The following is a 57671-nucleotide window of genomic DNA, read 5'->3' as shown; positions in this document are numbered from 1 at the left end:
AGAAAGAAAACGGAAAATGTTCGAATTGTCGCAGGTTTTTGTCGCACTGCCAGGCGGTCCTGGTACGCTGGAAGAAATCACGGAGATGATCTCATGGTCAAGAATCGGTCAAAACCCGAATCCGTGTGCTTTTTATGATGTGAACAACTTTTACCGCGCAACAAGAGCTTTGTATGACAATATGGTGGAAAATGAGTTCTTGACGCAAGCCGATCGCGAAAAAATCGGCTTTGCGCAAACAACGATTGAACTTGAAGCCTTTATTCAAGCCTACGAACCACCAGTTATTCGGCAGTATTAAGCGTCTGTTGCAAAAGAGCAAGGCGAAGCACCGGCGGGTGTCGTCTTGCTCTTTTGCTTCTTTGACGCATTCTTAGTATAATGGGGTTTGTTTTGCAAGTGGGGGTCATAAAAGAAGATCCTTGGACAAAGAAATGGAGCGTAAATCATGACAACAAATTTTTGGGCTGAATTGCCGAAGCCTTTTTTTATCCTAGCACCAATGGAAGATGTCACCGATGTCGTTTTTCGACATGTCGTTCAAGCTGCCGGCGCACCAGATGTTTTCTTTACGGAATTTACCAACTCCGATAGTTACTGCCATCCAGAAGGACGCGACAGTGTGCGAGGACGTTTAGTCTTCACCGAAGATGAGCAACCGATGGTGGCCCACATTTGGGGCGACAAGCCAGAGTATTTCCGTGAGATGAGTATCGGCTTAGCGGAGATGGGCTTTAAAGGGATCGACTTAAATATGGGCTGCCCAGTGCCAAACGTTGCCGGACGAGGCAAAGGCAGCGGCTTGATCTTGCGACCAGACGTTGCTGCTGAGCTGATCCAAGCAGCCAAAGCTGGCGGTCTGCCGGTCAGTGTCAAGACTCGTTTGGGCTATACCGAACTAGGAGAAATGGAAGCCTGGTTGACCCATGTCCTGCAACAGGATATCGCCAACCTTTCGATCCATTTGCGAACCCGCAAAGAAATGAGCAAGGTCGACGCCCATTGGGAATTGATTCCTGAAGTGGTTGCCTTGCGGGATAGAATCGCCCCACAAACGAAGCTGACGATCAACGGCGATATCCCTGATCGTACCAAAGGTTTAGAGCTAGCAGAAAAATATGGCGTGGACGGAATCATGATCGGTCGGGGTATTTTCAAGAATCCCTATGCCTTTGAAAAAGAACCGAAAGAGCATACCTCAGAAGAGCTATTAGGCTTGTTGCAGCTGCAATTAGACTTGCAGGACCATTACGCCAAAATGGTGCCGCGCTCGATCGCAGGATTGCATCGTTTCTTTAAAATCTATGTCAAAGGCTTCCCTGGAGCCAGTGATTTGCGGGCAAAATTGATGAATACGAAATCAACGGATGAAGTTCGGCAACTGCTGGCAGAGTTTGCTGAGAAAAAGAACCACGAGGAAAGTATTGAAGCGTAAGTTTCAATGCTTTTTTTGTTTTTGGTTGCTGTACCCGCTCTCATTGTCAATCCTTTCTTGACAATAGATAGGTACCTATGTAAAATGGAGAGCGGACTTTTAACTAGGTACCTATCTAAATAGTGAAGAGGCGAAAGGAGCTGAAGGTCGATGGTTTCCGAACAAGAAATCGTGGAACGATTGTTTGAAGTGTATAAATTAAATCGGCGGTATGCGGAACAAAAATATGGGCGTTTTATGCCAGGTCGGGGACAGTTCAATTGCCTACTGGTATTGGACGAAAAAGGGACGTTGACCCAAAAAGATCTCGCCGCGTATTTAGCGATCCGTTCGACATCCACTGGCGAACTACTAAAGAAACTGGCTGAAAAAGGGCTGATCCAAAAAGAAGTCGATCCGAAAGATAAACGCAGCCATCTGATTTCGCTGACGGAAGCAGGCAAAGAAGAGGCACAGCGAATGAAAGAAAAACGCAGCAAGGCGCACCAAGAAATGCTGACCTATTTGACGGCAGAAGAAAAACAAGCCTTTGGTCAAGCCTTAGCAAAAATCGAACAGTTTTATCTTGAGAAGGAGGCGGACGTTGATTGAGTGAAACAGTCCAACGAACGGAACGTCAGCGGACGCTGATTTTTATTAATTTAATGATTACATGTATTGCCGTATCCATGTTGGCGACCGCCTTGACGACGGCTTTACCCGCCATCGTCACTGACCTGCAGATTTCCGTCACTACGGGACAATGGCTGACTAGCGGTTATTCCTTGGCGATGGCGATCGTTATGCCCTTGACGGCATATCTTATGAATCGTGTGCCAACCAAAAAGCTGTATCTCGCTGCCTTAGGAATTGCGTTGGTGGGCTTGCTGCTTTGTGCTGCAGCGCCCAATTTTCTAGTCATGATGCTTGCTCGTATTTTGCAGGCCGTAGGCAATGGAATCTTGACCGCAATAGCGCAAGTGATCCTCTTATCGATCTATCCGATCAATCGTATCGGTGTCGTGATGGGCTGGTATGGACTATCGATCACCGCGGCGCCTGTGATTGCACCGACTCTTGCTGGGGTGATCGTGGACCGCTTGAACTGGCATGCGATTTTTTATATCGTTGCCGTGATTGTTTTGATTTCACTGATTTGGGCCATAAAGGTTTTTGATGATGTGTTGCCAGTAAACAACAGCAAATTTGATCAGACCTCTTTTGTTTTGAGTGCCTTCGCCTTTGGTGGGATTACTTTAGGTTTTGGCAATATCGGCAGCTATGGCTTTTTCAGCTTACCCGTTTTAGGAACCTTAGGGCTCGGTTTGGTAGCAGGGATCTTCTTTGTCTTCCGTCAGTTAAGAGCGGAAACTCCATTTTTGGATCTGCGGGTCTTAAAAACAAAAGAGTATGCCATCAGTGTCTTTGGCAGTATCATGCTTTACTTGGTCTTGATGGGTTCGGCGATGCTGATGCCGCTATACGTGCAGTCGATTTTAGGCAAATCAGCGACGATCTCGGGATTAGTCGTTTTGCCAGGCTCTCTGGTCTCGGCTTTCTTAAGTCCCGTGGCTGGGCGAATCTATGACAAAGTCGGCATCCGTCTGTTGACGCTTTTTGGCGGCGGCTCACTGGTCTTGAGCAACATCGGCATGTATTTTATCCATATGCACACGGGTATTTGGGTAGCAGTGGTTTTGAACATGCTGCGCTGTGCCGCCACAGGCTGTTTGTTGATGCCCTTCGTGACGTGGGGAAATAAAAATATTCCGCCGCAACTGACGGCGCATGGAACAGCGTTATTGACTTCTTTGCGAACGGTGGCAGGCGCCATCGGGACAGCATTATTTGTCGGGATCATGAATAGTGTGGCGCAAAAAAGCACGACCTTAACAGGAACAAGTGCACTGCTTCATGGGATGAATGTTTCTTTCTTATTGATGACGATCGCTTCTGGACTGCTGTTTGCAACGGGGCTATTCTTGATTCGTGATCAGAAGCCAGAAGCCGTTTGGCTAGAAGGGGCAGAAGAACCACTGGAATAAAGAGGGGCACCTTTCTTTGAAGGGTGCTTTTCTTGATTTATTTCATGAAACTCTATGAAAAACCAAAAAATTCGATATAATAAGATAACTTATGGTTTAGGAGGAGTATTTTTTTTCATTAAAGACTTGTTTTAATGGAAAAAAATCAGGGAGAAAATGAAGAATAAAGGCGTTTATTTTGGGTTGTCTGCCTATGTCTTGTGGGGCTTGGTCACACTATATTGGAAAATAATCGTTGGGGTTTCGCCATTAGCAACGATGTGCTACCGAATCGTGTGGTCCTTTGTTTTTATGGTGTTGTTTATCGTGCTTTCTGGGAAGAAAACGCAATTTTTACAAGAAGCGCGTCTACTATGGAAGAACAAAGCATTTGCTGGACTGATCGTTTTAGCTTCTGTGCTGATCTCCATCAACTGGTTCACCTTTATCTTCGCGGTGAGTGCGGGCCACGTGATGCAAGCCAGCTTAGGCTATTATATCAATCCGCTTGTCAATGTCTTGTTAGCGACCGTTTTTTTGAAGGAACGTCTTAGTCGTACTGGCATGCTGGCGTGTCTGCTGGCAAGTATCGGGGTGATCTTATTATCGATCCAAACAGGAACGATTCCTTATGCCTCACTGATCATGGCCTTTTCCTTTAGTACGTATGGCTTGATCAAAAAAAGAATCCCCATTAGTTCGGTTACTGGGTTAACGATCGAAACGATGGTGATTTTCCCCTTTGCCCTCGTGTATATTTTAGGATTTTCAACCGTCGGCTTTATGAATTATCCCTTGCAAACCAATCTCTTATTGGTGGGTGCTGGGATCGTGACGGCTATTCCGCTGCTGCTGTTTGCGGAAGCTGCGAAAAATGTTTCTTACATTACGCTTGGGTTTATTCAATACGTCAACCCGACGATCATGCTTTTGTTAGCCATCTTTTTGTTTCACGAAACCTATTCACTGGCCCAATTTTCCGCCTTTGCGTTTATTTGGCTGGGGATCGCGGTCTTCACCTATGGTACGCTAGGGACGGCGATGAAAGAGCGGCGCATGGGACAGCAAAGAAAGCAACTTTGATACATCAGGAATGGCTGCAGCTGGGCCGTTCCTTTTTTTATTAAAAAACAAATCATTTTAGGTAGTGAAGGATGTTGCAAGGAGAACGCTTCAATGGTATAACAAAGGAAAAACCCGTTGTAGAAATTTTGTTTGAAAAGGGTTGCATCTGCCACAGGGGTGTGTTATTATTCTTTCAGTTACAAGGATTGTTACTGTTCGGCAGGCAAAACCAGAATTGACCGCAGCGCGCTAACGGGGAGATTCTAGGTTTTTTTATTTTGGAGTGAGGGAAAGCGATGATTATTGGAAAAATTTTAAATAATAATGTCGTCATCTCGACCAATGATGCCGGTCAGGAAGTGATCTATATGGGTCGCGGCATTGCGTTTAAGAAAAAAGTCGGCGATCCAGTGGATGAAGCCTTTGTCGAAAAAGAATTTGTGTTAAAGGATACCTTTACTGCAAATCAGTTTCAGCAATTGTTTTCAGACATTCCTGTGGAAGAAGTCGAAGCCGTCAAGCAAGTGGTGGATGATGCGGAAGCATCCTTGGGGATCGAGCTGTCGCCAAATATTTATTTGACCCTGACCGACCATATCCATTATGCGCTGGTTCGGGCACGAGAAGGCATTGAGCTGCCGAATCCATTGTTGTTTGAGACCCGCAAGTTTTATCCGAAAGAGTATGCGGTTGCAGCAGATGCCGTTGCTTATTTTGAAAAAGTCTTCGGGATTACATTGCCAGAATCGGAGATCGGCTTTATCGCCTTTCATATCGTCAATAGCGAACAAGCCAATGGCACGATGGAAACCACGATGCAAGCGGTAGAAATCGTACGTGACGTACTGGCGATCATCAGTCGCTTTTATGGACGAGTCTTTAACCCAGATTCTTTGAATTATCAACGGATCACCACGCATTTGCAGTATTTTGCGCAGCGTTATTTAAGCGATGAACTTTCAGGGGAAAAAGATGAGTTTTTATTTGCCCTTGTGCAATCGAAGTACCCTAAAGCGTTTCAAACGGTCCAACGGATCAACGAGTACTTGATCAAAACCTACGACAAATCGATCGGTGAATCAGAAATGATCTACTTAACGATCCACATCGAACGTGTCGTCAATGATCAAACCAATTAACATTCAATCATTAACGGATTGTTACTGTCAGGCAGGCAATACCCAGATTGAAAAGACAACAGTCAGCGAGGAAAAAACTCGTTAGACGGTCGTTTTTTCAATCTGGGTTTTTTTATAAAAAAAAGGAGTGTTGAAAAAATGAGTTCAAATAAAGAAATTGCCGTTCGCGTCCTTGATGCGGTGGGCGGCAAAGAAAATGTCAACAGCGTGGTGCATTGTGCGACCCGCTTGCGTTTCAAATTAAAAGATGAGAACAAAGCGGATACGGCACGCTTGAATCAAGACGACGATGTGATCCAAGTCGTTCAAAGCGGCGGACAATACCAAGTGGTGATCGGCAGTCATGTCAGTGACGTTTACCGTGAATTGAATGGAGTAGCGAACTTTGATGGCGAAGCAGACAGCAAAGGCGATAGAGGCAATTTGTTGAATCAACTGGTGGATATTATTTCGTCGATCTTTACGCCGTTTTTAGGCGCAATGGCAGGTGCCGGGGTCTTAAAAGGATTCTTGACGCTGGCAGTCACCTTGAATTGGCTGGCAGCTGATTCTGGGGTCTACACCGTATTGTATGCGATTGCCGATGGGTTATTTACCTATTTACCAGTGATGTTGGCTTTTACTGCAGCGAAGAAGTTTCGTACCAATGAATTTCTAGCGGTTTCCTTAGCGATGGCGTTGGTTCATCCAGACATCACCGCTTTGGCTGGGCAAACGTTGAGTTTCTTAGGCCTTCCGGTCATTATTGGTGCGAGTGCTTATACGTCTTCCGTCATTCCGATTATATTAGCGGTCTTTTTACAAAGCTATGTGGAGCGTTTCTTTAAAAAAGTCATTCCTAGCTTCTTACAGATCATCTGTGTGCCTTTAGCGGTCTTCTTGATCATGGCGCCATTGACCTTTATTGTCGTCGGTCCACTAGGAACGATTTTAGGAAACTTGTTAGGTAGTGCCTATGACAGCATTTACCACTTCAGCCCACTGATCGCTGGCGCTGTCATGGGTGGTTTATGGCAAGTCTTTGTGATGTTTGGCATGCACTGGGGCTTTGTACCGATCATCATGTTGAATCTCAGCCAAACCGGTGTCGATACCATGGTACCAATGCTGTTGCCAGCTGTCCTTTCTCAAGGGGGTGCAGCGCTAGCAGTATTCTTTATGACAAAAAATGTGAAATTGAAAGGCTTGGCCCTTTCTTCAACGATCACCTCAATTTTTGGTATCACAGAACCGACGGTGTATGGGGTGACTTTGCCATTGAAAAAACCATTTATCGCCGCGTGTATCAGTGGTGCCCTCGGTGGTGCTTTCATTGGCTTCAGCCAAGTCGAAAATTATACCTTTGGGTTAGTCAGCTTACTAAGTCTGCCGTCCTTTATCCCACAAGATACGAAAGATTTAAGTGGTCTGATCGCAGCTTCGATCGGCACGGCTATCGCTTTTGGCGCAGCGTTTGTCTTGACCTTCTTCTTACGTTTTGAAGATCAGCCAGCAACTGATGCCAGTGTAGCACCAGCAAAAGAGCCAGCAGCCCCCACAGAGAGTTCGTCTAAAGAACGAGTGATCCTCAGCAGTCCGTTAGAAGGCAAAGTGGTTCCCTTAGCAGAAGTCAAAGACCAAGTCTTTTCTTCTGGTGCATTAGGAAAAGGTATCGCTATCGAACCGACCGTCGGGGCTTTATATGCGCCAGCAGATGGCACCATCACGACGCTCTTTCCTACTGGCCATGCCGTTGGTTTGACCACCACGGATGGAGCCGAAGTTCTGATGCATATTGGTATGGATACTGTGGAACTAGACGGCAAAGGCTTTGAGGTCTTTGTTAAACAAGACGATCAAGTCAAACGCGGCGATTTGTTAGTGAAGTTTGATCTAGATACGATCAAAGCAGCTGGCTTATCCACGATCACACCGATCGTTGTGACGAACACCCCGCAATATTTAGATGTGATGGATATGAACCAAACCGATGTCTTGCAAGGAGAAGACTTCTTAGCCATCGTAAAATAAGCAAAAGAAACCCGATCCTCGACTGAATATCAGCAAGGACCGGGTTTTTTGTAAGAAAATAAGGCGCAGTTGCCCTTCTCGCTTGCCTTATTTGGTGGCAAACGCTTGTCACAGCGCGAGTTAAGGGCAAGACCAACATCAGGAACGCCTACTCAGGGAAAACCCGAACATTCTTGGGGACTGTTCCTTACACATGGCTTAAATTTTCGGCAAGCGACTCTAAAGCGGGGAAATCGAGAATTGCATAGCCCTGTTTTTGTTTTTCGATCAGCTTGTCTTCCCGAAAGCTGGTAAAGGTTCGCAGCAGGTGGCGATAGCTGACATTCAAGATTGCGGCACAGGTGGTCAACTGAAAGGAAAAGTGTTGATTTTCTTGATGCGCAAGAATAAATTTGGCCAACCGTGTCTCTACAGGTTCCGTCAATGAATTCGCTAAGTTGATCCCCGAATTTAAGCGGGAACTGAGCAACTGACAGATGGTTTGCAAAAAGCGGACGTCTTGTTGCAAGGTGTTGCGGTAGCGATTCAAAGGGATGCAGACACAGACGCAAGCAGAAGCGGCTTTGACACTGCTTTTCGGCAAGAGTTCCCATAAAGAGGAAGCTTCTCCTAAAGGTGCAGCTGGCTTGGCGTAATCAATACAAATCGTTTGGGTATCCGAAGAGAAGGAATAGACCATCACGGTTCCTTCTACGAGAAAATACAAGTATTCAGAAGGCGTACCCGTTCGAATCAGGTGCTCTTCTTTTTCAAAGGAATGCAAAGTGGCCATCGCTAACAAATCATTGTCCATATAAGATTGCAGATCGAAGGTGTCAATGTAATTACTGAGGCGTGCGGTATCATCGATTTTTTTCATGGAAATCAGCCACTCCTGAATGGTTTTCTTTAAGTATAGCTTAGTTCCCCTTTCGACTCAACACGAACGATAAATAAAATCTAATGTAAATTGTATGTAAAAATAAGGTAAAATAGGACATGTGTCACTTCATTTTGACGGGATACTTGGTATGATTTGAATGTAAGAAAGCGTCAAACCATTAGGAGGAGAAAAAATGCCATTGAAACGAATTGTTAAAGGAATGTTAGGAATTGCGTTAGTTGCCGCATTGACCGGCTGTGGGAATGGGAGCAGCAGCAGCGACAGCAGTGCCGCAGCCGAAAAAGAAAAGCTGGTGGTACAATTCGTACCGACCAATAATGACGGCTCGATGCAAGCCAAAGCAAAACCGTTTGCTGAGTATTTATCAAAAAAATTAGACCGTGAAGTAGAAGTAACGTTAGCAACGGATTATTCGACGATCGTAGAAGCGATGGCTTCTGGACAAGTTGATTTAGGGATCATGCCGCCAGCCGCTTATGTTCAAGCCAAAGACATGGATGCAGCTGAAGCGATTTTGACTTCTCAATTAGGTGCTTATGATCCAGAGACGGGCTTGCCATTAGAAGGGGAAAAAACCAATACCTTCAAAGGGGAAATCTTGGTCCGTGCGGATAGCGACATGACAGAATTGACGGACTTAAAAGGGAAAAAAATCGCCACATTGAGTCCAAACTCTGCCAGCGGCTATATTTACCCAGTTGCCGAGTTGAAAGATGCAGGAGTTGATCCAACGACGGATGCTACATTAACGACGGTGAATGATATTCCAAGTGAGATCACTGCAGTCTTGAATGGTCAGATGGACGCCGCCTTTGTGTTCCAAGGGGCACGAAATGTCTTTGCATCAAGCTTTCCAGACAACGATTTATTCAAAGACCTAAAAGTCCTTTACTTGACTGAAGGGGATATTCCAAATGACGCCATTGCCGTCCAACCATCAATGGATGCTGAACTAAAAGAGCAGATCAAAGAAGTGTTCTTGAACATGGCAGATGATGAAGAGGGTGCCGAAGCAATGAGCTTGTGGGGACACCAAGGGTATGAAGAAGCAGCAGATTCTGCTTACGATACCATTCGCGATTATACACAACGAGCAGCAGAGTAAAAAATCAGGGATTGCGGTAGAAGGATAACGGGACACGGAGATGTGCAGCGATTTACTAGGGGAATAGGTGGAATACGCAGTACCAGTGCATTTTTTAGTGAAATAGACCGTGACCGATTGGGGAAACTTTGCCGCGGTCCCTACATAATGGAGAAAACAGATGATAACTTTTGAGAATGTATCCAAAGTCTACCCAAATGGGGTCAAAGGATTACAGAACATAGATGTGACGATTGAGCAAGGTGAATTTGTGGCCATCATTGGCTTGAGCGGTGCTGGTAAGAGTACCTTTTTACGCTCAATCAATCGCTTAGTGCCAATCACAGAAGGAGATATCCGGATAGACGGCAAATCAGTCACGAAAGCCAATAAAAAGGAATTGCGCTTGATTCGTCGACAAATCGGATTGATCTCGCAAAGCTTCAATTTGGTCAAACGCAGTACCGTTCAAAAAAATGTTTTGTCTGGGCGTTTGGGGTATTACGGGACCTGGAAAAGTATTTTAGGGTTGTTTACGAAAGAAGACTACGAAAGAACGAAAGAAGCGCTAGCGACGGTCGGCTTGTCAGACAAACTGCAAACGAGAAGTGACCAGTTGAGTGGGGGGCAACAGCAGCGGGTATCCATCGCCCGTGCCTTGGTCCAACAAGCGCCGGTGATTTTAGCAGATGAACCTGTGGCATCACTAGATCCCATCACGACAGAGAAAGTGATGGAGGATCTGAAGAAGATCAATCAAGAAATGGGCAAAACGATTGTCATCAATCTGCATTCGATTCCCTTGGCTCGTCAGTATGCGACAAGGATCATTGCCTTAAAAGCAGGTGCGATCGTTTTTGACGGCAACGCAGCCGCTTTGACAGATCAGCGTTTAGAACAAATCTATGGCAAAGCAATTTTTGAAGAAAAGGCAGGAGAAATCGATGAAACTGAAAGAAACAGTTCATTTTAATTGGTACAAACACCTGCTGCTGGTTCTTTTATTGCTGCTCTTTTTTCAAAGTAGTGCCTGGATCACAGGGGCTGATTTTGCACAAGTGTGGTCGAATCGCAGCCAGATGACGGCTTTCATGGCTCGCTTTTTGCACCCAGACTTTAGTTATCTACCGCAACTGATGATGCCCTTGATCAAGACATTGCAGATGTCCTTTTTAGGCACCGTTTTAGGAGTAGTCGCAGCGATACCGGTGAGTCTGTTGGCGACAACAGTCGTGACAGAAAGCCGTTGGGTCTCGGTGCCAATGCGTTTTCTCTTAGGGCTGGTGCGGACGATCCCCAATCTATTGTTGGCGGCATTGTTCGTAGCGATTTTTGGGATCGGTGAAGCCACTGGTGTTTTGACCATCGCGGTCTTTACCTTTGGTATGGTTTCACAGCTGATGTTCCAAGCGATCGAAACCATTGATTTTGCGCCGATCGAAGCAGCAGCAGCGGTAGGAGCGAATAAATTTCAAGTGACCGTTTGGGCGATCATTCCCCAAGTCATCAGCCAGTTTGCCAGCTATACTTTTTATGCCTTTGAAGTCAATGTTCGAGCTTCGACGGTGTTAGGGTATGTGGGTGCCGGCGGGATCGGGGTCATCTTGAACGCCTCATTGGCATTGTTGAATTATGAGCGGGTCTCGATCATTATCTTGACGATTTTGCTGACGGTAGCGATCGTTGATTTTCTCAGTGAGCGGGTAAGGAGGTCTTTCCTATGATGATCAGAGAAGTGAAGAAAACGACTTGGCTGTTATGGGGGCTCTTTGCTGTCTTACTAGTTTTATCTGCTGCGACGCTGGATTATTCTGGATTAAGCACCTTTTCCTTAGCGATGGGAAGAGATGTCTTGCAAGGGCTGAGTCAGCCAGACTGGTCCTTCTTTTATGACGGCAGTGGGGAAGATCTGTGGAGCTTGTTGTTACTGACGATCGGGATCGCTTGTCTAGGAACGATGATCGCAACAGTCTGCGCGATTCCAGTGACCTTGCTGAGTGCCGCCAACCTATGGGCCTCGACACCCTGGGTCGCAAAAATCGGCAAAATGATCTGCAATATCTTGCGGGCATTTCCCGAGCTGGTTTATGCGATTATTTTTGTCCGTGTGGTAGGTCCAGGACCTTTTGCTGGAGTTATGGCGATCGGTGTCCACCAGATCGGTATGCTGGGCAAGTTGTTTACCGAAGAAATGGAAGCCATGGATGAGCGCTTGACGGAAGAGATGCAAGCAGTCGGTGCCAACTTTTGGCAGACGATGTTTTTCGTGCGGGTCCCATACTTAGCACCCATCTATAGTTCCTTTGCATTGAATCATTTTGAAATTGCGGTCCGCAGTGCGGCAACATTAGGGTTAGTCGGTGCTGGCGGGATCGGTGCACCATTGATTTTTGCTATTCAAACCAGAACCTGGAGCAAGGTAAGTATTATTTTGTTGGGCGTCGTTGTGACCGTCTTCTTATTAGACCAGTTGACTGGAATCATCAGAAAGAAATTGAGATAAACCTATGAATGTATTGCATATATCAGATATCCATTTTCGAGAAAGTTACCTGCCTTGTGAAGAAGGGTATCAAGGAATGCTGGCAGCCATGCAAAATCCCTTGATTCCTCTTGAAGAGTGTATCCAAGATGCCAAGGCGCGAGCGGCGATCGATTTGGTGGTGATCAGCGGCGATTTGACCGAAGATGGCGCGCCTGCCGATTATGCCTCTTTGAAGCAATATTTAGAAAAAGCCTTTGGCTCAGTACCCATCGTAGTAACGCTAGGTAATCATGATATCAAACGGCATTTTCGCCAAGGCTGGCAAGGCAAGTCAGTAGAAACCGCCAGTGATACACCTTTTAATCAAGTCTATGAAACGGAGACATTGGCGATCGTGACTTTCGATAATTCCTGCTATGGCTATGCCGACGGTATCGTAGATGAGCGACAGTTTGAATGGCTGCAAGCCACGCTGGCGCAGCTCAAAGAGAAAAAGATCGTTTTTGTGACACACCATCATTTGTTGCCCGACCAAGCAAGCACGCCGGCATGGGCCGGTGCCAATCGTTTGGTGGCATTATTGCAGCAGTATCAAATCTCTTGTATTCTCAGTGGACATACCCATCATGCGTTTACGGGAACGATCGCAGGGATTCCTTACTATACTGTGGCAAGTATGTCGTTTGTCGGGGAAGATGAAGGCGATGGGATGGTCCGTTTTGAAGAACGCTATGGATACAATTTGTATCGTTTCGAGGAAGGTGTATTGGTTCATCAATCCTCAGAAAACTATCGACCGAACCGTGTATTGATGCGGGTCAACATGCAAGGATAAAAAACAGACGTTCCGTCAACGCTGCCTTTAGCAGCAGAAAAGGAACGTCTGTTTTTGTGTGAAAAAGGCTTAGCCTTGATTGCCAAAGGTTTTGACAACTTCAATCGTGCCGTCGATATGAAAAAACAAGGTATAATTTTCTTCGGTTTTGATACCGTCAAAACGTCGGGCATAATACGTGACCGCGTCTTTGAAGGTTTGTGGGGGAACCCCTAAAAAATCAGCGCATGCCGCCAATGTTTTGCATCCTTCTTCAAAACAAGCGATGATATCATAGGGCGTGACCACGATCGCAGAACCAATGTCGCGGGCTTTGCGTTCTTGTTTGCGTTTTTCGTTGGTATCTTGGGCGGTAATGTCGCCAGCACTGGTCAGATAATGACCGATTTCTTCACCGATGGTGCTCAAGAGGTCTTCTTGTGACTGGTCAGGGTTCAAGTAAATATGGTGATCGATGTACAATCCTTGCTGACCATCAGGCATATTTTTATCGAAAATAAAGTGCAAGTCTGGGTAGGCGGCCATCAGTTCTTCTACTTTATCCATTTCCATCATTCCTTTTGGGCGTGCCGCTGTTTTATAAATTCAATATAGCTGAGGATATCTTCCATCTGCTCATCGGTGACGTCATCATCAATATGGGCCGCAACGGTTTGAACTTTTGCAGAGGGCTGCGTAAAGCCTGCCGGGACTTGTCTGCCTAATAAAAAATCGGTGGATACTTGAAAAATCTCCGCGAGTTTGACGATGGTCTCGCCATCGGGTTCGTTACGATCATTTTCGAAATGAGAATACGCTGCGCGGGTGATTCCCAGCTGATCTGCGATCTGCTGTTGGGTTTGATTGGTTCGTAGTCTGAGTGTTCTTAGCCGTTCGCCAAGCATGAGTGATCGCCTCCTTTTTTGTAGTATAGCACGTTAGATATAATTTGTATCTATTTTTGTATTATTTGATATAAAAAATATCACATTAGTTGACGATACGAATCGTATCTTTTATACTGGAAACAGATGATATGAATCGTATCAAAAGAATGGGGGAGGATCATGGATACATCGATCGTAACAGTTGTCTTGCCGTCACTCATTACTGGTGTACTTACTTATTTGGCTACCCGAGTATCCAGCAAAGCGAATTTGGAACAAACGAATATCGAAAATGCCCAGAAACTTTACCTAAAATATGAACAGATCAATCAAGAATTGACCCATAAAATCGATCAGTTAGAAGAAGAAGTCCAAAAGACCACTAAAACCTACCAAGAAGAAGTCTTAGTTTATCAAGGAAAGCTTGCTACTGCCCAAAGCGAACGGGATTTTTTGCGGGCAGAAAATCAGGTGCTGAAAGAATTACAGCGAGTAAATCAAGTGCCTGGCACGCGTGAAGAGAAGCAACATTCAGCCATTGGCTAATCGAAAAAAACTGCTTATCCGTCAATAAGCAGTTTTTTCGATTAGTTGATCATTTGTTCATTGACATAGGCAGCATAAAGCGGGTGGTTGTTGATCAATTGTGCATGGGTACCTTGACCGGTAATGGTGCCTTTTTCTATAAAGTAGATTTGGTCGGCATCCACGATGGTCGATAAGCGATGAGCGATCACTAATGTCGTACGTCCTTCCATCAGATGATCCAACGCCCGCTGGACTTTTTCTTCTGACTGAGAATCTAGGCTGGCAGTCGCTTCATCCAGCATCAGCAGCTTGGGATCCCGCAAGAATGCTCGAGCGATAGCGATCCGTTGTTTTTGACCACCAGATAGTTTGACGCCGCGTTCGCCGATTTGTGTTTCTAGTTTTTCGGGGAACTCTTGGACGAACTGATCGGCATAAGCCAATGCCAGTCCTTGCCACAATTCCTCCTCTGACAGCGTCCGGCCCAATCCGTATTGCAAGTTTTCCCGAATCGTACCAGCAAAGACCGCGCTGTCTTGGGAAACATAGCCGATCTGTGCCCGCCAGTTTTGCAGATCAATGTCAGCTATCGGCTGATCTCCAATCAGCAAGCGCCCGCTGGTGGGCTCATAAAAGCGTTCCAGTAAAGCAAAAATTGTGGATTTTCCGCCGCCGCTTGGTCCTGCAAAAGCAATCACGGTGTTGGGTTTGGCTTCAAAAGAAATGTTTTGCAAAATCGGCCGTTTGGGATCGTAACTGAAATCGATTTGTTCTGCTCGTAAGACTGCGCCATCGATGGCGGCTTTGGGTGCTGCTTGAATTGGTTCTAGCGGCGTATCCAAAATTTCTTGGATCCGTTCCGTAGCACCCATCGCTTTTTGGACTTGTGAAAAGAACATTGCAAACGTCGTTACAGGTGCAATAATATTAAAGAGATACAGTAGAAAAGCGATCAATGCGCCGCTCGTCAAGGTGCCGGCTTGCACACGGATCGCGCCATAACCGAGGATTCCTACGAGTAAGCCCAGCATGGCCGTCGTCATGATTGGCTGCAAAATCGCACTGACTTTCGCATCCTTGACCCCGAGGATAAAAATTGCCCCAATGTTGCGCCGACCGTTTTCTTGTTCACTGGCTTCTCCGTTGCTGGCTTTGATCAAACGGATCTCTGAGAGTTTTTCGCTGGCATCCGCATTGAAATCGGCGGTCGCTGCTTGCAACTGGCGTCCTAGTTTCGACATGATCTTGCCGATTGGCCACATGATCAAGGTGATCAAAGGCACCGCACTGAACATGATCGCAGCCATCTTCCAATCCATCAAAAACAAGATGATCATCGAACCGACCAATTGGATCAAGCCAGTGACAAAGCTGGGAAATTGCGAGGTGACTAGTTCTTTGATCACGGAAGTATCATTGACGAGTCGCGAACTGCTTTCCCCCGACTTGTGGTCATCAAAATAGCTGACTGGCAAATGCAGCAGATGTTTCCAAAGACGTTCCCGCAACGTTTTCACAGCACTTTCTCCCACATAGCGCAAGAGAAAACCGCCTAAAGTCCCTACGCCTAATTGCAGCACAAAGGCTAGGATCAAAACGACCAGCATGGAGGTGCTGAACGTGGGGGTGCCGCTGGCATCGACCAGTGTTTTCGTCAGCTGCGGCACGACCAAACTGGCGGCACTTGTGATCAGGCTAAAGAGCATCCCTAAAAGAAACAAGCCTTTCTTAGGATTGACACTGACGATCAGGTGGATAAAGTCTTTCATTTTAAATTTGTTTTTGTTCACTGTTGGTGTCGTTGTTTCCATTCGTTTTCCTCCGCAGCAAGCAAGATGGCTCACCGCTTTTTCTTTTTAATTAGGTGTTATTAGAAATCCTGCCAATCCTCCTCGGCTGCTTCGTCTTTAGAAGCGGAAGTCGGTCTTGCTTTGCGGTCTTGTCCAAACCCGTAGGCATCAAAAAAGTTGCCTTTTACCCATGTGTACCGTGGATCATTCGCCTCGCTACTATCAAACGGCCCAAACGGCCCAAATGGCTCAAATGGTCGATTGCCAATCATGCCGCGATGTCCAGGAAACGGCATTTGCCGCATGGCTTCCTTGATCTGTTTTTTCATTTTGCGTCGCTCATCAACACCCATTTCTTGCCAAGTATCTTTCATTTGTTGCCTCATTTTTCGACGATCCTCATTCGACATTTCCTGCCAATTTCCGCCCCATTGCTTCATCATTTCTTCCCGAATCTCTTGCATGGCTTGCAAACGATCCATTGGGTCAATAAAGCGTTGTGCCTGCTGTTGGAAGTCCGTCTCCCACCCAGCGGCGATGTTTTCAAGCAGACGAGCAAATTCGGTTTGTTCCTCCTCTGAGAGCCCAGCAAAAAACGACTGACTGCTGGTGGCTTCTTTTTGTGCTAGTAATTTTTCCGCTTTTTTTCTTCCAGTTTCTGTCAGGTAGATTCGTTTGATCCGTTTGTCAGCAGCATCTTCTTTGCGATGAATATCGCCACTATTTTCCATTTTCTTCAATAGTTCCGCTAGAGAGCTTGGCCGTAGGTCTAAGACTTCTGCAAGATAACTTTGCACCAAGCCGTCTTCTAAATTTAAAACGGCCAGGACACGTTGCTGTCCCGAAAGGCGCTGGTTGTTTTGACTCATAAAGGCATTGCTGGCTTCGCTGATAAAACGAAGCTGTTTCATTAAGTGGTCGGTCATTGTACTCATGGTGTACACTCCTTTTGGTTTATCGTTCGGTACCTAACGATATCGATGAGTTGATTATAGTTCGGTACCGAACGAATGTCAATAAGAAGCAGCTGAGATTTTTTTCTAACAAAAAGTAAGCAGAATGATTGACTTACTAAAAGTAAGTTTGGTATGCTGAGTCCATCGTTAAAGAAACCACAACAAAAGGAGTACAAAAGAATGGTCTTTGGATTTGGGAAAAAAGAACAAATAATTGAAAAAGAAGTAATGAAAGAGGTGTATCGCACCCCTGAAAAGAAAAAAGCGCAAAAAATCGGGATCATCGTTGGCAGTACGAGAGAAGGCCGCGTGAGTCCGCAAGTAGCCAATTATGTTTTACAAACAGCACGCGCGCATAGCGACCGCTCGTTTGAAATCATTGATATCAAAGACTATGACTTGCCATTTATGGGTACAGGTGAAGTGAACCAAGCGTGGAACGAAAAAATCGCTGAGTTAGACGGCTACCTCTTCATCGTACAAGAATACAATCATGGCATATCAGCTTCCTTGAAAAATGCGTTGGACAGCGCTCGCGAGGAATGGTTCAACAAAGCAGCAGCGATCGTCAGCTATGGTTCGGCAGGAGGGATTCGTGCCGCTGAGCAAGTTCGCTTGATTTTGGCGGAACAAAAAGTAGCCACGGTGCGCACCAATCCTGCCTTCAACTTATTTACTGATTTTGAAAACTTTGCCACCTTTACCCCTGGCGAGCATATGACTGCAGGAATGAACGACATGTTGACGGAATTATTGGACTGGGCAGACACATTTGCCAATCGTTAAAAAAACAAACGAAGACAATCTTAGGAGGAACCTATCATGAAATTTGGTATTATTTTAGGCAGTACAAGAGAAGGACGCGTAAGTCCGCAAGTCGGAGCATATATTCAAGAAATTGCTAATCAACGGTCAGAGCATCAGTTTGAGATCGTTGATGTAAAGGCATTTGATTTACCATTTATGGGAACGGCCGAGCCAAACATGGCATGGAACAAAAAAATTTCTGAATTAGATGGCTATATCTTCATCGTGCAAGAATACAACCACGGTTTTGCAGCTTCCTTGAAAAATGCCGTAGATTCTGCTCGGGAAGAATGGTTTGATAAAGCTGCTGGGATCGTCAGCTACGGTTCTGGCGGTGGGATTCGGGCCGCTGAACAATTGCGCAACGTATTAGCTGAACAAAAAGTTGCCACCGTGCGGACCAACCCAGCCTTCAACTTATTTACTGATTTTGAAAGTTTCAGTACCTTCAAACCCGGTGCGCACATGGCTGCGGGTGTCAATGATATGCTAGATGAATTGTTGTTGTGGTCAAAAGCTTTTGCAACGATCCGCTGATCTGTTTTTAAGACACAATCATTTATAAGCGATCCTTTGCTGTTTCATCCATGGATGGAACAGCTTTTTTGGCGTCTGCCAAGCAAGGGTTCGATTGGCAAGGGTGTTTCACTGAAAGAAAGACCAAAAATCGGGTATACTAGAAGAACAGAAGCTGCGTGCAACAGCAATCGATTTTTTTCCAAAAACCTGCACGCTGCCAGTAACAGAGGAGTGAACAAGAGCATGAATCTACTTTTTGCGATTGATGATCGATTCAGTGAACAATTAAAAACAACGTTATATTCAATCAAACGTCATACGACAGCAGCATCCTTTGATGTCTATGTCTTACAAGAAAAAGAATTGAGCCATGCTGCAGAGCTGGAGGCTTTTTGTCAAAAGCTGGCGATGACCTATCATCCCATCATCATCGGTTCTGGTTCGATTTTTAAAACCGCGCCTGTCAGTGATCGCTACCCTGAGTCGATCTACTATCGATTATTGGCACAAAATTACTTGCCGCAGCAGGTGGAAAAAATCCTGTATCTGGATGCGGATATTTTGTGCATCAATGATTTGCGCCCCTTGTATGAGCTGACGTTAGGGGATTTTCTGTATGCCGCCGCCAGCCATTCTAAGCTGACAGAAGTAACAACAGTCATCAATAAAGTCCGATTGCGCAATTATGAGTCGGAAGGTTACTATAATTCAGGTGTTTTGCTGATGAATGTGCACCAGCTGCGGCAAGAGGTCAAAGAAACAGAGATCGCTGCGTTTATTGAGAAAAATCATTTGAACCTCTTTTTGCCAGATCAAGACATTTTGAATGGGTTGTACGGCGATCGGGTGCTGGCGATCCCTGATCAGCTCTACAACTATGACGTACGAAAAAACCGTACCTATGAAACGATCAGTTTAGGGGAATGGAGTTTGGATTGGGTCATCGAGCATACCGTTTTGTTACATTTTTGCGGCAAAGAGAAGCCATGGAAAAAAGGCTACCGCAGCCGCTACGGGGCGCTATACAAGTATGTGGAAAATGAACGACGGAAGTTTGAAGAAAAACAATCAAAGAGCGTATGATTAAAAAAGCTTTACTTGGACAAAAGACAAGTAAAGCTTTTTTTTCGATCATTTTTTGAAGGGAATTCTTGTAAAATCAAGTAGACGCATCTAGTTTGTTTCCGCATCGATAAGGAAACACCTTGTGTTCAAAAAGAAAGCGCTATCTATTATGATGACAGTATCAACCCATCGCAATGCTAAGTCAGTGAACAACTTTTTTATTCAGCGGAAGAATGGTCAGAACCACGCCATCATTTAGCAACTACTGAACATAGATAGTGAAATAGAGTGTCATCGTTAAGGAGGAAAACTATATGAAAAAAGCATTAATCATCTGTGCAGGCGGTATGTCTTCATCAGTCATTGCCAAAAAAACGACGGAATATTTTAAAGAGCGAGGAAAAGAAATTGAACTAGATGCAACGTCTGCCTCTCAAGGAGCAGCCTCGATCGCCAAAGATGAATACGACTTATACTTAGTCAGCCCGCAAACCAAAATGTACTTTGCGAATCTTGAAAAAGCTGCCATCAAGTACCAACGACCCATCGTAAATATTCCGCCCCAAGCTTATGTGCCGATACCGATGGGCATTGAAAAATTAGCTGCTGTGGTGGAGCAAAATATACAATAGTCGTTCAAACAAAAAGCTTCATGAGAATAGGTTGATGAAAAATGTTGAGTAAAAAAGAGATCATCATGCTAAAAATGCTTTACCAAAATCGTAACACGTATACCAGTAGTAAACAGATCGCAAAGCAACTGGGGGTCTCAGATCGGACTGCGCGCAAGTATGTTCAAGGGTTGGGGCTTATCTTGAAGAACCATAAGCTTGGTCAGATTTGTGCCAAGCAAGGGCAGGGCTATCGGCTAAACATCACCGACCAGCGTTCCTTTGATCGTTTTTATACAGAGAAAACCAACACCAGACCAACAGCTGCCGACCTTACGACGATCAATGAAGCCAATGACCGCCAATATTTTGTGTTAAATCAATTGTTATTTGGGCAAAAGCCTGTTTTTGTTGATGACTTGGCGGCGGATCTATGTGTTTCTCGTTCAACGATTTCCAACGACATCGTTGAAATCAAGCAATTGTTAAAGCCTTATACGATCGAGTTGAAACATCGAACCAGTCAGGGGATCTACGTTGCAGGATCTGAAAATAGTCTACGGCATTTCATCATGAATTACTTTTTCATGAATCGCCTGCAAGACAATCTGTATGCCTTCTCCATGTACAAACATCTATTAGAGGGGATAGCGATCGAGGAAATCGTGATCATCGTTTTGGATACATGCCGCAAGTATTTTTTGAAACTTTCTGATTTTATGATCTATACGATCGTCCTTCATATTGGTCTAGCAATAAAACGGCTGCAGGCGGGCTTTGAGATCCAGCTGCATCCGCAAGAGGCAAACTTAGCGCAGGAAGTGGAATACCAATCAGCTTTAGAGATCGTCGAGAAGATCCGCCAACAGATGAGCATCGTCTTGCCACCGGAAGAGGCTTTCTATATCGCCATTCATTTAAAAAACAAACTAGTTTCTGAAACCATTCGTGAACAGATCGATTTAGACGATAACGAGGTCAAACAACAGCTGCTAGTCGTTTTACAAAAGATCGATCAAGAAACGGGCTTTTGCTTAGCCGAAGATCCCTTATTGATAGATGGGCTGATGATGCATATCACCCCATTATTGCAACGATTGAATAACGGTACGAGTATGGAAAATCCTTTGTTAGAGACCATCAAAAAAGATTACAGCGACTTTTTTCAACTAACGATTCGGCATTTTTCTGATGTCCCCTTCTTTGCCCCCTATAAAGTGACCGAAGGAGAGCTCGCCTACTTGACGATCCATTTGACTGCTGCAATGGAACGCTTAGCGAATCAGCAAAAAGCACGGGTCTTAGTGATCTGTGCAACAGGAATCGGTAGTTCACAAATGTTAAAAAATCGTTTGGAACACGAACTTGGTTCAAAACTTGTGATTGAAGAGATGATCAGCTATTACGAAATCAGTGAACAAAAACTAGCAGGGATTGATTTGATCATTTCATCTATCAAAGTACCAGATGTGGTTCTAAATATCCCCATCGTCACAGTCAGTGTTTTTTTAGATAAAAAAGATATCCAAAAAATCAATCGCCAATTGAAACAGTATAAAACGAAAAAACAGTACCGTAGCGTTCTGAAACAGCGACCGAAGACCTTGTCTGACAAAGAGCGGGAACTGATTGAGACTAGCTTTCGCCCAGAACTTTTTCTTTGGCTCGCCGAAGAGACCGATAAAGAGGCTGTTTTAGACCAGCTGCTGACGAGGATCGAAAGCGTGGAAAAGCGCGCGGTGAAAGAAGCGCTAGGCAAGCAGCTTGCTTTACGAGAAGCCTATAGCTCAGTAGCCTTTTCCGATCATTTGGCGGTGGCGCACCCTATTGAACCGATCACCAATGATGCTTATGCGGCCGTTGCTATACTAAAACAAGGCATAAAATGGGATGACGAGCATGACCAGATCCAGCTGATTTTCTTACTTTCCCCTGATCGATTGGGGCAAGTAGAATTGAACAAAATCAGCCAACTGTTAGTACCGATCATTGAAGATGAGTCATTTAAAGATGCACTCATAGCAAGTGGTGATTTTGAACATTTTATGGAATGCTTTATCGGGTATCACCTAGGAACACATTTATCGCACATGTAAGGGAGAAAGAACAATGAAATCAGAAAAACTACAAGAGACAGCCTTTCAAATTATTCTTAGCAGCGGAGATGCTCGGACGATCGTTCATGAAGCATTCCAAGAGATGCGTCAAGGAACTTTTGAAGCAGCACAAGCAAAACTGGATCAAGCAAACGAAGCACTAGTAGAGGCCCACAAAGCACAGACGGGCTTATTACAAGAATACGCCAGCGGCGAAAAAATCGACATGGAGATCATCATGGTCCATGCACAAGATCATCTAATGACAACGATGACTTTGCGAGAAGTGGCGATTGAAATGCTGGCGTTATACCAGCGAGAGCGATAGAAAGGAAGGGATCAAATGACCAATCGAGAACAGCAGAAAAAAATGGCAGAAAAAACGTTTCGGTTTCACCGCTTTTTATTTCTAAGGTATGTATTAGCAGTCTTTTTCTTTGCAAATCTTTATTGGTTCTTAGCAGCGATGGTCAGCAATGCCGTACTCTTGATCCTCCCGCTGGCACTGCTGATTTTGGCCATTTCGGCGATCGGTGAATACGTGCGTCTTTATGGCAGCTATTCAGAGCAAATAGCTGGAAAACTGCGCTGGACGCGCTTGTTTTATCTTTGTCAACTGACGATGAATCTCCTGTTAATCGCCATCTGCTGCTTCTCTCATCTGTTTTCATTCGTTTTTCCTTTTCTTGAAAATACGCCGATCAATCGAGGCATTCTTACACTTTGGCTTAGTGTGGGGCTAATGTTAACTGCGTTATGTTTGCAGCGTGTCAATAAGATCCGTCGCAAAAAAGATACGTATTATGGATATATTAAAGAATACCAAAAACTCATTGAAGGGAAGTAGTTACATTATGGAACAATCAAATAGCAAGTTGTTCAGTCTCTTAGAAACGGCCGTCATGGGACCGTTAGGAAAAGTGGCACAGTTCAAAATCGTACGTGCCATCATGGCTGCTGGGATGGCTTCGATTCCTTTTACGATCGTTGGCTCGATGTTTTTAGTTATCAATGTATTGCCGCAGACCTTTACCTTTTTAGAAGATTTCTTCAATAATACTTTTTTCAGAGTCAGTGATTTGTATATGCTGGCAAACAGCACGACAATGGGACTTTTGGCATTATATTTTTGTATCGTTCTCGGCTATGAATACACCAAGATCTATGCGGAAGAAGAAGAGTTGGATCTTGCGCCTATGAGTGGGGCGTTACTATCGATGTTTGCCTTTTTCATGTCGATCCCACAATTGATGATCGTGGATGGCAGCATGTCACGAATCACCGATCAAGAAAATGCCATCATCAATGGCTGGGCGATCGGTGGCGACGGGGTGGAGCGTTTAGGAACGACCGGGATATTTACCGGTATTATCATGGCGGTGTTGGCTGTTCAGTTGTACCGCTTGTGTGTAACGAAAAAATGGGTCATTAAAATGCCCGAAGAAGTACCATTGGGAGTCGCCCGTGCCTTTACAGCATTGATCCCTGCCTTTGTCGTCGCATTCACGGTCCTTATTATCAATGGGGCTTTGGTTGCAGCGGGAACGGATATTTTCCAAATCATTGCCGTGCCTTTTGGGTTTGTGACGAACTTGACTAATAGTTGGTTAGGGTTGATGGTGATTTACTTTTTAGTCAGTGCATTATGGTTAGTAGGGATTCACGGTGCAAATATCATTTTCTCTGTATTGACGCCAATCACCTTAGGTAATTTGACAGCCAATGCTGAGGGCGCCAATTTTGCATTAGCTGGTGAGTTTAACAATGCGTATGTGACCGTCGGAGGTTCAGGGGCAACGCTAGGTCTCGCTTTATTCTTGGTTTATCTGGCAAAATCAAAACAATTGAGAGTGTTAGGAAAAGCTTCGATCATTCCAGCATTATTCAATATTAACGAGCCGTTGATTTTCGGGATTCCTTTGATTTATAATCCTTTCTTAGCGATTCCCTTTTTCTTAGCACCGATGGCATCCGCATCGATTGCCTATTTTGCGATCGAATTGGAAATCATTCGACCGATGATCGCCCAAATGCCATGGCCTTCTCCAATCGGTATCGGCGCATTCATTGGAAGTGGAGGCGATTGGAAAGCCGCAGTTTGTGCGTTTTTATGTGCAGGCGTTGCCTTTTTGATCTACTTCCCATTCGCTCGTTCTTATGATGCAGGACTAGTCAAGCAAGAAGCCCAAGAAGGGGAGCAAGCAGCATAAATTGCAAGGAACAAGAAAGAAACGTCCACACGGGCGTTTCTTTTTTTAAGCGTTCTATTCTGCTTTTTTTCGATTCGATGGTACGATGAAATGAGAGCGTCATGAAAAAAAGAAGGAGTGGAGAACATGAAATTTTTGATTTGGCTGGTCTGTGTGATCGGCATCGAAGCAACAGGAATCATCTCGAGTTTGTTTGCAGGAGACATCGCTGGAACGTATGCGCAAATGGAAAAACCCTTTTTAGCCCCTCCTGGTGGGATCATTGGGATCGTTTGGACGATTTTGTATGCCTTTATGGGAACAGCGTTGTATCTGTTGATCGTAGCCAAAGTCAATCCAGCGCTTAAAAAGAATGCCTATATCTTCTTTGCGATCCAGCAAGTACTAAACTTCTTGTGGAGTATCGTTTTCTTTGGCTGGAATGCTTACTGGGCAGGAACGGTCATTATTGTCTTGTTAGTCCTATCAGTGATTATTTGTATGATCCTCTTTGCTCGCATCGACAAAAAAGCAATGTACTTGTTTATTCCTTATTTGATTTGGTGTCTGTACGCAGGCTACTTAACGATTGGCTTAACTTTATTGAATGCCTGATAGAAAAACCCTCTTCCAAGCGTCGTGTTGGAAGAGGGTTTTTTCTTTTAGATATAGTCTTCAGTCAATTCCATAAAGCTGGCAACATCTTTTAGGACCATATCGATCCCTGCTTGCCAGAAGTCTGGTTTTGTTAAATCAACACCAAGGTGTTTTTGCGCCAGTTCTTCCGTCGTCATTGAAGCAGTATCTTGCAATAAAGCAATGTATTCTTCTTCAAAGCTAGACCCTTTTTCATTGGCATACGCGTAGATCCCCATGCTAAAGAGGTAACCAAAGGTGTAAGGGAAGTTGTAAAACGGCACATCATCAATAAAGAAGTGCAATTTGGCTGCCCAGAAATGTGGATGATAAGTCGCTAACCCATCCGCATAGCTTTCTTTTTGCGCCGCTGTCATCATTTCCGTGATTTGCTCCGCTGAAACTAAGCCGTTTTGACGGGCTTGGTAAAAGCTATTTTCAAAAATAAAGCGTGCATGGATGTTCATGAACATCGCGATCGCATTTTGCATTTTGGCATCCAATAGATTGATTTTTTCTTCCTTCGTTGTCGCTTCTTTGAGGGTTGCATCAGCAACGATCAATTCAGCAAAGGTACTTGCTGTTTCGGCAACGTTCATGGCATAGTTGCGGTTTAATTCTGGTAGCTCCCAAAGAACGCTGCTGTGAAACGCGTGACCTAACTCATGGGCAAGCGTCGCTACTTCGTTGACTGAATTGCTGTAGGTCATGAAAATACGTGACTCTTTGGTTTCTGGCAAGCTGGTGCAATAGCCGCCAGGACGTTTGCCAGGACGATCTTCTGCTTCGATCCAGCTTTTTTCAAAAGCAATTTGGGCAAAGTCAGCCATTTTCGGACTGAACTTACGGAAGTTGGTCAAAATAAAGTCAGCTGCTTCATCAAAGGTGTAGGTTCTTTCTTCCATGTCCCCAAGGATGATCGGCGCATCTTGATCTTGCCATTCCATTTTTTCTTTGCCGAAAAGCTGGGCTTTGCGGGTCAAGAAATCAACGATCGGCTGTTTGTTCTTTTGGATCGTGCCCCACATAGCATCCAATGTCGCTTTTTGCAGACGATTGTATTCTAATGGTTCTTTCAAGTAATCAGTGACCCCGTGAAGCTTGAAGGTAGAAAGGCGGAAGCCGTCTAAATGGTTCAAGGTATCTGCAAAGAGGTCTTCTTTTTCTGCCCAAGTCTTTTCCCAAGTGTCAAATAAACGTGCACGAACTTCTGGATCTGGATCACCCATCATTTTATTGAAGGCTTGACCAGCGGACAAGTTGATCGTCGTGCCGTCTTCTTGAAGGAAAGGAATTTCGATCGAGGCAACGATCGTATCGTAATGTTGGCTCCAAGCATTTAAGCCATCTAAATTTAAAGTGTTGATGATGGTTTCTTCTGCTTCAGATAACAATTCTTTGCCGTCGCGACGAATCTCGCTTAGACGAAAAGCGATTGGTGCTAAGTTTTCCGCTGTAAGTAACGCAGTCCAATCATCCTCAGAAATTTCTGTCAATTTTTTCGAGAAAACGGTTTGTGCTGCTTGCAATGCTGGCAGTTTTGCGTAGAGGTCGCCTGTCAGGATTTTGGCTTTGCTGTCGTTGACATTCGCTGAAAGCAAGGCATTGATAAAGCTGCCACATTGTGAAAATCCCTGATTGATTGTGCCAGAAAGTTCGATTAATTCCTCTAATTTTGTCGCATTGTCTGTAGCGTTTGGTGCCCAAGCGTCAACTTTTTCACGGTAAGTTTTGATTTCTTCTTCCAGCTGGCTCATGCGTTCTTTTAATTGAACAGAATCACTGCCTCCTGGAAAAATTGTTTCTAGATCCCAATTGATTGAATAGGTCATTCCTATCAAACCCCTTTCTTTTCCTACGATCTTATTAAGTATAGCATAGCCACATTTAGTCGCAACCATCGGATTTTTTAATCGAAAAAGGAAAGCTGTCGGTTGAAAAAGTTCTTTTCTTTCGCAAGCTTTGCCTGCATTGGTCGGGGACGTCAAAATCAAAGAAAAGAACAAAATCGATCATTTTTTCATTCTCATCAAATTCTTATTTAAAAATTGCTGAATAAATATTACATAAAAAAAAATAACAACGAGTAAAAAAACGCTCGCAAGAAGATATTCACTCTTTATTGCATAATGACAAATGCTTTGCATAATGAAGGCGAAATACGTCGCTTGGTAAGCGCATACATTCTTGTACTATGTAGGCGTAATCAAAACAAAGGAGGATGTAAAGAAATGTCAAATGCTATTCATGTTTTTTCAGAAATCGGCCGCTTGAAGCAAGTCATGCTCCATCGCCCTGGTCGAGAATTAGAAAACCTCGTTCCGGATCATTTAAATCGCTTGTTATTTGATGATATTCCCTTTTTGGAACAAGCAAGGGCTGAACATGATCAATTTGCCGATGTATTGCGTAATAATAATGTGGAGGTGTTGTATTTAGAAGATTTAGCAGCAGAAGCGTTAACTAGTCAAGAAATCAAAGAGCAGTTTATCAAGGAATATTTAGAAGAAACAACGTTACAAAGTCCAGAAATCATTGCTGAAATTACCGATTATTTCTTATCTTTTGAAGATAACCGTCAATTCATCGATAAAACGATGGCAGGTTTAGCGAAAAATGAACTGAAATTGCCCCATAGTCAAAGCTTAGCTGGTGCTGTGGATGACCAGTATCCGTTTTTGATCGATCCAATGCCGAATTTGTATTTCACTCGCGATCCGTTTGCGACGATCGGTAACGGGGTTTCCTTGAATCGTATGTATTCAGAAACAAGACGTCGTGAAACGTTGTATGGCAAATACATTTTTGCTCATCATCCAATGTTCCAACAACAGCCACCGCACTTGCTTTATGACCGTGATCAGCCAACACGAATTGAAGGTGGCGATGAATTGGTTCTGTCAAAACGAGTGTTAGCGATCGGGATCTCCCAACGAACAGATGCCACTTCCATTGAACAGTTGGCTCGTAATGTGTTCCAACATGAACCAAGTTTTGAGTACGTCTTAGCTTTTGATATTGGTCAAGAACGCAAATTCATGCATTTAGATACGGTATTTACAATGGTTGATTATGACAAATTTACGATCCATCCAGAAATTGAAGGCGAACTGACCGTTTATTCAATCTCACGTGACGGGGATGGCGTAACCATCAAAGAAGAAAAAGATACGTTAGAAAACATTTTGTGCCGCTACTTAGAATTAGATGCAGTGGAATTGATTCGCTGTGGGGGGAACGATTTGGTCGCTGCAGCTCGGGAACAATGGAATGACGGTTCCAATACCTTGACGATCGCACCTGGTGAAGTCGTGGTCTATGACCGTAACACGATCACCAATCAAAAATTAACTGAAGCCGGCATCAAATTGCATAAAATCTCCGGCAGTGAATTGGTTCGCGGCCGTGGCGGCCCTCGCTGCATGAGCATGCCATTTATCAGAGAAGATATTTAATCTAGAGGAGGAATTACTAATGAAACAAGTATTTAAAGGAAGAAGCTTCTTAGCAGAAAAAGATTTTACGAAAGCCGAGTTAGAATACCTTATTGATTTTTCCATCTATTTGAAACAGTTGAAAAAGCAAAATATTTCTCATCGCTATTTGGAAGGCAAGAACATCGCCCTCTTATTTGAAAAAACGTCGACTCGGACACGGGCGGCATTTACGACGGCTGCCATCGATCTTGGTGCCCATCCAGAATTTTTAGGTGCGAATGATATCCAGCTAGGCAAAAAAGAATCCGTTGAAGATACCGCCAGAGTTTTAGGCAGTATGTTTGATGGCATTGAGTTCCGCGGGTTCAGCCAACAAGTCGTTGAAGATTTAGCCAAATTCTCTGGCGTTCCTGTTTGGAATGGCTTAACCGATGAATGGCATCCAACCCAAATGATCGCTGACTTCATGACGATCAAAGAAAACTTCGGTACATTAGAAAACATTACGTTAGTCTATGTGGGCGATGGCCGAAACAATATGGCGAATAGTTTGTTAGTGACGGGAGCGATTTTAGGTGTCAATGTTCGCATCTGTGCACCAAAAGAACTTTTCCCAGCTGAAGAAGTGACAGACTATGCCAACAAATTTGCCAAAGAATCTGGCAGTCAGCTGATGGTAACAGACGATATTCAAAAAGGCGTCAAAGATGCCGATGTTCTGTATACCGATGTTTGGGTTTCAATGGGGGAAGAAGACCAGTTTGAAGAACGGGTGAAGCTGTTGAAAGATTACCAAATCAACCGCGAAATGGTAATGGCGACTGGAAAACAAGACGATGGCTTGATCGTGCTTCACTGCTTGCCAGCGTTCCATGATACGAATACGACGTATGGAAAAATGATTGAAGAAAAATTCGGCATTTCTGAAATGGAGATCACAGACGACATTTTCCGCAGTCAATGGGGCCGTCAATTTGAAGAGGCTGAAAACCGAATGCACTCGATCAAAGCAATCATGGCAGTAACCTTAGGCGATCTCTTTATTCCTAGAGTGTAAGAAGGAGCAGTGAGCAGATGAGTGAAAAGAAACCAACGATCGTTGTCGCCCTTGGCGGCAACGCTATCCTAGCAGATGATGCCAGTGCCAAAGGGCAAAAAGAACGGCTTAAACAGACCGTCGAGTATTTAATTCCCCTGATCCAAAAAGACGTTCATTTGATCATTACCCATGGGAATGGGCCTCAAGTGGGAAATTTGGTTTTGCAGCAACAAGCCAGTGATTCTAGCAAAAACCCAGCGATGCCTTTAGATACCTGCGTGGCAATGACGCAAGGCAGTATTGGCTATTGGTTACAAAATGAGCTGAGAATCCAGTTGAAAGAAGCCCAAATGGCTAAGCCGGTGGTGACAGTGGTGACGGAAATTACAGTCGATGCCCAAGATCCAGCATTTGCCCATCCGACCAAACCAATCGGTCCTTTCTTAACGGAAACAGCTGCCAAAGAAGCCATGGCGGCAACAGATGCCATCTATCGTGAAGATGCTGGTCGTGGTTGGCGGAAAGTCGTTGCCAGTCCAGCGCCACAAGCGATTCAAGAAGTTGCCAGCATCAAGGCGCTGATTGAACAAAACACGATCGTTATTTGCGCAGGCGGCGGGGGCATTCCCGTGTTAGATAATGGGCTGGGGGTTGAAGCCGTGATCGATAAAGATTTTGCTTCTGAAAAATTGGCCCGTTTAGTCGATGCGGATCAGCTGATCATTTTGACGGGCGTGGAAAAAATCGCTTTGAACTTTGGCAAGGAAAATGAGCAGTGGTTGGATCATGTGACCGCCGCTGAATTGGAAACCTATGTCGATGAAGGACATTTTTCACCGGGAAGCATGTTACCGAAAGTACAAGCAGCTTTGAATTTTGTCAAAATGGGCACGGAAAAACGGGCAGTGATTACTTCCTTAGATAAGCTGGCAGAAATTGAAGACGCTGGTACACAGATCACCTGGAAATAAGCGAAGTAGCAAAGCAAGTCCAAAACATTGGAGTGAGAGAAATGATCGACTACCAAATAAAAGATCCATCAACAAGAGCGAATAGCTTTCAATGGCTGGAAGAAGAAAATCAACAGCGATTGAAGGAGCATATTTACTGCCGTACGTACAAAAAAGGCCAAGTGCTTTTTTATGAAGGCGACGTAAGAGATCGGATATTCCATGTGATCGAAGGTCTCGTACGGATCGAAAAAACCGACGGAACTGATTCCTATTGTTATGTAGATTTTGTTGGGCCTGATCAGTTATTTCCTTTGATTGGCTTGTTTGAAAGAGACAACTATGATGTATCGGCATTCGCTGCAACAGACATTGTCGTGCAGTTTGCAGCGATGTCGCTGTTTGAACCGCTGGTTGTTTCATCTACAAGTCAGTTGCTGTGGCTGAATCAGCAAATGAGCCAGCAGTTGGAGAAGCAAAGACGCCGAGTGGAGTACTGTGTCACCTCTAGCGCGCAGACAAGAGTCGTCAATACGATCGGTCTCTTGATGATCGAGCACGGACAGTCACAAGGAGAGCAGATTCGCATTCCTTTTCCAGTTTTTATCAATGATATCGCTAAATACAGTGGAACGACGCGAGAGACGGTCAGTCAAACCATCAAGGCGCTCGTGCACAAAAGAAAGATTTATTATCGTTACAAAGAACTCATTATTTATGACAAAGATTATTTTTCCCATGTTGCGAATTGACCACAGACAGACTTGCTGTTGGCAATTTGCACCTAAGATTGATTCAATAGAGGAGGAACGAAGATGAAAAAAAAGCAAAAAGAAAAAAAGTCGCTGACATCGTTCAGTATCTTATTTCTGATCATTATTGCGTTGACGGTCGCTTCTTGGCTACTAGCTGGTCAGCCCTTTGCACCTTCATTACCAGCAGGCCAAGAAGAGATGGTCAGCCAAGTCGTCGGTGCCAAGTTTTCTGATTTCTTTATGGCGCCTTTTAACGGATTTCGTGATGCGATCGAGATCTGTGTGTTTATTCTTTGTTTGGGTGGCTTTTTGAATATTGTCACACGAACAGGCGCTTTAGAAGCTGGTATTCAGCATTTGGTCAAAAAACTCAAAGGCAACGAGTTGATTTTGATCCCGATTTTGATGGTGTTGTTTTCAATTGGTGGCTCAACTTATGGAATGGCGGAAGAAACGATTCCGTTCTATTCCCTATTAGCAATCACAATGGTGGCATCGGGCTTTGATACGATCGTCGCAGCAGGAACCGTCATGTTGGGGGCGGGTGCCGGTGTGATCGGCTCCACCGTTAACCCTTTCGCTACTGGGGTGGCAATGGATGCCTTACGAAGCATCGATATTGCTCCGAATAATGGCACGATCCTAGTAGTTGGCGCATTGCTTTGGCTAGTCACGACCGCGTATTGTATCTTTGTGGTGATGTCTTATGCCAAAAAAGTTAAAGCCGACAAAGGCTCCACGATCTTATCGCTGCAAGAGCAAAAAGAAATGGAAGAGCATTTTGTCAAAGACACGAACGAAGCCTTGGCGTTTACGCAAAAGCATCGCCTGATTTTGACGATTTTTGGCTTATCCTTTGTGATCATGGTGGTTTCCTTGATTCCTTGGGGCGACTTTGATATCCATGTGTTTGACGGTTGGACCGCCTTTTTGACCGGGAATAGCTTCGGTGAATGGTATTTTGGTGATTTGGCTATGTGGTTCTTCTACGTCAGTATCATCATTGCATTGATTCAAGGATTCTCAGAAAAAGAAATCGTGACCAACTTTATCGATGGGGTCAAAGACATTTTATCCGTTGTCTTGATCATCGTTGTGGCACGGGGGGCTTCCTACATTATGCAAACGACGTACTTGGATCTATTTATTTTGGATCGGGCTTCCCATCTTTTAGAAGGGTTATCACCTGTCCTGTTCGTAATTGGCGCCTATATTTTGTATCTGCTCTTATCGTTCTTGATTCCATCGACTTCAGGACTGGCATATGTATCGATCCCTATCATGGGTGCCTTGGCGCAAAGCATCGGACTCAATCCGAACGTCATGGTCATGATCTTTACTGCTGGTTGCGGATTAGTGAATTTGATCACACCAACTTCTGGCGTCGTGATGGGCGGATTGGAGCTGGCTCGGGTCAACTATTCTACTTGGACTCGCTTTATGCGCAAACCGTTACTGGTTATCGGAATTTCCAATCTTGCCATTTTAATCTTCTCGATGTTGTTCTTGTAAGCTGCGTTTCAAGAAGTGAACGAGACGGATCAACTATTTCAGTAAGCGAGGCGACTTGAGAGGAGCGGATCAAGTAAATGAAAAAAAAAGAGCGACAAGCAATTATCAAAAAACTTTTTGTCCTACATCGGATTGAGTCTCAAGAAGAATTGATGAATTTATTAAAAAAAGAAAATGTTTCAGCTACCCAAGCCACGATTTCTAGAGACATGCGGGAAATGAACATCGCTAAAACGTATGCCAAAAATGGCCGACCGTATTATTCAATCTTTGAATCCAAAGAGCAGGATCTAGAAGACAGAATTGCGTTTTCGATGTATGAGTATCTAAAAAAGATTACGCAGATTGACTTTTTAGTTGTCGTTCATACGGCTGAAAATGGCGCCGATGTGATCGCCAATTATCTTGATGAAATGGAGCTGCCAGAAATTGTCGGCACGATTGCAGGGTTTGATATTTTATTGATCATCACGCCGTCACAAGAAGCGGCAGCAGAGGTCGTCGAGCGGTTGAATCATTATGTAGAAGGCTACGAGATGGGTTCGTCATTATTTACTGGAGAAAAAAACGCAAAACAGCCCTGAGAATCGTTGAGGAAGCTGAACGTCACAAGCCCAAAGATCTCACAACCAAACGGGGGACGGCTTTTCATACCGATGGCTATTTTTAAAAAGAAAGAGTGCTTCTAAACTTGACGGAAGCACTCTTTTTGTGTGTGCAATGTCTCCACGGTTTGCTGGAAAAACAGTTGCATCACCAAATGAAAATGGTAAGATAGGAAAATGAGGAGTGAAAACTATGAAAAAATTACTGAAAGAACCGAACTTTTACTTTTGTATCGCAATTGCGGTAATGGTCATCCTCTTTATCAGCTCTTCACAAACCTATGAGCAGCAATCTCAAATCGGGTTGCTTTCACGTATCTTAAAAAACGAACCATTGAAAGATTGGTTGGAGACGATCTCTTTTTCCTATGCTGGGTCGGAGATCAGTATTGCGGAAAAAGGCTATTTCTCATTTGTGGAATTTTTCATTCGCAAAGGTGCGCATTTCTTCACTTATTTTGTCTTAGGGGGCAGTTTGTTCTTCGTTCTCGTTTATCGCCGTACGCCCTATTGGCTAGCCGCTTTTTTTGCTTGGTTGGCAGCCACCGGCTACGCTGGGATCGATGAATACCATCAAATGCTGACGGGAGGACGGACGCCGCTTTTTCAAGATATCATGCTGGATTCAGCGGGAGCACTGACCGCCGTTCTTTTGGGGTGGTTGATTTGTCAGCTATCGAAAAAGTCACCTAAACGCCGCAAAACATAACGAGTTGTCGGCGTTTTTTAAGCAGTAAGCTGTCAGAAAGTATAAAAACAAGAGGCGAAAACAATGGAAAAAAGTTTGAGCAGTGTCAAAAGCAAATCGGAGTTTGTCGTGCATGAAAGTTTACCGGTGGGGATTCTTCTTGCTATGGCGGGCGGTTTTTTAGATGCGTATACCTACTTGTTTCACGGGGAAGTGTTTGCAAGTATGCAGTCGGGGAATGTCATTTTGTTAGGGATCAATCTTTCAACGGGGCAGTTTGAACAAGCCTTTCGATATCTGCCACCAATCTTCATGTTTTTAGTGGGGATCGTAGTGACGAATCATCTGCAGCATCATTTTCCGACAGGGGGCTGGATCGTTTGGCAAAATGCCGCATTAATCTTTGAAGCAATCGGTATTTTGGTTCTGGGCTTTTTTGCTCGATCATTACCCAATGTCATGATCGATTCGGGGTTATCTTTTTTTGCAGCGATTCAATATGCCGCCTATCGTCGATTGGCAGGGATGCCCTATGCCACCACGATGACCACCGGCAACTTACGTTCACTGGCTGATTATTTGTACATGCGCTGGTTTAAGAAGGACCGATCAGTGACACCCAAGATCATTGCTATTTCCTTGATCATCGGCGGCTTCTTTTTTGGTGCAGTCTTAAGCAGCTTGCTAGGGATTTTCTTATTCCACCGCACCATCTGGGTGGTTTCAGGGATTTTAGCCTTGGTGTTGGGGATCACGATCCATCATCAAAATAAACAATAGAAAAAAGACATTCGCTGGAATGTCTTTTTTGTCTTACTTTTTGGTGCTTGTGCGTGAATCTTTGAGATACAGTGCCGTTTCTACGAGTAGCGCTGCTAGAAGATAGCTGCCAAAAACGGCTACTTGGTAAAAAGCCTCTGCGATCAGCTCGTTGCGCTGCAATAAAACGACCCCGCCTAGAAAGAGCATCGCTAACAAGGAGAACCACTGCTGGGCAAAACGCCAATTGCTGACACTGGCTGTACTGCGCTTGGTGCGAAAGCCGAATACATAATTGGGTTCTTCTCGGTAAAAGCACCAGAAGACGATGAAAAAAATACCCGTAAAAATCAACAACAAAAGTCCAATATCGATCGAGATCACTACCTTTCACGTGCGATTTGTTTGATAAGTAAGTGAAGCCGCTAAAGAGGAATACATACTTATTGTATCCGCTATGAACGCTTCTATGAAGGGGAACAATCGAAAAATACGTGCTTCTAGCAAAAAAAACGGATGGCGATTTGCAGCGCCATCCGTTTTTTTATCCCCGTTGAAAAGGGCCTTTTGGTGCAATCAATTCAAGATTGGTGCCGTCTGGATCTGTAAAGTAGGCGACGCCTGTCCCAAAGCCGCTTTTCAAACCGTCTTGTGCTTCAAAAACGATGGGGGTGCCGTCAGGCTCAACGCCAATGGCTTTTAGACGAGCAACGGCTTCATCAATATTTTCGACTTCAAAACAAAGATGCATCGCGCTGATTTGCTCATTGGAATAGCTAGCTTTGTTGGATCTTGGTTCGACGTATTCTAAAAGATCGATGTTGAGATTGTCTAAATGAAGATTGGCATATTTGATCAGTGTATCTGCTAATCCTTGCGTTTGCGCCATGCGTTTGCCGCCGATCGTATCTTGATTGGCGATTTTTTTTCCCGTTAATGCTTCATAAAATTGGATGGAACGTTCGAGATTGCTGACGGTGATTCCCACATGGTTAACCATTGAAAAGCCTGTGTTTGTGTTTGTCATTATACTTCCTCCTAAGGTTTTGTTTAGTATATCGTTCGGTTAATGAAAATCGAATGTGTCTGGATCTGGACCCACTCGTAAGTCTTCATTTAATGCGTTCAAGCGGGCCATGTCAGCTTCTGATAAATGGAAATCAAAAATCGCTGCATTGGCGATCATTCGCTCAGGGTGTGTCGATTTGACATTGACTAAGATCCCTTGTTGAATAGCCCAGCGTAAAAGCACTTGTGCCGCTGATTTTTGCTGCGCGTCGGCGATCGCCAAGACGGTGTCATCTTTCAGCAGTTTGCCTTGCATCAATGGCGACCAAGCTTGGATCGCAATTGCTTTTTCGCCACAAAAAGCCCGCAGGTCTTGCTGCGTCAGTTTGGGATGCAGCTCGATCTGATTGATAACAGGAACGACCTTAGCAATGGCCAATAATTGCTCCAGATGATGGATCTGGAAGTTGCTGACCCCGATCGCTTTGATTTTTCCTGCCGCATAGAGGTCTTCCAAGGCACGCCAGGACTCTTGAAATGCTTGATTTCCTGGCCAATGGATCAAGTACAAGTCGAGATACTCGAGGTTTAAGCGGGCCAGACTTTCATTGAAGGCGTGGATCGTTTCATCATAAGTTAAATGATCGTTCCAAAGTTTGGAAGTGACAAAGAGTTCTTCACGAGCCAACCCCGTTTCTTGTAAGCCTTGTTTGATTCCTGCCCCTGTTCCTGTTTCATTGCCGTAAATCGCTGCTGTATCAATCAAGCGATAGCCATTGATAATCGCTTGCTTCACGACCTCTGCTGTGTCAGCTTCAGGGATTTGAAAGACACCTAACCCCAACCCGGGGATTTCACTGCCGTTGTTCAGGGTGACGGTATCTGATAATTTTCCGATCATAAAAACATCTCCTTTATTTTTTTCTGGTATCATCATATAATGAGGTGGTAATACTGTATAGTACGTACTTTTTTGTTTGATACCCACCTTTTGGTAACCTTTGTGTGATATCAAGCGTAATGAGGTGAAAAAAATGGCAGAAAAAATTTATAATATCGGTGTTGAAGCAACCATGGATGTCATCGGCGGGAAGTGGAAACCAATCATTCTTTGTAATTTACGCCATGGGGCATTACGTCCCAGTGATTTACGGCGGAAGATCCCTGGCATCAGTCAAAAAATGTTGACCCAGCAATTGCGGGAATTAGAAGAGTCTGACATCGTTACTCGCAAGTCCTATAATCAAGTACCACCTAAAGTTGAGTATTCCTTGAGTGAATATGGAGAAACCTTAGGCGGCTTATTGGATACTCTTTGCCAGTGGGGCACGATGCACGTTGCTGCACTGCAAGACAAAGGAGAGCAAGTTACTTTGTTAGAACAAGAAGAAGCGATTGTCTAACAAAGGGGAAGTGGCATGAGAAAAGGCGGCAGAAACCATTGGTTTCCGTCCGCCTTTTTAGGTTATGCTTGTTGGATCAATTCTAGAATGGCTTCAGTATTCATCCCGCTGTAATGATTGACGGGAAACGAAAGGCGCTTGATGCGTGGTGGGATGGCCTGCTTGATCATCGGATCTGTTAAAGAAAGCAAGGGATCGACCAAAACGAGTTTTTCTTGCGCAAAACGATAATTCGCCAGACGTTCTGGTGTCACAACAGTTACACTGATTTGATCCTCGGACAGCAGCTGGATGTTGCGGGCGAAAATTTTGATCAGACTTCCAGCCAAAGTAGAACGATCAATAAAAACGACTTTTTCCAAAATGATTCTCCTTGTTAATTAAAGTGGTTAATTAAGTATATTGATTAAACCGTTCTTTGTAAATAGGAACATTTGGGAGACAACAAAAAAGCCGCAAAAGATTTTTCTTTTGCAGCTTTTGGTTCGTCTATAAAAAGGTTTGATTCTTTTTTTGATTAAATCACGATCACGGGTGTACCGACTTCGGCTTTGCTGTACAATTCTTTCATCACGCCTGGCGGAGTATTGATACAGCCGTGAGAACCACGGGTTTTCCAAAGATCGCCACCGTATTCCGTCTGCCAATCAGAATCATGGATACCGACACCGGTCCAATCGATGGGCATCCAGTAATCAACAGGGGACGCATAATCTTCACCAGTCAAGGTTGCATCTTCTTCTTTGTTCCAGACATAGAAGAAGCCAGTTGGTGTTGGTGTGGCTGGTTTCCCAGAGATAATTTTCGTATCCAACACTAACTCGCCATCTTTGTAATACCACATGTGTTGGTTTTTTAGATCAACTTCGATATAGGTGTTGCCAAACAGCGGGCTGCCTGCATCGGTGCTTCCTTGAGCGATCGGTGTGCGGGTGAAGTCTTCGCCTGCTTTTAACGCCTCGATCAATGCTTCTGTTTCCGCATCGGTTTGGATCGTCCAGCTAAGAGTACCAGCTGGGACTGTCACTTCACCTTGCTTGGTACTTTGGAAGGTCGAAGAATTGGTGCTAGTATTGTATTGTTCGCCGATCGATGTGACATAGCTTCGTACTTTGTCTTCGTCGATCGTTGTGTTGCCGTCTTTATAAGAGAGCCAATCCATGATCGTTTCTCTTGGGATTTGAAACGTATTTCCGTTGATCGTATAATTGCCGGTTACTTTGGCGATTTTATTCAACGAATCCATTTCTTTCGTTAAGTCTGGATCATCGGCGGTCACACTTGGTTTTGTGACATAATCAACGAGATTCAATTCCTTTTCGCCGCTGACGATGGCTTCTTGCAAGTCTGCCACTGCTTTGTCAACATCGATGGCATCGCCGTCAACTTCTGGTTTGATAGAAAAGCCGTCTTCGCCTTTTTCCAACGTGGCATCAGCCGATTTGGTACGATCTTCATTTAAGGTTTCGAGTTCTTTTTGGATCGTGTTGGTCTCGCTAGTCAAGGTGTCTTGGTCTACTGAGAGATTGTCTAGCTTCTTTTCTTCGGCAGCCGAAACGTAAGCCATTCCCCAGCTCCACTGATTTTGTTCATCTTTTAAAGATTGCAGCTCATCGGTGAAATCCGTCTGCAAACCAAATTGAGCAAGGTTGACTGTTTTCCATTCGCTATCACCATCTTTGATGGTAAAGTCTTCTTGTGAATAGCGATCATGCAGCAGGTCGTTGGCCTCGGCAACGGTTTTGTTGCTGATGTCGATCCCATCGATTTCAGTCTTTGGTAGAAAACGGTTTGCATAATATGTACTTCGGTAGGTATAGCCGCCAGCGATCACTACGAGTAAAGCAGCCACAACGATCAGAACAATTTTCTTCGTATTATTCTTGGCGTCAGTATGTTTGTTTGAACGAGTCATTCAACTACTCCTTTTTTTCTAATGGCATAATAGATAATAACGCTTAAATCATACCATATTCCCACGGGAAAGCGAATATGGCAAATGAAACTTCCATGAAAAATAGAAAATTCTTAAACTATCTTTAGGCAAGCTGTAGAAACGCATTTCTTACGATAAAAAAACTGAACGAATCGGCAGCAAGCCATCTTGATCAAAGGATTCTGAAAAAGAGTGAGCTGGAGGATTCGTTCAGTCGCATAATTGACTAACTAAAATTGACTATTTAACACGAGGGAAAAGAAATTATTGATTGTCTTCCGCATCTAATTTTGCAAAAGCTTCATCAAGAATATCTTTTAATTGTTTTGCCGAAGCGGCCATCCGGTCTTTTTCACCATCTGTTAATGGGATCTCAATTACTTTTTGAATCCCTTGGGCATTGATGACTGCAGGCGCACCGATGTACAAGTCGTTTAAGCCGTATTCGCCGTTCATGTACACAGATAATGGGAGAACAGCATTTTCATCGTCTAAGATCGCACGAGTGATCCGTGCTAAGGCTACCGCGATCCCGTAGAAGGTCGCACCTTTTTTCTCGATGATGGTGTAGGCTGCATCACGAACACTGAAGAAAATGTTGACCATTGCTTCTTCATCGATGTCTGGGTTGTTTTTGACCCATTCATAGATTTGTAGGCCAGCTACGTTGGCATGAGACCAAACAGGGAATTCTGAATCGCCGTGTTCCCCTAAGATATAGGCATGGACGTTACGGGCATCGACATCGACCAATTCAGCCAATGCTTGACGGAAACGGGCAGAGTCTAATGAGGTACCTGAACCGATAACGCGTTCTTTCGGGAAGCCTGAGAATTTCCAAGTAGAATAAGTCAAAATATCGACTGGGTTTGCTGCAACTAAGAAAATTCCGTTAAAGCCTGAATCAACGATTTGGGTAACTACTTCACGGTTGATTTTCAAGTTTTTATGAACTAAGTCTAAACGGGTTTCGCCTGGTTTTTGAGGCGCACCAGCAGTAATAACGACTAAATCAGCATCATGTGCATCTTCATAAGAAGCGGCATAGATTTTTTTAGGGGAAGTAAATGCCAAAGCATGGGACAAGTCAATTGCGTCGCCTTCTGTTTTTGCTGTATTTATATCAATGATTCCGACTTCTTGCGCAATGTTTTGGGTCACCAGCGCAAACGCATAACTAGAACCAACCGCACCGTCTCCAACAAGAATTACCTTTTGGTGATCTTTTTTGTTCGTTTTTGCAGTCATCTGTGTATCATTCCTTCCGCATAATTGTTTTACTCGCTATCATCCTACCATTTTCAAGTATGTTTGTCATGTGATTTGCACAACAATATTACACAAAATATCGCTGTTTCAGTTGTAAATGCTTTCTTTGTTATTACGTCAAAAAGAAGATATATCAAGGTTTTATTAAGATTCGTTAAGAAAGATAAAAACTGAGCAAGAGGGTGCCACCATAACAGTCCATTTCGTGTTATAATTACCTAAGCAAAAGAACTGGGCGCATTTGTGTGCCCAGTATTTTGTGTTTGGATAAGAAAACCGATAAAATAGATGAAGAATCAGCTTGAAACTAGAAATAATGGAGCGTAAATAAAAAATGAAAATGATTGTAGGCTTGGGAAATCCTGGCAAAAAATATGAAAAAACCAAACATAATGTTGGCTTTATGGTAGTGGATGCGTTGGCACAAAAGTACCAAGCAACCTTTAAAAAGTCGGCTTTTGAAGCAGAGGTGGCAGAGTTTTTCTTGAATGGTGAAAAAATCCTTTTGGTCAAACCACAAACTTTCATGAATGAATCCGGTCGTGCGGTAGGCCCGTTGATGACCTATTTTGGCATCTACCAAGAAGAACTAGTGGTGGTCTATGATGACCTCGATTTAGCATTAGGGAAAATTCGTTTGCGCCAAAAAGGCAGTGCAGGTGGCCACAATGGGATCAAGAGTTTGATCGCTCATTTGGATTCAACAGTCTTTGACCGCATCAAAATCGGGATCGATCGTCCACGTCCAGGACAAACCGTGGTCAATCATGTCCTGAGTCCTTTTGCAAAAGACGATCTGCCCATCGTTTTACAAAGTATTGATAAAGCGGTCGAGGCAAGTAGTGATTACTTGACCAACGGCGACTTTCTTGCCACAATGAATCGATTTAACTAAGGAGGGCCGAGATGGATTTAATTGAATTAATAAATAAAGTGCCGACAGTGGCGGCTTGGCATACAGGTTTACGTGAACAGGCCCCCCGGCAATTACTGACCGGTCTAGCTGGATCGGCAAAAACATTAGCGATCACTGGTGTGTATCAGGCATTTCAAAAACAAGTGATCGTCGTGACACCTAATCTCTATTATACAAATCAACTAGCCGAAGATCTGCGCAATGTGACGGAAGATGTCTACGTTTTTCCAGTGGATGAAGTGTTGTCAGCCGAAATGGCTTTTTCTTCACCAGAAGCCAGAGAAGAACGCGTGGCAGCGCTGAATGCTGTTTCTCAAGGGAAAACGGGGATCTATGTGTTGCCGGTAGCGGCTTTGCGAAAGTATTTGCCTGAAAAGAAAACCTGGTTAGCCAATCAATTTCAGTGGCAGATCGGCGATGAGATCGATTTAGAGCGTTTGCCGCAACAATTGATCTTGATGGGTTACGAACGTCAGTCAATGATTGGCAAACCTGGCGAATTCAGTATTCGTGGGAGCATCCTCGATATTTATCCATTAAACGCCGAATATCCCGTACGGATCGAGTTATTCGATGTAGAAATCGACTCGATGCGTTCTTTCAACGTGGAAACGCAACGCTCAGTGGAAACGCTGCAGCAAGTGGCTATTTTACCCACTACCGAATTGGTTTTCTCAGCGGAAGATTTAGCTGCGGGGCAAAAGCAGCTGCAAGAATTATTGAACAAACGGTTGGCAGTCACCAAAGAAGCAACCGATCGCGCCTTTTTAGAAGATTATTTTGGCCAGTTGGCTTCTCAATGGCAAGCGGGGATTCCTGGTGAAAGTGCCCGTTATTACACGGATTTACTGTATCGTCAGCAAACGAGTGTCTTAGATTATTTTTCTGAAGATGCCTTTTTGATGATCGATGATTATGCTCGGATCATGGAGACCAATCGTGAGATCGAACGGGAAGAGGCGGAGTGGCATACCCAAAAATTAGCGGAGCTGCGGGTCTTTTCTGAACAGCAATTCGGGATCGATGTCCATCAGCTGCTGCAAAAAGAAACCTTTGTGACCAGCTTCTTTTCTTTATTCCAAAAAGGAATGGGGAACATTCGCTTCCAAGCGATCCATCAATTCCAATACCGGCCGATGCAGCAGTTTTTCAGCCAAATGGGTCTCTTGAAAGTTGAAATCGATCGCTGGGAGAAGCAGCAGCAGACGGTGATTTTTCTGGTCAGTGATCAAGAGCGGGCCAAGAAGTTAGAGCAAGATCTGCGAGATCATGATATCTATGCCGTGCAGACGCAACAAGACCGCCTGTTTACAGGACGCACCCAAATCGTGGTGGAACGTTTGCAAAGCGGCTTTGAAATGCCGCAAGACAAGCTAGTGGTGGTTACGGAAAAAGAAATTTTCCAAAAGATGAACAAAAAAAGAGCCCGCAGGCAAAATGTCACCAATGCGGAACGGCTCAAAAGCTACAATGAGTTAAAAGCGGGCGATTATGTCGTCCATGCGAATCATGGGATCGGGAAGTACATCGGCATGGAAACCTTAGAAGTCGATGGCGTCCACCAAGATTACATGACGATCTTGTACCAAAACGAAGACAAGCTCTTTATTCCAGTCACCCAACTGAATTTGATTCAAAAATATGTGGCTTCCGAATCGAAAACACCGAAAATCAATAAATTAGGTGGCAGCGAGTGGGCGAAGACCAAGCGCAAAGTGACGGCTAAAATTGAAGACATCGCAGATGATTTGATTTTATTGTATGCCAAACGCGAATCAGAAAAAGGCTATGCTTTTCAACCAGACGATGCCTATCAAAAAGAATTTGAAGATGCCTTTCCGTATTCGGAAACCGATGATCAGCTGCGCAGTACGGCAGAGATCAAGCGGGATATGGAAAAAGAAAAGCCGATGGACCGCTTGTTAGTCGGGGATGTTGGTTTTGGGAAAACAGAAGTGGCGCTGCGGGCTGCTTTTAAAGCGATCAAAGAAAGCAAACAAGTGGCTTTCTTAGTACCGACAACGATCTTGGCGCAGCAGCACTATGAAACGATGGTCGATCGTTTTGAAGGATTCCCCGTCAATGTTGGGGTACTGAGTCGTTTTCGGACGAAAAAACAGCAGAATGAAACGATCGAGCAAGTGCGCAAAGGGCAAGTCGATATTTTGGTGGGGACCCACCGATTATTGTCAAAAGATGTCGAGTTTGCTGATTTGGGCTTGTTGGTGATCGATGAAGAACAACGGTTTGGGGTCAAACACAAAGAGCGCTTGAAACAACTGCGTTCGCAAGTCGATGTGTTGACGTTGACGGCAACGCCGATCCCACGAACATTGCATATGTCGATGCTGGGGGTACGGGACCTATCTGTGATCGAAACACCACCAGAAAATCGTTACCCGATCCAAACCTATGTGATGGAGATGAATCCAGGAGCGGTGCGAGAAGCGATCCAACGGGAGATGGCACGGGGAGGTCAAGTGTTTTATCTCTATAATCGTGTCGATACGATCGAGCGAAAAGTCGAAGAACTGCAGGCGTTAGTGCCAGACGCACGAATCGCGTATGCCCACGGGCAAATGACCGAGATTCAATTGGAAAATACCCTGTTTGACTTTATTGAAGGGCAATACGATGTGTTGGTGACGACGACGATCATTGAAACCGGTGTGGATATTCCCAATGCCAATACGTTGTTTGTGGAAAATGCCGATTACATGGGGCTTTCGACGTTGTATCAGCTGCGCGGCCGTGTCGGTCGGAGCAATCGGGTCGCCTATGCGTATTTCATGTATGAACAGCAAAAAGTGTTGAATGAAGTCAGTGAAAAACGGCTGCAAGCCATTAAGGACTTTACCGAGTTGGGGTCAGGTTTCAAAATCGCGATGCGAGATCTTTCGATTCGTGGAGCGGGAAATCTATTGGGGGCGCAGCAGCACGGCTTTATCGATGCAGTCGGGTTTGACATGTACTCGCAAATGCTGTCTGAAGCAGTCACTCGGAAACAAGGGAAAAATACCCAAACAGAAAAAACGACCGTCGAGATCGATCTGGGGATCGATGCCTACTTACCGACTTCGTATATTGAAGACGAACGGCAAAAAATCGAGATTTACAAACGAATTCGTGAGCTGGAATCCCAAGAAGCAGTTGATGAACTTCAAGATGATCTGTTAGACCGTTTCGGTGAATACCCTGTAGAAGTGGCACATCTCTTAACGGTGGGCGAGATCAAAATGAACGGCGATCGTGCCTTGTTAGAAACTATCCGCAAGCAGCAGCAGACGGTGTCGTTTACTTTGAGTAAAGTCGGCACGAAAAATTATTCGGTGGAGCAGCTGTTTGAAGCATTGAAAGCTACTAAATTAAAAGCCACGATGGGTGTCGATCATGAGCAAATGACCATCAAATTACAGATTCCGCCAGTGATGAAGGAAAGCACCTGGCTATTAGAAATCCAAGATTTTGTCAAAGCGTTACGGGAACAAAAATACGCCAGCCAAGGCTAGAAAGGAACCAGCGGGATGCCGAAATCACAATTGAAGCGTACGATGGAAGGGGCGTTTATTTTAACGATCGCTTCCTTTATCGCAAAAATCTTAAGTGCCGTTTATCGGGTCCCTTTTCAGAACCTGGTAGGGGACGAAGGGTTTTATGTGTATCAACAAGTCTATCCGATTTATGGATTGGCGATGACGTTAGCGTTGTCAGGGTTGCCACAGTTTATCTCCCGCATCGTCGCTGAAGAACCCGATCCTTTGAAAAGCAAGGAACGGCTGCAAGCGTTGACGCCTTTCGTGCTTTGGTCTGCGATCGGTTTATGGGCGGTGACCTTTTTATTTGCCGGTCCGATCGCACAAGTGATGGGGGACCACCAACTGGCGGGCTTGATTCGAGTCGTTTCTTTTACCTTCTTATTTGTCCCGCCTTTGACCTTTTATCGAGGAATGTTTCAAGGAAATTTGCAAATGGTGCCGACAGCAGTTTCCCAAGTCGTAGAGCAGCTGCTTAGAGTTGGTGTGATTTTAGGTGCTGCGGCAGCTTTCCAGCAATTGGGCTGGACGATTTATCAAACGGGGACTGTCGCCATGATGGGTGCCTTAGTCGGGGGCCTTGCGGCGTGGTGGATCTTAAGTTATTATAGCCGACAAATCAACGGCAAACGCCTATCGCTATGGCATAAACCAGTCACCAGTACAGGAGAAAATCCCGCTGTTTTATCCGCCTCGTTGAAGAAACGGTTCTTCTTAGAAGGCGGTCTGTTGACGATTTATAGCGGCTATTTGATCTTGTTCCAGTTAGCGGATTCGTTTTTATTGACCAATGCGCTAGAAGCGGGGGGGATGACGGCACAAGCAGCCCGAATTTCAAAAGGGATCTATGATCGCGGACAACCCCTCGTCCAACTAGGTCTTGTGGTGGCGATGGCGTTAAGCTCGACGTTTTTGCCAACGTTGACCAAGTATTTGACGGTAAAAAATCAGCAGCTGTTTGAAAAGTCGGCAAAAATGTATTTGCGCCTGACGATCGGGATTGCTTCGGCTTCCGCCGTGGGCTTAGCGATTTTGCTGCCTTATATTAACTTTGCCTTATTCAAAGACGGTTCTGGCAATGCGGCGCTGGTATTGTTTGTCTTTTCTATCGCTCTGATGGCGACGATCCAAGCCTATCAAAGCATTCAACAAAGTCGCAATACCTATACCTTCGGCTTGCTGGCTGCGGGGATCGGTCTTTTGATCAAATGTTTATCGATGTGGCCGCTGACTGCTTCGTATGGGACTGCAGGAGCGAGTATCAGTACACTGTTGGGGTTAGGCGCGACCTTATGCTGTTTTGTGGTTTCCGAACAGCGTCGAGCACAAAGCAGCATCAATCACTTTTGGCATGAAGGAAATTATGGAAAAAAACTATTTATTTGTTTAGGGATCATGGCAAGCGTGCTATTCTTATATTATAGCTTCGTTGCGATCTTATTGAACGGTCCTTTGACCCATCGACTACAGGCACTGCTTTTTTGCCTAGGCGGTGTCGGTCTGGGAGGCGCAGCCTTTATCGGGGCAGCGATCAAAATCAAATTGTTAACGATTCGCGAATGGCTGTTAGTTCCATTTGGAAAGAAACTATTAAGAAGAGGTGAAAAACATGAGATTAGATAAATTTCTTAAAATCTCCCGCATCATCAAGCGTCGCTCTGTGGCCAAAGAAGTGGCAGACAAGGGACGCATTCAGATCAACGGCAAATTAGCCAAGTCAAGCAGTGACGTCAAAGTAGGCGATACCATGCGCATTCAATTCGGGAATAAGGTCTTGGAAGTTAAAGTCAATGAATTGCATGAATCGACGAAAAAAGAAGACGCTGCAAAAATGTATGAGATCGTTTCAGAGGAAAGAATCTCAGAAAATGCTTGATTTTTACGGCATTTTCAGTTAGACAAGCTTTGCGGATGTTGGTATAATGTAAAAAACAAAGACAGCGACGGGAGCGAGTTCAGGTGGCAAAAGAATCAAATAAAAAAATAGAACTATTGCAGACCGATTATGCGAAAGAGCAATTTGCCAAGTTTGAAAAAGAGCGGCGGCAAGTCGTGTTTCGCCGACGTCGGCTGGTGGCGTTTTTCGTGGCGGCATTAGCGATATTTGCGATCGTAGGGATTCAAATGTTCAACGATCAAATGCGCCTGCAAAAGCTAAAGGAATATAAGGCGGAAACAGTCGCCGAACAAAAAGAGGCAGAACAAAAGGTGGCTTCACTGGAGCGAGACGTTGCCTTGTTGCAAGACGATGAGTACGTGGCAAAATTGGCCCGCAGCCGATTCTTCTACTCAAAAGATGGCGAAAAAATCTATCCAGTCTTGCCAGACGGGACGGATTCTCAAAACACCAATGAGCGTTCTTCGCAAAGCGAACAAGAATCATCATCCACAGAGTCACAAGATTAAGCAATGTCATACCTACTCAGCGCAGTAGTTTGAATTATTTTAAATGGGTAAAAATTAGGAGGAACATTTTTTATATGTCAATCGAAGTTGGAGCGAAACTAAAGGGCAAAGTGTCTGGTATTACAAATTTTGGTGCGTTCATTGATCTTGGTGAAGGGAAAACTGGTTTGGTGCATATCAGTGAAGTATCAAACGGATTCGTCAAAGACATTCACGATGTGTTGTCTGTTGGGGATGAAGTGACAGTACTTGTTACGGCAATCGGCAACGATGGAAAAATCGGCCTATCGATCCGCAAAGCAGAAGATAAACCGGAAGAAAAACGTGAATACCCGAAAAAAGAATTCAATCGACCAAATCCGAAAAAATCTTTTTCACGCAATCAAAATACGAATGTAAATAAACAAGACTTCGATTCATTGATGAGTTCTTTTCTAAAAGATAGTGATGATCGTCTTTCGTCATTACGTCGAAATACAGAAGGAAAACGCGGTGGCCGCGGCGGACGCCGTAACTAAACATGAATAGCAAGTTGGAAAAAGCTGGAACAAAACTGTTGGTTCGTTTTGTTGCAGCTTTCTTTCTTGTGGGATTACCTAATGAGAAGGAGGTCAAACGATGGTCATTCAAACCGTTCGAGGGCAACTCACTGCCATCGATCCTGAAAAAAAACGCCGCTTTTTGCTGGCGGTATCGACGGGCGTCGATTCGATGGTCTTGTTGCAGATCTTTTGTCAGTTGTTTCCTGAAATGCAAAAAGAGCCGTGTTTTGGTGTGGCACATGTGAACCATCAATTGCGTCCAGCATCTGCCAAGGAAGCGGCTTTTTTACGGCAGTACTGCCAAGAACGCGGCATTCCTTTTTACGAGCGGTGCTGGGAAAATCCGCCAGAAACCGGCGTAGAAGCTAGCGCTCGAAACTTTCGCTATACGTTTTTTGCCGACGTCATGTCTCAAGAAGGCTATGATGTTTTGCTGACTGCTCACCACAGTGATGACCAAGTAGAAACGATGTTGATGAAGATGATGCGAGAAGGTCGCTTGCGATCGGCTGGCGGGATGAAACAGCAGCAGCCTTTTCACACAGGGATCTTGTTGCGTCCACTGCTTACTATCAGCAAGGCAGCGATTTACGACTATGCGCAAGCACAGCAGATTCCCTACTTTGAAGACGAAAGCAATCACGAACCGCTGTATTTGCGAAACCGACTACGCCAGCAAGTAGTGCCAGCCTTAAAAGCGGAAAATCCGCAGCTGCTGCCGCATTTTCAACAGCTTTCTGAAGAAGTACAGTTCGCCAATCAGCTGATCCAACAAGAGCAGCAGCAATGGTTGTCTGCGTTCGTTCAACAGCAAGCTGCTCGCTTAGTGATCGATCTGCAGCAGCTGCCGACGTTTTCGCCAGCGCAACGCTATTTTTTCTATGCGGGTTTTTTACAGCAAGCAGAGGCTTTTACGAAGCAGCCCCTCAATCAAAAACAGCTGCCGCAGGTATTGCGTCTGCTGGATGAAAAGAAAGGGCAATGGCAATTGGCGTTGCACAAACAGTGGCAGCTGCGGCGCAGTTATGACCAATTGTTATTGGAACCTGTTACTGTTCCCCAAAAGCCTGCAGCGCCGTTGACAGAAGTCAGTCAGCGACTGGTTTTAGGGGAGGGGATCTATCTTTCTGAAAAGGAATGGATTGGGTATTTTCCGATAAATGAACAGCATATTCCCAAAAAAATCACAAATTGGTCAGAGTTTTCCCAAGATTTACCGCTAAACTATTCCTCTGAGCTGGTGGTGCGTAAGCGCCAGCCGGGAGACCGAATCCGCTTGGCGCGTGGTCTGACCAAAAAGATCAGTCGTTTTTTTATCGATTCAAAAATTCCTAATGAAGTGCGAGAAAAAAGTTGGGTCGTCACAAACCTTGAAAAAGAGGTGATTGCCTTACTACCTCATACATTTTCCTATTTGAGTATTGCGCCAGAAACTGATAAAATACACTACATACTTCTTTATAAATATCAGAAGTAAGAGTTGGAAGGAGAACTTTATGCTAGATAAAGATATTGAGAAAATTTTGATTTCCCGTGACGAAATCAAAAATCGTTGTGTGGAACTTGGTCAAGAATTAACGGCGGCTTATGCGGATAAAAATCCTCTAGTCGTAGGTGTGCTGAAAGGTGCCGTTCCTTTCATGGCAGACATCGTTCGTGAGATGGATTGTTACTTGGAGTTAGACTTCATGGATGTCTCAAGTTATGGCAATGCCATGATTTCATCTGGGGAAGTCAAGATCATCAAAGATTTAGATACAAATGTTGAGGGCCGTGATCTCTTGATCGTTGAAGACATCATTGACAGCGGTCGCACATTGGCTTATCTGGTGGATCTATTCAAATACCGTAAAGCGAAATCAGTGAAAATCGTAACGTTATTAGATAAGCCAGAAGGTCGTGTCGTTGAGATCAATGCAGATTATGTCGGCTTCGATGTGCCAAATGAGTTTGTTGTTGGATATGGACTGGACTATGCAGAGCAATATCGAAACTTACCTTACGTTGGCGTCTTAAAACCTAGTGTTTATCAGTCAAATTAGTGACTGTTCTAAATCAATTGTGATACAATTAAATGGTCAGGATTGATAAAACAAAATAGCCAGGGAGGTACGCATGAATAAGAAAAATAACGGTATGGTAAAAAATACCTTATATTATGTACTTGTCTTGTTGGCGATGGTCATGGTCGTATATTTCATTTTTGGAAATGGCAATCAGCAGACCCCAACGATCGAGTACTCCACGTTTACAGAGCAGCTGAAAGACGGGAAGATCAAACAGTTTACTGTTCAACCCGCTAACGGTGTGTATCGAATCGTGGGTGAATACAATGAAGAACAAACCGTCAGCAATGACAACAGCTTGTCTGTTTTAGGTAATACACAGGCGAGTTCGACCCGCTTTTCAACGATCATTTTACCGAATGATTCCACACTAAGCGAAGTCACCAGTTTGGCCTCGGCAGAAGGGGTCAAAACCACGATCGAAGAAGAATCCAACAGCGGCATTTGGTTATCGCTTTTGGTTAGCTTCTTACCACTTGTGATCATCATTTTCTTCTTCTACATGATGATGAGCCAACAAGGTGGCGGCGGTGGCGGTGGCGGCCGTGTGATGAACTTTGGCAAATCAAAAGCCAAAGAAGCGGATAAAAAAGCCAACCGCGTGCGTTTTTCAGACGTAGCCGGTGCAGAAGAAGAAAAACAAGAGCTTGTCGAAGTCGTGGAATTCTTGAAAGATCCTCGACGCTTCGTTGAATTAGGTGCTCGTATCCCAGCAGGTGTCTTACTTGAGGGGCCTCCAGGAACCGGGAAAACGTTACTAGCCAAAGCCGTTGCTGGTGAAGCTGGCGTACCGTTTTACTCGATCTCTGGTTCAGATTTCGTTGAAATGTTTGTCGGTGTCGGTGCAAGCCGGGTGCGTGACTTATTTGAAACAGCGAAGAAAAATGCACCAGCCATCATCTTTATCGATGAAATCGATGCAGTCGGTCGCCAACGTGGTGCCGGTATGGGTGGCGGACATGATGAGCGGGAACAAACATTGAACCAGTTGTTGGTTGAAATGGATGGTTTTGATGGGAATGAAGGCGTGATCGTCATTGCCGCAACGAACCGTTCGGATGTTTTAGATCCAGCGTTGCTACGTCCAGGTCGTTTTGACCGTCAGATTTTGGTTGGTCGTCCAGACGTGAAAGGTCGTGAAGCGATCCTCCGTGTCCATGCCCGCAACAAACCTTTATCAGATGATGTTGATTTGAAAGTCGTTGCCCAACAAACACCAGGCTTTGCTGGTGCGGATCTGGAAAACGTCTTGAACGAAGCGGCATTAGTTGCTGCTCGTCGTAACAAGAAAAAAATCGATGCTTCAGATATCGATGAAGCAGAAGATCGCGTGATCGCTGGTCCAGCGAAGAAAGATCGGGTCATCAACAAACGCGAACGTGAAATGGTTGCTTACCATGAAGCAGGACATACCATTGTTGGGTTAGTCTTGAGTCGTGCCCGTGTGGTACACAAAGTAACGATCATTCCTCGGGGACGTGCGGGTGGTTACATGATCGCCTTGCCGAAAGAAGATCAATTCTTGATGACCAAAGAAGATATGTTTGAACAAATCGTTGGGTTGCTTGGTGGTCGTACGGCTGAAGAAATCATCTTCGGTGTACAATCAACGGGTGCTTCCAATGACTTTGAACAAGCAACTGCGCTTGCAAGAAGCATGGTGACAGAATATGGAATGAGTGACAAGTTAGGTCCAGTTCAATATGAAGGAAACCATCAAGTCTTTGTTGGTCGTGATTATGGTCAAACAAAAGCTTACTCTGAACAAGTTGCCTTTGAAATCGATCAAGAAGTTCGCAAGATTTTAATGGATGCTCATCAAAAAGCCCATGAAATCATTGAAGAACACCGTGCACAGCACAAATTGATCGCTGAAAAACTGCTTGAACATGAAACATTAGATGCCAAAGCAATCAAATCCTTGTTTGAAGAAGGCAAAATGCCTGAAGGAACCGAAAGCTCTGAGTATCCTAGTGAAAAAGCTCAAACGTTTGAAGAAGCGAAACGTGCGCTGGAAGAAAAAGATGCAGAGAAGCAAGCTGCAGAAAAACACAGCGAAGATGCACCATCAAACGATTTTGATCAACAATTGGAAGACGTTCGCCGCAATAGCGAAAGCCAACCGACTGATCAAGAAAACAAAGATGATAACGCCTAAAACAAGACGTATCAAGGCACCGAGGAAACTCGGTGCCTTTTTGTTTCTATTTAAGAAGACTTTCCTTAAATTCAAACACATTCAGTTGAAAAAAGCGGCGCTTCCTAGTATGATTCATTAATGAATAAAAAGGAGAATCAAGATGAAGGATTATTTAGTAAAAGCACTAGCATATGACGGCTTCGTCCGAGCATATGCAGTATCGGCAACAGAAACGATCGCCGAAGCACAACGACGCCATGAAACATGGAATACGGCATCCGCTGCTTTAGGGCGAGCGATGGTGGGAAGTTTGTTATTAGGCAGTACCTTAAAAGGGGAAGACAAATTGACCGTCAAAATTCAAGGGAATGGTCCTGCTGGGGCAATCGTCGTAGACAGCAATGGCCGTGGGGACGTAAAAGGATACATAAAAAATCCGCAGATCAGTCTGCCGTTGAACCCTCAAGGGAAATTGGACGTTCGGGGCGCAGTGGGTGACCAAGGGATCTTTACCGTGATCAAAGACTTAGGGCTAAAAGAACCCTTCTCTGGACAAACACCGATCGTCTCTGGGGAGCTTGGGGAAGACTTTACTTATTATTTAGCAGTGTCAGAACAGATTCCTTCTGCTGTTGGTCTGAGTGTATTAGTAGAAACCGATGATTCAATTCGGGCAGCCGGTGGGTTTATGCTGCAGATCATGCCTGGTGCCAGTGAAGAGATCATTGATGCCATCGAAAAACGTTTGGGAGAATTGCCTCGAGTATCAACCTTGATCGATGAAGGACAATCACCAGAAGAGATCTTAGCGACATTGTTGCCAGACACGACGATCGAAGTACTAGAAAAAATGCCAGTCCAGTTCCATTGTGATTGCACGAAAGAAAAATTTGCGACGGCCATCATTACCTTGGGGGCTGATGAGATCCAAGCGATGATCGATGAAGACCACGGGGCAGAGGCAGTCTGCTCGTTTTGTGGCAACAAGTATCATTTTGATGAAACGGAATTAGCGGCATTGAAGAAAGAGGCGGAAGCGTAAGTGAAAGATAGACAAACATGGCAGATCGGGTCGGTTGAGATTCCTAATCGCGTCGTCGTTGCGCCAATGGCAGGGATCACCAATTCTGCGTTTCGTGTGACAGTCAAAGAATTTGGCGCGGGTTTAGTCGTCTGTGAGATGATCAGTGATCGAGGGATTCAACTGCGGAACAAGAAGACCCTTGAGATGCTATTTATTGACGAGACCGAGCATCCTCTTAGTATTCAGATTTTTGGTGGGAATAAAGCATCCTTAGTAGAAGCAGCGCAATTTGTCGCAGAAAACACAACTGCCGATATCATTGATATCAACATGGGGTGTCCTGTAAACAAAATCATCAAAGCAGAAGCTGGTGCGAAGTGGCTTTTAGATCCCGACAAGGTTTATGAAATGGTCCATGCTGTTTCCAGTGCGATCGACAAGCCCGTTACCGTAAAAATGCGGATCGGCTGGGATGAGCAACACATCTTTGCGGTTGAAAATGCCCAAGCCGCAGAAGCAGCGGGTGCCGCAGCGATCGGTATGCATGGCAGAACCCGTGTACAGATGTATGAAGGATCGGCTGATTGGGACGTGTTGAAACAAGTGAAGCAAAGTATCACGATTCCCTTTATGGGCAACGGCGATGTCAAAACCCCTGAAGATGCCAAGCGAATGTTGGAAGAAGTCGGTGCAGATGCAGTGATGATCGGACGGGCAGCGTTAGGCAATCCATGGATGATCCACCGCACCAAGCAATACTTGGAGACAGGCGAGTTATTGCCAGAACCAACACCGCGAGAAAAAATTTCGACAGCGAAACTTCATTTAGAACGTTTGGCTGATCTAAAAGGGGAAAAAATCGCTTCGCGAGAATTTCGTCAACATGCTGCGTACTACTTAAAAGGTATTTCGCGGGCAGCCAAAGTGAAGGCAGCTATCAACCAAGCGGAAGATAAGCAGACGATTTTTGATTTATTAGATGCATTTGTGGAAAAGACCGAAAAACAGCCGCTAGCAACTCTTAAGGAATAAGAAACAAATCAAGTCGATTCGAAAGTTCGGCTTGATTTTTTGCGTCATCATTGGCATTATAAGAAGGAAACCCAAGTTAAGAATGGAGGAAAACTCGTGACAGAGGAACGACAAACACAAGAAGAATTGAATGATCAAATGTTGGTTCGCCGTGAAAAGATGGAAAAACTACGGGAAGAAGGCATTGATCCTTTTGGCAAGCGATTCGAACGCACCCATAATTCTGCCGAGTTACATGAGTTATTTGATCAAAGAACCAAAGAAGAATTAGCCGAAATGAATCTTTCAGCAAGCATTGCAGGAAGAATCGTTACAAAACGTGGAAAAGGTAAGGCTGGTTTTGCGCATTTACAAGACCGCGAAGGCCGTATTCAAATATATGTACGTAAAGACCAAGTAGGGGATGAACCTTACGAAGTATTCAAACACGCAGACTTAGGTGATTTCTTCGGCGTATCTGGTGAAATCATGAAGACCGATACCGGTGAAGTGACCATCAAAGCCAAAGAAATCGTGATCTTATCAAAAGCATTGCGTCCATTGCCTGACAAATACCATGGCTTGACGAACGTAGAACAACGCTACCGTCAACGTTACTTGGATTTGATCAGTAATAAAGAAAGCTTTGATCGTTTCATGAAACGAAGCCAAATCATCAGCGAAATTCGTCGTTACCTTGACGGTCATGGGTATATCGAAGTCGAAACGCCAGTATTGCATAATCAAGCAGGTGGTGCAGCGGCTCGTCCCTTCATTACCCACCACAATGCCTTAGACATGGATCTGTATTTACGGATCGCTCTTGAGCTTCACTTAAAACGATTGATCGTGGGCGGCATGGAAAAAGTCTATGAGATCGGCCGCGTTTTCCGAAATGAAGGCATCGATACGACCCATAATCCTGAGTTTACGATGTTAGAAGCGTATACGGCATATACAGATTTCAAAGATGTGATGGATCTGACCGAAGGCATTATCCGTAATGCTGCTGAAAAAGTCTTGCACACAGCAACGATCCAATACGATGGACAAGAAGTCGATCTAGCTAGCGACTTTGCGCGAATCCATATGGTCGATGCAATCAAAAATCAAACAGGTGTTGATTTCTGGCAACCAATGTCCGTTGAAGAAGCCCGCAGCTTAGCGAAAGAACATCATGTTGAAATCACTGATGCCATGACTGTTGGCCATATCATCAATGAATTCTTTGAGACATTTGTTGAAGAAACGTTACAGCAGCCAACCTTTGTCTTCGGTCATCCAGTGGAAGTTTCGCCATTAGCGAAAAAGAATCCAGAAGATGAACGCTTTACCGACCGCTTTGAATTATTTATCGTTGGTCGTGAATTTGCGAATGCCTTCACGGAACTAAATGATCCAATCGATCAAAGAGAACGTTTTGAAGGGCAAGAAAAAGAGCGCGAAGCAGGAAATGATGAAGCCCATGGGGTGGATGAAGATTTCTTAGAAGCACTTGAATACGGTATGCCGCCAACTGGTGGATTAGGGATCGGGATCGATCGCTTAGTGATGCTGTTGACAGATGCGCAATCGATTCGCGACGTTTTATTATTCCCAACAATGAGATAAAAAAACTCCGTCCACTCGCAAGAGATGGGCGGCTTTTTTTCTTGTCTGCTGGATCAGGGTGAAAAACAGCGAGGAATTAGAGGAAAAAACGCCACGATAGTTGCCAGAAAACGGATTAAATGCGAACGATAAAAGCTGGATCCAATGCGATTAGACGGGTTTGTAAAAATTGAAAAAAGCCATAGAAAATGATTGACCGCAAGGGATTTAGTTGGTATATTATTACATGTGCCAAATGACTAAATGAATTCCTAAAAAGAATTGAAAAAAGTAGTTGACGCACAGCTCGACAGATGATATTATAACGAAGTCGCAATTTTAAAATAGTTAATTGATGTTGATACATCAACAAAATTAATTGAAAAAAGTTGTTGACAAATAACAAATCATTTGTTATTCTAATTAAGTCGCTGAGACAGCCGCTACGAAGTTGAAAAGCAACGAGCGAAAAAAACTTTTAAAAAAGAGTTGACAATTAAATGTCACTCTGATATGATATAAAAGTTGCTAATACAGCACGGTAGACCTTTGAAAACTGAACAAAGCAAGCAAACGAACCAATGTGTAGGACGTTTCAATTTATTGAAACAAATACATGCAAGCAATAGCTAGCAAAGTTAATTTTTATGAGCTTAATGACCGTATGGTCATTCAAACAAATCGTTATGAGAGTTTGATCCTGGCTCAGGACGAACGCTGGCGGCGTGCCTAATACATGCAAGTCGAACGCTTTTTCTTTCACCGGAGCTTGCTCCACCGAAAGAAAAAGAGTGGCGAACGGGTGAGTAACACGTGGGTAACCTGCCCATCAGAAGGGGATAACACTTGGAAACAGGTGCTAATACCGTATAACACTATTTTCCGCATGGAAGAAAGTTGAAAGGCGCTTTTGCGTCACTGATGGATGGACCCGCGGTGCATTAGCTAGTTGGTGAGGTAACGGCTCACCAAGGCAACGATGCATAGCCGACCTGAGAGGGTGATCGGCCACACTGGGACTGAGACACGGCCCAGACTCCTACGGGAGGCAGCAGTAGGGAATCTTCGGCAATGGACGAAAGTCTGACCGAGCAACGCCGCGTGAGTGAAGAAGGTTTTCGGATCGTAAAACTCTGTTGTTAGAGAAGAACAAGGATGAGAGTAAAATGTTCATCCCTTGACGGTATCTAACCAGAAAGCCACGGCTAACTACGTGCCAGCAGCCGCGGTAATACGTAGGTGGCAAGCGTTGTCCGGATTTATTGGGCGTAAAGCGAGCGCAGGCGGTTTCTTAAGTCTGATGTGAAAGCCCCCGGCTCAACCGGGGAGGGTCATTGGAAACTGGGAGACTTGAGTGCAGAAGAGGAGAGTGGAATTCCATGTGTAGCGGTGAAATGCGTAGATATATGGAGGAACACCAGTGGCGAAGGCGGCTCTCTGGTCTGTAACTGACGCTGAGGCTCGAAAGCGTGGGGAGCGAACAGGATTAGATACCCTGGTAGTCCACGCCGTAAACGATGAGTGCTAAGTGTTGGAGGGTTTCCGCCCTTCAGTGCTGCAGCAAACGCATTAAGCACTCCGCCTGGGGAGTACGACCGCAAGGTTGAAACTCAAAGGAATTGACGGGGGCCCGCACAAGCGGTGGAGCATGTGGTTTAATTCGAAGCAACGCGAAGAACCTTACCAGGTCTTGACATCCTTTGACCACTCTAGAGATAGAGCTTCCCCTTCGGGGGCAAAGTGACAGGTGGTGCATGGTTGTCGTCAGCTCGTGTCGTGAGATGTTGGGTTAAGTCCCGCAACGAGCGCAACCCTTATTGTTAGTTGCCATCATTTAGTTGGGCACTCTAGCGAGACTGCCGGTGACAAACCGGAGGAAGGTGGGGATGACGTCAAATCATCATGCCCCTTATGACCTGGGCTACACACGTGCTACAATGGGAAGTACAACGAGTTGCGAAGTCGCGAGGCTAAGCTAATCTCTTAAAGCTTCTCTCAGTTCGGATTGTAGGCTGCAACTCGCCTACATGAAGCCGGAATCGCTAGTAATCGCGGATCAGCACGCCGCGGTGAATACGTT

Annotated in this window: 55 protein-coding genes and 1 rRNA gene (2 of these 56 running past the window's edge); 44 read left to right on the top strand and 12 right to left on the bottom strand. The window is 44.7% G+C overall.

Features of this window, described 5'->3' with window-relative positions:
• From IGI72_RS16915 to IGI72_RS16885, 7 genes are all read left to right on the top strand, one after another.
• Positions 1-301, top strand: the 3' portion of a protein-coding gene (locus IGI72_RS16915; protein ID WP_438754866.1) for a TIGR00730 family Rossman fold protein. It extends 260 nt beyond the left edge of the window; only the last 301 of its 561 coding nucleotides appear in the window; its start codon lies off the left edge, out of view; the stop codon is at positions 299-301.
• Between the two features lie 147 nt (positions 302-448).
• Positions 449-1435 carry a tRNA dihydrouridine synthase gene (locus IGI72_RS16910; RefSeq protein ID WP_015510528.1) on the top strand — a complete coding sequence of 329 codons (987 nt, stop codon included), beginning with the start codon at positions 449-451 and terminating at the stop codon, positions 1433-1435.
• A 150-nt stretch (positions 1436-1585) separates the two neighbouring features.
• Complete coding sequence (locus IGI72_RS16905) at positions 1586-2026, top strand: MarR family winged helix-turn-helix transcriptional regulator (RefSeq protein ID WP_005230651.1); 441 nt, start codon at positions 1586-1588, stop codon at positions 2024-2026.
• A complete protein-coding gene (locus tag IGI72_RS16900) occupies positions 2023-3459 on the top strand; it encodes an MDR family MFS transporter (RefSeq protein WP_438754864.1) in 1437 nt (478 codons plus the stop codon). The genes IGI72_RS16905 and IGI72_RS16900 overlap by 4 nt, the downstream gene beginning before the upstream one ends.
• A gap of 156 nt (positions 3460-3615) precedes the next feature.
• Complete coding sequence (gene rarD, locus IGI72_RS16895) at positions 3616-4521, top strand: EamA family transporter RarD (RefSeq protein WP_213357419.1); 906 nt, start codon at positions 3616-3618, stop codon at positions 4519-4521.
• Between the two features lie 278 nt (positions 4522-4799).
• Positions 4800-5642: a BglG family transcription antiterminator LicT gene (gene licT / locus IGI72_RS16890; protein ID WP_016608476.1), complete on the top strand. Its 843-nt coding sequence runs from the start codon at positions 4800-4802 to the stop codon at positions 5640-5642.
• A gap of 138 nt (positions 5643-5780) precedes the next feature.
• Entirely contained in the window at positions 5781-7652 is a 1872-nt protein-coding gene (locus tag IGI72_RS16885; RefSeq protein ID WP_438754862.1) for a beta-glucoside-specific PTS transporter subunit IIABC, read from the top strand.
• 187 nt (positions 7653-7839) lie between these two features.
• On the opposite strand, the gene IGI72_RS16880 is transcribed toward IGI72_RS16885, so the two are convergent.
• Positions 7840-8511 carry a cyclic nucleotide-binding domain-containing protein gene (locus tag IGI72_RS16880; RefSeq protein WP_201705461.1) on the bottom strand — a complete coding sequence of 224 codons (672 nt, stop codon included), beginning with the start codon at positions 8509-8511 and terminating at the stop codon, positions 7840-7842.
• A gap of 196 nt (positions 8512-8707) precedes the next feature.
• Here IGI72_RS16880 and IGI72_RS16875 point away from each other — a divergent pair, with 196 nt between their 5' ends.
• The 5 genes from IGI72_RS16875 (at position 8708) to IGI72_RS16855 (ending at position 12939) form a co-directional block, all read left to right on the top strand.
• Complete coding sequence (locus tag IGI72_RS16875) at positions 8708-9640, top strand: phosphate/phosphite/phosphonate ABC transporter substrate-binding protein (protein WP_005230658.1); 933 nt, start codon at positions 8708-8710, stop codon at positions 9638-9640.
• A 160-nt stretch (positions 9641-9800) separates the two neighbouring features.
• Positions 9801-10592 (top strand): phosphonate ABC transporter ATP-binding protein, encoded by a 792-nt coding sequence (gene phnC, locus IGI72_RS16870; RefSeq protein ID WP_010748970.1) that lies wholly within the window; start codon positions 9801-9803, stop codon positions 10590-10592.
• Complete coding sequence (phnE, locus tag IGI72_RS16865) at positions 10564-11343, top strand: phosphonate ABC transporter, permease protein PhnE (RefSeq protein WP_010748971.1); 780 nt, start codon at positions 10564-10566, stop codon at positions 11341-11343. The genes phnC and phnE (IGI72_RS16865) overlap by 29 nt, the downstream gene beginning before the upstream one ends.
• Positions 11340-12122 (top strand): phosphonate ABC transporter, permease protein PhnE, encoded by a 783-nt coding sequence (gene phnE, locus IGI72_RS16860; protein ID WP_438754859.1) that lies wholly within the window; start codon positions 11340-11342, stop codon positions 12120-12122. Before phnE (IGI72_RS16865) ends, phnE (IGI72_RS16860) begins: the two co-directional genes overlap by 4 nt.
• A 4-nt stretch (positions 12123-12126) precedes the next feature.
• Positions 12127-12939: a metallophosphoesterase family protein gene (locus IGI72_RS16855; protein ID WP_438754857.1), complete on the top strand. Its 813-nt coding sequence runs from the start codon at positions 12127-12129 to the stop codon at positions 12937-12939.
• Between the two features lie 69 nt (positions 12940-13008).
• Here the strand turns inward: IGI72_RS16855 and IGI72_RS16850 are convergent, their stop codons facing one another.
• Both IGI72_RS16850 and IGI72_RS16845 read right to left on the bottom strand, forming a co-directional pair.
• Positions 13009-13485, bottom strand: coding sequence for an ImmA/IrrE family metallo-endopeptidase (locus IGI72_RS16850; protein ID WP_034858679.1), 477 nt, complete (start codon positions 13483-13485; stop codon positions 13009-13011).
• A gap of 5 nt (positions 13486-13490) precedes the next feature.
• Positions 13491-13823, bottom strand: a complete 333-nt coding sequence (locus tag IGI72_RS16845) for a helix-turn-helix domain-containing protein (RefSeq protein ID WP_015510522.1) — start codon at positions 13821-13823, stop codon at positions 13491-13493.
• Between the two features lie 162 nt (positions 13824-13985).
• On the opposite strand from IGI72_RS16845, the gene IGI72_RS16840 reads away from it, so the two are divergent.
• Positions 13986-14351, top strand: coding sequence for a hypothetical protein (locus tag IGI72_RS16840; protein ID WP_271813943.1), 366 nt, complete (start codon positions 13986-13988; stop codon positions 14349-14351).
• Positions 14352-14392: 41 nt separating this feature from the next.
• On the opposite strand, the gene IGI72_RS16835 is transcribed toward IGI72_RS16840, so the two are convergent.
• Both IGI72_RS16835 and IGI72_RS16830 read right to left on the bottom strand, forming a co-directional pair.
• On the bottom strand, positions 14393-16144 hold the full coding sequence (locus IGI72_RS16835; protein WP_438754854.1) for an ABC transporter ATP-binding protein: 1752 nt from the start codon (positions 16142-16144) through the stop codon (positions 14393-14395).
• Between the two features lie 59 nt (positions 16145-16203).
• Positions 16204-17058, bottom strand: coding sequence for a MarR family transcriptional regulator (locus IGI72_RS16830; protein ID WP_438754852.1), 855 nt, complete (start codon positions 17056-17058; stop codon positions 16204-16206).
• A 201-nt stretch (positions 17059-17259) separates the two neighbouring features.
• Between IGI72_RS16830 and IGI72_RS16825 the strand changes: the two genes are divergently transcribed.
• From IGI72_RS16825 to IGI72_RS16785, 9 genes are all read left to right on the top strand, one after another.
• Positions 17260-17865, top strand: coding sequence for an NADPH-dependent FMN reductase (locus tag IGI72_RS16825; RefSeq protein WP_015510518.1), 606 nt, complete (start codon positions 17260-17262; stop codon positions 17863-17865).
• 36 nt (positions 17866-17901) lie between these two features.
• On the top strand, positions 17902-18423 hold the full coding sequence (locus IGI72_RS16820) for an NADPH-dependent FMN reductase (protein WP_142965279.1): 522 nt from the start codon (positions 17902-17904) through the stop codon (positions 18421-18423).
• A gap of 225 nt (positions 18424-18648) precedes the next feature.
• Positions 18649-19488 (top strand): glycosyltransferase family 8 protein, encoded by an 840-nt coding sequence (locus tag IGI72_RS16815; protein ID WP_156236829.1) that lies wholly within the window; start codon positions 18649-18651, stop codon positions 19486-19488.
• A 296-nt stretch (positions 19489-19784) separates the two neighbouring features.
• Entirely contained in the window at positions 19785-20102 is a 318-nt protein-coding gene (locus IGI72_RS16810) for a PTS cellobiose transporter subunit IIB (protein ID WP_438754849.1), read from the top strand.
• Between the two features lie 41 nt (positions 20103-20143).
• Positions 20144-22177, top strand: a complete 2034-nt coding sequence (locus tag IGI72_RS16805; RefSeq protein WP_438754847.1) for a BglG family transcription antiterminator — start codon at positions 20144-20146, stop codon at positions 22175-22177.
• A 13-nt stretch (positions 22178-22190) separates the two neighbouring features.
• On the top strand, positions 22191-22505 hold the full coding sequence (locus IGI72_RS16800; RefSeq protein ID WP_015510513.1) for a PTS cellobiose transporter subunit IIA: 315 nt from the start codon (positions 22191-22193) through the stop codon (positions 22503-22505).
• A gap of 15 nt (positions 22506-22520) precedes the next feature.
• Positions 22521-23024: a hypothetical protein gene (locus IGI72_RS16795; protein WP_438754845.1), complete on the top strand. Its 504-nt coding sequence runs from the start codon at positions 22521-22523 to the stop codon at positions 23022-23024.
• Positions 23025-23031: 7 nt separating this feature from the next.
• Positions 23032-24387 carry a PTS cellobiose transporter subunit IIC gene (celB, locus tag IGI72_RS16790; protein ID WP_015510511.1) on the top strand — a complete coding sequence of 452 codons (1356 nt, stop codon included), beginning with the start codon at positions 23032-23034 and terminating at the stop codon, positions 24385-24387.
• A 126-nt stretch (positions 24388-24513) separates the two neighbouring features.
• A complete protein-coding gene (locus tag IGI72_RS16785; RefSeq protein WP_010748985.1) occupies positions 24514-24981 on the top strand; it encodes a TspO/MBR family protein in 468 nt (155 codons plus the stop codon).
• Positions 24982-25028: 47 nt separating this feature from the next.
• On the opposite strand, the gene IGI72_RS16780 is transcribed toward IGI72_RS16785, so the two are convergent.
• The gene (locus IGI72_RS16780; RefSeq protein WP_438754842.1) at positions 25029-26834 is read right to left on the bottom strand and encodes a M3 family oligoendopeptidase; all 1806 of its coding nucleotides are present in this window, start codon (positions 26832-26834) and stop codon (positions 25029-25031) included.
• Between the two features lie 399 nt (positions 26835-27233).
• Here IGI72_RS16780 and arcA point away from each other — a divergent pair, with 399 nt between their 5' ends.
• The 8 genes from arcA (at position 27234) to IGI72_RS16740 (ending at position 34768) form a co-directional block, all read left to right on the top strand.
• Positions 27234-28457, top strand: a complete 1224-nt coding sequence (arcA, locus tag IGI72_RS16775; RefSeq protein WP_010748983.1) for an arginine deiminase — start codon at positions 27234-27236, stop codon at positions 28455-28457.
• Positions 28458-28476: 19 nt separating this feature from the next.
• On the top strand, positions 28477-29496 hold the full coding sequence (argF, locus tag IGI72_RS16770) for an ornithine carbamoyltransferase (RefSeq protein WP_016608459.1): 1020 nt from the start codon (positions 28477-28479) through the stop codon (positions 29494-29496).
• A 17-nt stretch (positions 29497-29513) separates the two neighbouring features.
• Positions 29514-30449, top strand: coding sequence for a carbamate kinase (gene arcC, locus IGI72_RS16765; RefSeq protein WP_005230702.1), 936 nt, complete (start codon positions 29514-29516; stop codon positions 30447-30449).
• A 41-nt stretch (positions 30450-30490) separates the two neighbouring features.
• Positions 30491-31180: a Crp/Fnr family transcriptional regulator gene (locus IGI72_RS16760; RefSeq protein ID WP_005230704.1), complete on the top strand. Its 690-nt coding sequence runs from the start codon at positions 30491-30493 to the stop codon at positions 31178-31180.
• 63 nt (positions 31181-31243) lie between these two features.
• Complete coding sequence (locus tag IGI72_RS16755) at positions 31244-32695, top strand: YfcC family protein (protein ID WP_010748979.1); 1452 nt, start codon at positions 31244-31246, stop codon at positions 32693-32695.
• A 77-nt stretch (positions 32696-32772) separates the two neighbouring features.
• Positions 32773-33279 (top strand): arginine repressor, encoded by a 507-nt coding sequence (locus IGI72_RS16750; RefSeq protein WP_005230706.1) that lies wholly within the window; start codon positions 32773-32775, stop codon positions 33277-33279.
• Positions 33280-33493: 214 nt separating this feature from the next.
• Positions 33494-34009: a VanZ family protein gene (locus tag IGI72_RS16745; protein ID WP_438754840.1), complete on the top strand. Its 516-nt coding sequence runs from the start codon at positions 33494-33496 to the stop codon at positions 34007-34009.
• 63 nt (positions 34010-34072) lie between these two features.
• Positions 34073-34768: a YoaK family protein gene (locus IGI72_RS16740; RefSeq protein WP_438754838.1), complete on the top strand. Its 696-nt coding sequence runs from the start codon at positions 34073-34075 to the stop codon at positions 34766-34768.
• A gap of 33 nt (positions 34769-34801) precedes the next feature.
• On the opposite strand, the gene IGI72_RS16735 is transcribed toward IGI72_RS16740, so the two are convergent.
• The 3 genes from IGI72_RS16735 to IGI72_RS16725 all read right to left on the bottom strand — a co-directional run bounded on the left by IGI72_RS16735 (position 34802) and on the right by IGI72_RS16725 (position 36692).
• On the bottom strand, positions 34802-35131 hold the full coding sequence (locus IGI72_RS16735) for an SdpI family protein (RefSeq protein ID WP_016608455.1): 330 nt from the start codon (positions 35129-35131) through the stop codon (positions 34802-34804).
• A 160-nt stretch (positions 35132-35291) separates the two neighbouring features.
• Positions 35292-35774, bottom strand: coding sequence for a VOC family protein (locus IGI72_RS16730; protein WP_010748992.1), 483 nt, complete (start codon positions 35772-35774; stop codon positions 35292-35294).
• A gap of 39 nt (positions 35775-35813) precedes the next feature.
• Positions 35814-36692 carry an aldo/keto reductase gene (locus IGI72_RS16725; protein WP_438755115.1) on the bottom strand — a complete coding sequence of 293 codons (879 nt, stop codon included), beginning with the start codon at positions 36690-36692 and terminating at the stop codon, positions 35814-35816.
• A gap of 97 nt (positions 36693-36789) precedes the next feature.
• On the opposite strand from IGI72_RS16725, the gene IGI72_RS16720 reads away from it, so the two are divergent.
• Positions 36790-37158, top strand: coding sequence for a winged helix-turn-helix transcriptional regulator (locus IGI72_RS16720; protein WP_016608452.1), 369 nt, complete (start codon positions 36790-36792; stop codon positions 37156-37158).
• Positions 37159-37220: 62 nt separating this feature from the next.
• Here the strand turns inward: IGI72_RS16720 and IGI72_RS16715 are convergent, their stop codons facing one another.
• The 3 genes from IGI72_RS16715 to IGI72_RS16705 form a co-directional block, all read right to left on the bottom strand.
• A complete protein-coding gene (locus IGI72_RS16715; RefSeq protein ID WP_010748994.1) occupies positions 37221-37520 on the bottom strand; it encodes a hypothetical protein in 300 nt (99 codons plus the stop codon).
• A 155-nt stretch (positions 37521-37675) separates the two neighbouring features.
• Entirely contained in the window at positions 37676-39073 is a 1398-nt protein-coding gene (locus tag IGI72_RS16710) for a L,D-transpeptidase family protein (protein ID WP_438754836.1), read from the bottom strand.
• Between the two features lie 285 nt (positions 39074-39358).
• Positions 39359-40342: an L-lactate dehydrogenase gene (locus tag IGI72_RS16705; protein WP_005230720.1), complete on the bottom strand. Its 984-nt coding sequence runs from the start codon at positions 40340-40342 to the stop codon at positions 39359-39361.
• A gap of 355 nt (positions 40343-40697) precedes the next feature.
• Between IGI72_RS16705 and pth the strand changes: the two genes are divergently transcribed.
• The 13 genes from pth to IGI72_RS16640 form a co-directional block, all read left to right on the top strand.
• Entirely contained in the window at positions 40698-41258 is a 561-nt protein-coding gene (gene pth, locus IGI72_RS16700) for an aminoacyl-tRNA hydrolase (protein WP_005230721.1), read from the top strand.
• A gap of 11 nt (positions 41259-41269) precedes the next feature.
• Positions 41270-44788 carry a transcription-repair coupling factor gene (mfd, locus tag IGI72_RS16695; protein ID WP_016608449.1) on the top strand — a complete coding sequence of 1173 codons (3519 nt, stop codon included), beginning with the start codon at positions 41270-41272 and terminating at the stop codon, positions 44786-44788.
• A gap of 15 nt (positions 44789-44803) precedes the next feature.
• Positions 44804-46435, top strand: coding sequence for a polysaccharide biosynthesis protein (locus IGI72_RS16690; protein WP_156236847.1), 1632 nt, complete (start codon positions 44804-44806; stop codon positions 46433-46435).
• Entirely contained in the window at positions 46422-46688 is a 267-nt protein-coding gene (locus IGI72_RS16685) for an RNA-binding S4 domain-containing protein (RefSeq protein ID WP_005230745.1), read from the top strand. Before IGI72_RS16690 ends, IGI72_RS16685 begins: the two co-directional genes overlap by 14 nt.
• Positions 46689-46771: 83 nt before the next feature.
• Positions 46772-47218 (top strand): FtsB family cell division protein, encoded by a 447-nt coding sequence (locus tag IGI72_RS16680; RefSeq protein ID WP_438754833.1) that lies wholly within the window; start codon positions 46772-46774, stop codon positions 47216-47218.
• A 74-nt stretch (positions 47219-47292) separates the two neighbouring features.
• Complete coding sequence (locus IGI72_RS16675; protein ID WP_010748998.1) at positions 47293-47736, top strand: S1 domain-containing RNA-binding protein; 444 nt, start codon at positions 47293-47295, stop codon at positions 47734-47736.
• A 100-nt stretch (positions 47737-47836) separates the two neighbouring features.
• Entirely contained in the window at positions 47837-49237 is a 1401-nt protein-coding gene (gene tilS / locus IGI72_RS16670) for a tRNA lysidine(34) synthetase TilS (RefSeq protein WP_438754831.1), read from the top strand.
• A 19-nt stretch (positions 49238-49256) separates the two neighbouring features.
• Entirely contained in the window at positions 49257-49802 is a 546-nt protein-coding gene (gene hpt / locus IGI72_RS16665) for a hypoxanthine phosphoribosyltransferase (protein WP_275853797.1), read from the top strand.
• A gap of 73 nt (positions 49803-49875) precedes the next feature.
• Positions 49876-51984 (top strand): ATP-dependent zinc metalloprotease FtsH, encoded by a 2109-nt coding sequence (gene ftsH / locus IGI72_RS16660; RefSeq protein WP_010749000.1) that lies wholly within the window; start codon positions 49876-49878, stop codon positions 51982-51984.
• Positions 51985-52126: 142 nt separating this feature from the next.
• Entirely contained in the window at positions 52127-53008 is an 882-nt protein-coding gene (gene hslO / locus IGI72_RS16655) for an Hsp33 family molecular chaperone HslO (protein ID WP_005230756.1), read from the top strand.
• Positions 53009-54022 (top strand): tRNA dihydrouridine synthase DusB, encoded by a 1014-nt coding sequence (gene dusB, locus IGI72_RS16650; protein ID WP_060791889.1) that lies wholly within the window; start codon positions 53009-53011, stop codon positions 54020-54022.
• A gap of 96 nt (positions 54023-54118) precedes the next feature.
• Positions 54119-55612: a lysine--tRNA ligase gene (gene lysS, locus IGI72_RS16645; RefSeq protein WP_005230758.1), complete on the top strand. Its 1494-nt coding sequence runs from the start codon at positions 54119-54121 to the stop codon at positions 55610-55612.
• A gap of 661 nt (positions 55613-56273) precedes the next feature.
• Positions 56274-57671: ribosomal RNA gene (locus tag IGI72_RS16640) — 16S ribosomal RNA — on the top strand (it continues 162 nt past the right edge of the window).

The sequence above is a fragment of the Enterococcus sp. DIV1059_2 genome, assembly GCF_051713685.1.
GTDB classification, from domain to species: Bacteria; Bacillota; Bacilli; order Lactobacillales; family Enterococcaceae; genus Enterococcus_D; species Enterococcus_D casseliflavus.
The sequence above is the reverse complement of the archived record's forward strand: the minus strand, read 5'-3'. Positions and strand labels throughout refer to the sequence as shown.

Bases quoted from the DNA above. Each gene is read 5' to 3' on its own strand.
- IGI72_RS16910 (WP_015510528.1), top strand. From the start codon at position 449: ATGACAACAAATTTTTGGGCTGAATTGCCGAAGCCTTTTTTTATCCTA.
- IGI72_RS16905 (WP_005230651.1), top strand. From the start codon at position 1,586: ATGGTTTCCGAACAAGAAATCGTGGAACGATTGTTTGAAGTGTATAAA.
- rarD (WP_213357419.1), top strand. From the start codon at position 3,616: ATGAAGAATAAAGGCGTTTATTTTGGGTTGTCTGCCTATGTCTTGTGG.
- licT (WP_016608476.1), top strand. From the start codon at position 4,800: ATGATTATTGGAAAAATTTTAAATAATAATGTCGTCATCTCGACCAAT.
- IGI72_RS16885 (WP_438754862.1), top strand. From the start codon at position 5,781: ATGAGTTCAAATAAAGAAATTGCCGTTCGCGTCCTTGATGCGGTGGGC.
- IGI72_RS16880 (WP_201705461.1), bottom strand. From the start codon at position 8,511: ATGAAAAAAATCGATGATACCGCACGCCTCAGTAATTACATTGACACC.
- IGI72_RS16875 (WP_005230658.1), top strand. From the start codon at position 8,708: ATGCCATTGAAACGAATTGTTAAAGGAATGTTAGGAATTGCGTTAGTT.
- phnC (WP_010748970.1), top strand. From the start codon at position 9,801: ATGATAACTTTTGAGAATGTATCCAAAGTCTACCCAAATGGGGTCAAA.
- phnE (WP_010748971.1), top strand. From the start codon at position 10,564: ATGAAACTGAAAGAAACAGTTCATTTTAATTGGTACAAACACCTGCTG.
- phnE (WP_438754859.1), top strand. From the start codon at position 11,340: ATGATGATCAGAGAAGTGAAGAAAACGACTTGGCTGTTATGGGGGCTC.
- IGI72_RS16855 (WP_438754857.1), top strand. From the start codon at position 12,127: ATGAATGTATTGCATATATCAGATATCCATTTTCGAGAAAGTTACCTG.
- IGI72_RS16850 (WP_034858679.1), bottom strand. From the start codon at position 13,485: ATGGATAAAGTAGAAGAACTGATGGCCGCCTACCCAGACTTGCACTTT.
- IGI72_RS16845 (WP_015510522.1), bottom strand. From the start codon at position 13,823: ATGCTTGGCGAACGGCTAAGAACACTCAGACTACGAACCAATCAAACC.
- IGI72_RS16840 (WP_271813943.1), top strand. From the start codon at position 13,986: ATGGATACATCGATCGTAACAGTTGTCTTGCCGTCACTCATTACTGGT.
- IGI72_RS16835 (WP_438754854.1), bottom strand. From the start codon at position 16,144: ATGGAAACAACGACACCAACAGTGAACAAAAACAAATTTAAAATGAAA.
- IGI72_RS16830 (WP_438754852.1), bottom strand. From the start codon at position 17,058: ATGAGTACAATGACCGACCACTTAATGAAACAGCTTCGTTTTATCAGC.
- IGI72_RS16825 (WP_015510518.1), top strand. From the start codon at position 17,260: ATGGTCTTTGGATTTGGGAAAAAAGAACAAATAATTGAAAAAGAAGTA.
- IGI72_RS16820 (WP_142965279.1), top strand. From the start codon at position 17,902: ATGAAATTTGGTATTATTTTAGGCAGTACAAGAGAAGGACGCGTAAGT.
- IGI72_RS16815 (WP_156236829.1), top strand. From the start codon at position 18,649: ATGAATCTACTTTTTGCGATTGATGATCGATTCAGTGAACAATTAAAA.
- IGI72_RS16810 (WP_438754849.1), top strand. From the start codon at position 19,785: ATGAAAAAAGCATTAATCATCTGTGCAGGCGGTATGTCTTCATCAGTC.
- IGI72_RS16805 (WP_438754847.1), top strand. From the start codon at position 20,144: ATGTTGAGTAAAAAAGAGATCATCATGCTAAAAATGCTTTACCAAAAT.
- IGI72_RS16800 (WP_015510513.1), top strand. From the start codon at position 22,191: ATGAAATCAGAAAAACTACAAGAGACAGCCTTTCAAATTATTCTTAGC.
- IGI72_RS16795 (WP_438754845.1), top strand. From the start codon at position 22,521: ATGACCAATCGAGAACAGCAGAAAAAAATGGCAGAAAAAACGTTTCGG.
- celB (WP_015510511.1), top strand. From the start codon at position 23,032: ATGGAACAATCAAATAGCAAGTTGTTCAGTCTCTTAGAAACGGCCGTC.
- IGI72_RS16785 (WP_010748985.1), top strand. From the start codon at position 24,514: ATGAAATTTTTGATTTGGCTGGTCTGTGTGATCGGCATCGAAGCAACA.
- IGI72_RS16780 (WP_438754842.1), bottom strand. From the start codon at position 26,834: ATGACCTATTCAATCAATTGGGATCTAGAAACAATTTTTCCAGGAGGC.
- arcA (WP_010748983.1), top strand. From the start codon at position 27,234: ATGTCAAATGCTATTCATGTTTTTTCAGAAATCGGCCGCTTGAAGCAA.
- argF (WP_016608459.1), top strand. From the start codon at position 28,477: ATGAAACAAGTATTTAAAGGAAGAAGCTTCTTAGCAGAAAAAGATTTT.
- arcC (WP_005230702.1), top strand. From the start codon at position 29,514: ATGAGTGAAAAGAAACCAACGATCGTTGTCGCCCTTGGCGGCAACGCT.
- IGI72_RS16760 (WP_005230704.1), top strand. From the start codon at position 30,491: ATGATCGACTACCAAATAAAAGATCCATCAACAAGAGCGAATAGCTTT.
- IGI72_RS16755 (WP_010748979.1), top strand. From the start codon at position 31,244: ATGAAAAAAAAGCAAAAAGAAAAAAAGTCGCTGACATCGTTCAGTATC.
- IGI72_RS16750 (WP_005230706.1), top strand. From the start codon at position 32,773: ATGAAAAAAAAAGAGCGACAAGCAATTATCAAAAAACTTTTTGTCCTA.
- IGI72_RS16745 (WP_438754840.1), top strand. From the start codon at position 33,494: ATGAAAAAATTACTGAAAGAACCGAACTTTTACTTTTGTATCGCAATT.
- IGI72_RS16740 (WP_438754838.1), top strand. From the start codon at position 34,073: ATGGAAAAAAGTTTGAGCAGTGTCAAAAGCAAATCGGAGTTTGTCGTG.
- IGI72_RS16730 (WP_010748992.1), bottom strand. From the start codon at position 35,774: ATGACAAACACAAACACAGGCTTTTCAATGGTTAACCATGTGGGAATC.
- IGI72_RS16725 (WP_438755115.1), bottom strand. From the start codon at position 36,692: ATGATGATACCAGAAAAAAATAAAGGAGATGTTTTTATGATCGGAAAA.
- IGI72_RS16720 (WP_016608452.1), top strand. From the start codon at position 36,790: ATGGCAGAAAAAATTTATAATATCGGTGTTGAAGCAACCATGGATGTC.
- IGI72_RS16710 (WP_438754836.1), bottom strand. From the start codon at position 39,073: ATGACTCGTTCAAACAAACATACTGACGCCAAGAATAATACGAAGAAA.
- IGI72_RS16705 (WP_005230720.1), bottom strand. From the start codon at position 40,342: ATGACTGCAAAAACGAACAAAAAAGATCACCAAAAGGTAATTCTTGTT.
- pth (WP_005230721.1), top strand. From the start codon at position 40,698: ATGAAAATGATTGTAGGCTTGGGAAATCCTGGCAAAAAATATGAAAAA.
- mfd (WP_016608449.1), top strand. From the start codon at position 41,270: ATGGATTTAATTGAATTAATAAATAAAGTGCCGACAGTGGCGGCTTGG.
- IGI72_RS16690 (WP_156236847.1), top strand. From the start codon at position 44,804: ATGCCGAAATCACAATTGAAGCGTACGATGGAAGGGGCGTTTATTTTA.
- IGI72_RS16685 (WP_005230745.1), top strand. From the start codon at position 46,422: ATGAGATTAGATAAATTTCTTAAAATCTCCCGCATCATCAAGCGTCGC.
- IGI72_RS16675 (WP_010748998.1), top strand. From the start codon at position 47,293: ATGTCAATCGAAGTTGGAGCGAAACTAAAGGGCAAAGTGTCTGGTATT.
- tilS (WP_438754831.1), top strand. From the start codon at position 47,837: ATGGTCATTCAAACCGTTCGAGGGCAACTCACTGCCATCGATCCTGAA.
- hpt (WP_275853797.1), top strand. From the start codon at position 49,257: ATGCTAGATAAAGATATTGAGAAAATTTTGATTTCCCGTGACGAAATC.
- ftsH (WP_010749000.1), top strand. From the start codon at position 49,876: ATGAATAAGAAAAATAACGGTATGGTAAAAAATACCTTATATTATGTA.
- hslO (WP_005230756.1), top strand. From the start codon at position 52,127: ATGAAGGATTATTTAGTAAAAGCACTAGCATATGACGGCTTCGTCCGA.